Here is a 55,226-nt window from a genome sequence, read left to right on the forward strand (position 1 = left end):
GGCGGATGGCCAGTTCGTCAAGGTCCAGACCCGAGCTGAGCAGGTCATTTGCCCCCATATCCAGCGCGCTGGCGGCCTCACGTTGCTGGTGCGGTTGCGCGATGTAGATCAGCGCGGAATGGCGGGTGTCGCGGCTGGCGCGCAGTTGCGGCAGCAGGCTCAGCGCCTCGCCGGTGCTGCCCGGCGGTTCGACCACGATGACCACATCGGGCGCACGCGCAAGCTCACGCAGGGCATCCTCGGGGTCGATGACCTCGACCCGATCGGAAATCCGCGCCTCAAGCCCGTCTTTCAGAGCGCGGGTTTCGGGCAGGCGGGGGGGCGAGACCAGTCGGACCAGCCCCGGCGCGATGAAATCGGCCCCCTGTTCGGCAAGACCAAGCGCGCGGCGGGTGTCGTCGCGCAGTTGAAGTTCGGCCTCGGCGTCGCGGGCGCGCAGCAGCGACCGCAGTCGCGCCAGCATCACAAGATCGTTAACGGGCCGGGTCAGCACATCATCCGCGCCAGCCGCCAGAGACGCGAGCCGTTCGCCCGGATCGTCCTCACGATGCAGGATGACAACGGGGATTCGCAGCCCGCCTTTCTGGTCCTGGATCGTGGCACACAGCTCTCTGCCCGTCATGTCGGGCAGGTCTGTCGCGGTGATGACAAGATCGGGCGCCGTCCGGCGCAGCAATGACAGGGCCGCTTGGCCGCTATCTGCCTGAACAACCTCATAATATGCAGCGGAAAGTTTGACACGCAGGATGATCCGGTTGGTGGGAACCGAGTCGACGATCAGTATTCTTCCGGTCATATCGCACCCCCCACATAGGTGGCCTGACGGCTGCCCGCCGTACTTGCACTTTCCTGTTTGCTCAGCTTTGATGAATATTGGTTAAGAAACCCTTTCGGAAAGATTTCAAAATGCAGCTGTCGCGGGAAGCCGCCGAAACCGTGGGCCTGCAGGCCGTTGCCTGGGTGGCGGGCAATGACGAATTGCTGCCGGTCTTCCTTGGCGCGACAGGCGCGTCAGAGGCCGATTTCCGCGACGGGCTGCAAGACCCCAGCTTTCAGGGGTCGGTGCTGGACTTCCTGCTTATGGACGATGTCTGGGTAATGGCTTTCTGTACGGATCTGGGGCTGAAGCCCGAAGAGCCGATGGCCGCACGCATGGTGTTGCCCGGCGGAGAAATGGTGCACTGGACATGAGTGCAGCACAGATCGAGGCCGTCCTGTTCGATAAGGACGGCACCTTGTTCGACTTTGCCGCCACATGGAACACCTTTGCCGCCCGACTGATCGAGCGGCTGGCCGAAGGCGAAGAGCTGCGCCGGCACGGATTGGCGCGGGCGCTGAAGTTCGACCTTGGCGCTGGCGGTTTCCTGCCTGACAGCCCGGTGATCGCCGGGACCAACCGCGAAGTGGCGGCCCTGATCGCGCCCGTCCTCCCGGGGCGGAGCATCGATGACCTCGAAGCGCTGATTGTGGCCGAGGCAGAGAGCGCCCCGCTGAGCGAGGCCGTGGCACTGGTGCCGTACCTTGCGGGTTTGGCCGCGCGCGGGCTGACCCTTGGCGTGATGACCAACGACAGCGAGTCCGTAGCGCGGGCGCATCTGCGCGCGGCGGGTATCGAAGGGATGTTCGATTTTGTCGCCGGGGCGGACAGCGGGCACGGCGCGAAACCTTCGCCGCAGCCGTTGCTGGCCTTTGCCGCCGCCACGGGGCACGCACCGGACCGGGTGATCATGGTGGGTGACAGCCTACACGATCTGGTGGCCGGGCGCGCGGCGGGCATGTGGACGGCGGGCGTGTTGACCGGACTGGCCGGGGCCGACGCATTGGCCCCGATGGCGGACGTGGTTTTGCCTGATATCGGGCATCTGCCGGGATGGCTTGCGCGGGCCGGTATCTGAAAGCGACAAAAACGGTCGGTAACGCGAAGGCGTATTCGCCTGCGGCGCGGTGAGATAGGTCTGACCTGCCACGGAGAGTCGTTATGCCGGACGCCGCTGATCCCATCGTAGAACCCCACAAACGTCGCCGCGCCGGAGGCCGCTCTGGCAACAAGCGCCGGGGCGGTCCGGTCATCGATCAGATGCCGTGGCGTCTGCCGGTCAATATCGACCGCCCGACAGAGCCGCTGACCGAAGAGGGCGTTGTGCGGCTGGACAACGCCTGCATGCGCATCCTCGAAGAGATCGGGATCGAGTTCCTGCACCCCGAGGCGGTCGAGATCCTGCGCCAAGCGGGCTGTACCGTGAACGGCGAAAACGTCCGCATGGGGCGCGATTTTGTCCGCGAGATGGTGGCCAAGGCTCCGTCGACCTTTACTCTGACGCCGCGCAACCCGGACCGGACGCTGAAAATCGGCGGCAACACCATCCTGTTCGGCAACGTGTCGTCACCGCCGAACTACTATGACCTTGAGATTGGCAAGAAGGTGTCGGGCACGCGCGAACAATGCGCCAACCTGCTGAAGCTGACGCAGTATTTCAACTGTATCCACTTCGCGGGCGGTTACCCGGTAGAGCCCTGCGATGTGCATGCCAGCGTGCGGCATCTGGATGTGCTGTTCGACAAGCTGACGCTGAGCGACAAGGTCATGCACGCCTATAGCCTTGGCAAAGAGCGGGTCGAGGACGTGATGGAGATGGTGCGCATCGCGGGCGGCCTCACCCACGAGGAATTCGACGCCACGCCGCGGATGTACACCAACATCAACTCGACCTCGCCTCTGAAGCACGACTATCCGATGATGGACGGCTGGATGCGGATGGCGCGGCGGGGTCAGGGGCTGGTGGTGACGCCCTTTACGCTTGCGGGGGCGATGGCCCCGGTGACGATGGCCGGTGCGGTGGCGCAGTCGCTGGCCGAGGGGCTGGCGGCGGTGGTGCTGGCGCAGGTGATCAATCCGGGTGTGCCCTGCGTGATCGGCACGTTCACCTCAAACGTCGACATGAAGACCGGCGCGCCTGCCTTTGGCACGCCCGAGTATATGCGCGCGACCCAGATGACCGGCCAGATGGCGCGGTTCTACGATCTGCCCATGCGGTCCTCCGGTGTGTGTGCCGCCAACGTGCCGGATGGGCAGGCGATGTGGGAAACCGAACATTCGCTTTGGGCGGCGATCCAGTCGGGCACGAACATGGTCTATCACGCGGCGGGCTGGCTGGAGGGCGGGCTGATTGCGTCTCCTGAAAAGTTCATCATGGACTGCGAGGTGTTGCAGCAATTGCAGCGCTACATGGAGCCGGAAATCTGTGATGTCTCGGACGATGCGCTGGCGGTCGATACCATCCGCGAAGTCGGCCCCAATGGGCATTTCTTCGGGGTCCAGCACACGCAGGACCGTTATGAGACGGCGTTTTACCAGCCCTTCCTGTCGGACTGGAAGAACTTTGAGGGCTGGGAAGCGGCGGGTGGCGTGTGGACGCCGGAACGCGCGCATCTGGTGTTCAAGCGGATCATCGAAGAATTCGAGGCGCCCCCGATGGATGCGGGCATCCGCGAAGAGCTGGAGTCATTTGTGGCCAGACGAAAGTCCGAAGGCGGCGCGCCGACGGATTTCTAAGAGACCAGCGCCCCTGAGGGTTATGAAACCGTCGGGGCGCGCGGATCAAAACACGCTCAATTGTTCCTGTTTGCCGATTCTTAATCGCTCCTCTCCATGCTCTCGGCAAGGTGTTGAGGTGTGGAATGATGCACGGGTTGATCCTGCGAACCTTTCAGGTTTTCATTGAGGATACGTATGGCCCAATGACTTGGGCCGAAATCGCAGCCGGTGCTGGCCTCGACCTGCCTGGCTTTGAGGCGATGCTGAACTATCCCCCGGAAACCTATAGCGCGCTTATTGAGGCGGCTGAACGGATTCTGGACAAACCGGCAGAGGCGATATGGGAAGATGTCGGCACCTATCTGGTGTCGCATCCCAACAGTGAGGGACTGCGCCGTTTGCTGCGGTTCGGCGGGGTCGATTTCATCGAGTTCCTGCATTCGCTGGATGACCTGCCAGATCGCACACGGCTTGCAGTTGCGGATCTGACCCTGCCGGAACTGGAACTGACCGACAGCGGCAACAACCAGTTTACCCTGCGGGTTGGCGACGGGCTGCCGGGGTTTGGCTATGTCATGATCGGGGTGCTGCGCGCCATGGCCGACGACTATGGCGCGCTTGCGCTGCTGGACACCGAAGGCGGCCACCGGGCTGAGCAATACCTGATGATCACGGTGATCGAAACCGCCTATGCCGAGGGCCGGGAGTTCGAACTGGCCATCAGCACCGGGGGAGGCAGCGAAGGATGAGCAGGCTACCCGAGGAAATCCTGCATCTGATCTGCCCGATGCACCTTGTTCTTGAACCGACGGGGCATATCCGGCAGGCAGGACCGACCCTGCACAAGATCAGCCCCGAGCGTATCGAAGGGGCGCGTTTCCTTGAGATTTTCGAGGTGTTCCGTCCGCGCGCCGTGGCAAGCATGGAGCAACTCCTGCAAACCGAAGGCCGCAAGATCCGTTTGCGTTTGCGCGGTGGCGTGCGCACCCCGCTTTATGGTGTGCTGGTGTCGGACGGGCAGGGCGGGGCAATTATCAACCTGTCCTTTGGCATCCATGTGTTGAGCGCGGTGCGCGACTATGCGCTGACCAGTTCGGATTTCGCACCGACCGATCTGGCGATAGAGATGTTGTATCTGGTCGAGGCAAAATCGGCTGCGATGGATGCCTCGCGCAGTCTCAACACCCGGCTGCAGGGGGCGATGGTCGCCGCCGAACAGCGCGCTTTCACCGATACACTGACCGGTCTGGGCAATCGCCGCGCGCTGGACGCGGTGCTGGAACGGCTCAAGCGGGGAGGCAGCCCGTTCTCCCTCATGCACATCGATCTTGATCATTTCAAACAGGTCAACGACACGCTGGGCCATGCCGCCGGCGATCAGGTTCTGCGCCATGTGGCGCGCGTCATGACAGATGTGGTCCGGCAGGATGACATCGCGGTGCGCGTTGGCGGAGACGAATTCATGATCATTTTCGGAAGGCTTGACGTGCCCGACAGGCTGTCGGAAATCGCCGGTCGCCTGATCCGTCGCATTGAGGAACCGGTGACATATGACGGCCAGACCTGTCAGGTTTCGGCCAGCATCGGAATCGCCGTGGCGGAGGGGGCCATCGACGACCCGGCAGAACTGGTGGAGCAGGCAGACATGGCGCTCTACGCCTCAAAACGCGCTGGTCGTGCGCAATATCGCTTCTTTGCCGGAACACCGGAGGAAGACAATCCGGCAAAGGTGGCGAGCAAGTGAAATTCCTGCAAAAATGGTCTTGATCCCAGTGATCGCGCATCGTATGTGACGCGCCACGGTTGGGGTGTAGCCAAGTGGTAAGGCAACTGTTTTTGGTACAGTGTACCGTAGGTTCGAATCCTACCACCCCAGCCAGTTTTTCCTGACATACCGTGGTGATGCGCTTTCTGGCCCTCTGGTCGGAGGAATGCCCCCGGAAATGCCCCACCTTTTGCCCCTCCCTTCTTCGCTGCCGACAAGGCACCTCTGCTGGTCAGTCGTGCCGTTGTGGGGGGCTTGTGAGTGGGGAAGCTAAGGAGGGGGCCAGACAAGAGGTATTAGTAATGGATAAAGAAAGTAACACCTGAAGACAGCCTGATGGCAGTGCTATTAAGATTATGAAATTAAAATAGATACTTAAATGATTTCTGCTGCTTCTCATGAAGTGCTTAGTTGGAGTTCACCTGACACAGCACAAGAGATACTATGCCCCTGATAATGAACCAACAGCACTCCCGCCCGATCGACGTTCATCGCTGGTCTGACCACCCTGAAGTAAAGCAACTTGTGGAGGAGGTGTGGGAGGACTGGTTGTCAGAAGCGTTTACGGCCCTGGTGGTCTTGCTGCGGTTTGGTGATCTGAAGCTGACGGGGGGCTTACCGATGGTCTCCGACAGACCCGGGGCGATTCAGAGCTGCCGGGCCGCGCGCGGAGCTGCGCGGCCCGGCTGGGGTCACCGTAGACCGGTCAGAGATCGCCGACCGGGGTCGCCATGATGCCCGGCCACTTGGCGAACGCACCGTCAATGATCGTGGTGCGGTCTTCGAGATACTTCTCAAAGATCGACTGGTTCACGAAGAGGTAGAGCTTGCCGTCGACGATGTCCGCATAGCGCACGTCGCCGTCCAGCTTCTTGCCCGCGTAGACGCCGAAGGCGCAAAAGCCGCCGAACTGGGGCAACATGGCTGCCGGGTCCGCGTCGAAGGCGGCCTTGGTCTCGGCGGTGGCGAAGTAGTAGTCCACCCCGTCGTGTTCCGAGGTGAATGTCGCATCACCAATCCGGGGCGCATCAGCCTCGAACATCGAAACAGGGTCGAAACCATGCATACCCAAAGGGTGGCCGGTGAGCGTCAGCCCGTTGTTTACGTTGTATTCGTCAGCGGCAAAGGCAGCCGGGGCGAGCGAGATCAGGGCTGCGGACAGCGCGGCGGTGAGAGTCAGTTTTGTCATGTGTCTGGTCCTTCGTTTTCGAGTTGGTTTCAGGGAGTGGGTGTGCTGCGCCGCTTACGCGCCGCGAGCGATGCGGGTCACAGCGTCGTCTGTCCACCAGACGCCGTTGGCAACCATTCGGAAATTGATGATGGCGGCGAGATATCCATCGCCCTCGGGCACCTTGGCCCCCGCGGTGGCGTCCCGCACCACGGCAACCTCAAAGCCCAGTTCCAGCAGTTCGTAGAGATGGGCTTGGGTGCAGAGATTTGCCGACATGCCGGCCAAGATCACCTTGTCGATGCCGCGCTTGCGCAGTTGCAGGTTCAGGTCGTTCTGTGCCGGGCTGTAGACCTTGTGCGGCGAGCAAATGACGGTCTCGCCGTCCTCAATGTACTTTTTGTACTGCGGCATCCAGTCTGCGCCTGAGCCTTTGAAATCGGTCAGGTCGAGCGGTCCGGGCCGGTCGAACATGCCGATCGCGTGCATGGTCTTTTCCAGCGTGCCCTCGAATTTCCATTCGTGGTCGTGCGGATAGTAGTAATGCGGCGAGATGAAGACCGGCATCCCCGCGGATTTGGCGGCGGCGAAGAGGCGCTCGATATTGTCGACTGTGCCCTGTTCGGTCACGCTTTCGCCGACGACGCCCCAGGTGACGCCATCCTTGGACAGAAAGTCGATCTGCGGATCGGTCACGACCAAAGCGGTGCGGCCGGGAGCAATTTCCATGTCGATCTGTGGCAGGCCTGGGTTTGCGGGGTCCGCATACAGCGCGCGGGCCTCTGGCGTGGCGGCGCTGGCCGAAGTGCCGGCAACCGCTGCGACGCCGCTGGCGGCGGCACCCGCCAGCAAGCGGCGGCGGGCCATGTCGACGTGCTGCGGCGTGACGTTGCAACCGCAATTTTCGTGGTCGTCGTGTTTCATCATGTCTCTCCTTGATGAAGGTTGGATTGGGGGGGACAGCGCCGAGGCGCTGACAGGTCGGCGTGAAATCTCCGTGTCGCATGGCTTCGCCAGTCGCGGACGCTGGAGCGCCGCGGGAACGGGGGCTTCGCTTGCCTGGGTTTGCCCGTGCCGCCGTTGGGGCCGCGCGGGAATGGGGTCAGTCCGGGATGGGCTGCGGCAGGACACAGGTGCAGACGGGCGGCAGCTTCAGGCCGCGCGCACCGCTGAAGGGGACAGGGTCAAGGTCATCGCCGTGCACGGCGCGCACCGGATAAATCCGGTCTGTAGCGTCGCCGTTTTGTGCCGCGATCCCGGTGCCATCGGTGTCTGCTGTCCCGGCGTAGGCGGGGGGCGACATGATGATCAGCGTCGCAAGTGCGCCGGCGGTCAGCGCACCGGCGACAGCCGAGACTACCAGTGACGCCATATCCTGCGCGCCACGGCTGCTGAGCGCAGGTCTGCGTGAAAAAAGGCGATGGCGGCGGGGGGCAGGATTGTCGTGACGCGGGCGGCGGGGCGATAGGGAGCGTTCCATGATAAGGGCCTTTCGGTTTCGGAGTGCGGCGGGCATGCACTGGGGAGACGATCTGAGGACGTGCCTCGTTCTGATGTCTCCAGATTAGACGCCTACCGTACGGACCGTATCGGCCCCGCCTGCCAGCCTTTGGGCCGCACCCGCCATGACCACCGAGCGGGAGGTAATCTGGCGATCAGAAACGCTGTTGCGATACTGCGCCGGGGCCTGACCGACCCAGCGCTTGAAGGCGCGACCAAAGTTGCTCTGCTCGGCAAAGCCGGTCAGGAAGGCGATTTCGGCGATGCTACAATCGCCGCGTTCCAGCAGATCGCGCGCAAGGCGGATCTGCACGTCGCGCACCACGTCGCGGTAGGTCGTGCCTTCCTCGGCAAGGCGGCGAAAGAAGGTCCGCTCGCTCATGCCCATTTCGCGCGAAAGGGTCGCGGCCTGCGGCACGCCGGTGCTGAGTGCGCTGGACAGGCGGCGGAACAGGTCGGCCCTCAACGGTGGTTCTCCTGAGGCAACGTCCAGTTCTCGATCCAGATGACAGGTCAGAAAGTCAGAGATTGCCGCGTCGCCGATGCGGTTGGGCAGGTCGAGTGCCCGGGCGGGTATCGCGATGGCATCGCGAGCGGCGTTAAAGATCACCGGGCACCCGAAATGTTCCGCATAGCGCGCGGGATCGTCCGGACAGGTGTGGCGGAAGGTTACGTATTCCAGCGCCAGATCACCGCGCACGAAGGCCCGCATGTTGCGGACGATGGCGGCCAGAGCGCATTCATTGCGCAGAGTAAGGGCGGCGTGATCGGGGGTGCAACTCTCGATGACCAGCGACGCCAGGCCGCCATCTTTGTCCAGCCAATAGGCTGCCGTATCGGTCAGAAGGCGAAAATACAGCTCCAGCCGCGCCAATGAGGCACCCAGAGTCGGGGCGCTTTTCAAGGCAAGCCCCAGCACCCCAAGGTCATCGGTGTCGATCACGTCGGCGTATGCAGCGATCAGCGCCATTCGGTCGGGATGGCGCGACTCGATCAAGTCGATAAAGCCGAAATGGCTCTGGTCGTCGATATGGTCCCCGGTGAGCGGTGGCAGTTGGTGGATGACTTTGGAGCCCGAGAGGACTTGCCCCTCTGGCGTCAGAGTCAAATCGGCGGCGGTAGCAATGGCGTGGACAAAGGCAACGGTGACGGTGGGCATGGCAGGCTCCCTATCGATGCGGCGGAATTAGAAACGCTGCCCTCAAATACTCGGGGCGGCGCGAGAGAGTTTCAGGTGCAGGCAAAACGCATTTGTTCGAGCTCTGCGATGCGTGTGCGCAAGCGGTCGATTTCTCCGCCGTGTTCGGCATCCGTGCGGCGCACCGGAATGTGCTGCGGGCAATTCCAGTCGAAGGCGGCGACTCGGATGACGATCGCGCGCTCGGCTATTGGGCCATCGGTTGTGTTCAGATAGGCGATGACCTTTGGATCCTCGGTGATCCGCGCATGACCCAGCAGTTTGAGCCGCCGACGCTGCGCGAAGTCGATGGCAAGGATCGAAACCCGGTCGTTGTCCTGCAGGTTGCCGGCGCTAATGTACTGCCTGTTGCCGCGATAGTCGGCATAGGCGACGGTCTGCGGGTCGATCACCTTTAGAAACCCCGGCGTCCCGCCGCGAAACTGGACATAGGGCCAGCCGCTTTCGCTGACTGTTGCCTGAAAGATGCCATCGCGGGCCCGGAGAATGTCGGCCTCACGCTCTGTCAGGTGGGCACCGTCCTGCCGCTCGTCCGACAGGACGCGCGCGTAGATGTCTGCCGACCCATGGCGGGCCTGCTCGGCGCGCACGGCGGGGGTGAAGGCGATATTTGCATAGGCATTGGACATCATCTTGCCTCCCTACAGGCCCAGTTCGGTCAGGCCGGGATGGTTGTCAGGCCGACGTCCTTGCGGCCAGCGCATCAGCCGTTCGCTCTCGCTGATCGGCAGGTCGTTAATCGAGGCAATGCGCCGCTGCATCCGCCCGTCCGGCGCGAATTCCCAGTTCTCGTTGCCATAAGCGCGAAACCACGAACCGCTGTCGTCGCGGTATTCGTAGGCAAAGCGCACGGCGATGCGATTGCCGTCATGCGACCAGAGTTCCTTGATCAGCCGGTAATCGTGTTCGCGGGCCCATTTGCGGGTGAGGAAATCGACGATGCGGTCGCGCCCGGAAAAGCGCTCTGCCCGGTTGCGCCATTGGCTGTCAGGCGTATAGGCCAGCGCGACCTTTTCTGGCTGGCGGCTGTTCCATGCATCTTCGGCCATGCGGACCTTTTGCGCTGCGGTGTCGGCGGTAAAGGGGGGGATTGGCGGGCGGCTCATCTGCGGCTCCTTGGGAAAGGTGGGCGCCCCGGCGGGCAGAGATTGACAGGGAGGAAGCCGGGACGCCCTGGGGGGACCTGGGGATCAGGCGGCGTCCGTGGTCACGACCGGGAAGTCGATCGGGGTGCCAAGCGCCTCGTTGAGGTAGTTGGTCAAAGTGTTGAGCGCGACATGGGCCACGATCTCGACAATTTGGGCATCGCTGTAACCGGCCAATTTCACGGCGGCGACTTCGGTTTCGGTGACGTTGCCACGCGCCTTGACCAGAGCCACGGCGAAACGCACGGCGGCCTCGGCCTTGGGATCGGTAGAGCCGCCGCGCCGGTTGGCCGCGATCTCTGCATCGTCAAGTTTGGCGATGTTCTTACCGATGTAGCTGTGCGCTGACAGGCAGTAGTCGCAGCCGTTTACCTGCGCGACGGCCAGCGCGATGCGCTCACGCGTGGCGGCGGGCAGTTCACCTTTCGACAGGGCGCCGCTCAGTTCCAGATATCCACCCAATGCGGCGGGGCTGTTTGCGGTGATGCGGAACAGGTTCGGGACCGAACCGAGCTGCGTCTTGACCGCCTCAAGCAGCGGGCGGGCCGCTGCGGGGGAGTCTTCGATGGAAGCGGGAAGGGGGATGCGTGTCATGGTCTCTCTCGTGTCTGTTTGGTTAGCGACGCAGTCTTGCGCCTCCCTATAGAACAGACAGGTCTGTCTATTTGTCAAACCCCTTCACTCGAGTGTGATGTTCGTTTGATGTCCGGTTTCCATTGAATTCTGCACGCAATAGGAAGACAAGTATACAGAACTGTCTGATAACTGGAGAAAACCCTTTGAAGTCGCGCCGAGATGATCTTGTCGAAACCGCCTTGAAGCTATTTTACCTGCACGGCTTCAACGCCACCGGGATCGACCGGATTCTGGCCGAATCGGGGGTGGCGAAGATGACGCTCTACAAGCATTTTCGCTCTAAGGACGAGTTGATCCTCGCTGCGCTGCAGCTGCGTGACGAACGCTTTCGCAACTGGCTGATGACCGAGATGGAAAAGGCTTCGGCCGATCCAAAAGAACGCCTGCTAGCGATGTTTGACGCGCTGGAGACATGGTTTCAGGGAAAGGCGTTCAAGGATCTGCGTTTCTCGGGCTGCGCCTTCATCAATGCCGCGAGCGAGTTCGGGGATCACGACCACCCGGCGCATCGCATTGCGTCTGAGCACAAGCGGCGGATCGTGGATTACCTTGAAAAAACTTGCCGCGAAGCGGGGCTGTCGCAGCCAGAGCGGGTCGCAGAACATCTGGCCCTGCTCAAGGAGGGTGCGATCGCCACCGCGCATGTCAGAAACATGCCCGAGGCCGCGCTATTGGCACAGGACATGGCCCGCGCCGTGGTCGACGCCGCGCGTCAGGGGGCGAGCGAAGCCACCTAGCCCGCACGCTCCATCCTGCGCATTTTGCGCATGGCCCGACTTAGGGGCGATGCAGGAACATCCAGCAATCGAGGGGCTGGTCCGCTGGATCGTCAGATGACCCGGGTCGATCCTGAAACACGGATGCCTTCGCCGGGGGTAGTGCCGATCTCGGCACGCAGGAGTGACATTGCGCCCATGTCCTGACCTTGTACGATATCGATCGCGCCGTCATGGGGCCAGTCGATGTCGCGCAAATATCCTGCTAGCGCAGCCGCGGCGGCTCCGGTAGCGGGGTCTTCGAGAACTCCGCCCACGGCAAAGGCGTTCCGGCTGTGGAACTTTTGCGGCGTTTCGGCCCAGACCAGATTGATCGTGGTCAGTCCGTGGTCCCGCATCAACCGTGCGCCCTCCTCAAGGTCATAGTCCATCCGTGCAAGTGTGGACCGTTTCTCAAGAGCGAGGATCAAGTGATCGTTCCCCGCATGCGCAAGAGATGGCGGCAAGGCGGGGTTCAGGTCGGTCAGCGCAAAACCGAAAAGATCCAGCGCACTCTGAACGAGTGTTGGATCCGCAATGGCACTACGCGTCGGAGGCGAGACCAGGGTTGCACGGGTCCCTCCGCCGTTACGGGTGGCTTCGACGGTGATGCGCCCCGCATTGATGTCGAGGGGGTAGGCGCCCTCGCCGTTGCGGTCTGCCAATACGCTGCCCAGCGCGACGGTGGCGTGACCGCAAAAGGCGACCTCTGCCACTGGCGAGAAATAGCGCACGCGCCAGCCATCGCCTTGGGGCGCTGCAAACACGGTTTCAGAATAGCCGACATCGGCGGCGATGCGTTGCATTTCGGGATCGGAAGGCAGCGTATCGCTGACAACGACGCCAGCCGGATTGCCGCCGATAGAGCCATTTGAAAAGGCCGCAAGCCGCAGGATTTCGGTTTCGTTTCGGTTTTCCATTTCGATGGTCCTAAAAAATGTCGGTTGTGGCTCGAGTTTGGGCGACTTTGGGCTGGTCTTATCTCCGTGCTCTTCCAGAAATGGTTACTGAAAGATTGAATGCTGCCTGAAACAAAGAAAGAGATGTCAACCAGGGCGGCCAGACTCGCTTTGAGGGTGGGTGATGCGGTTAATGCCATGAGAACGCTGCGCAGGTATCGGCCACGCCTGCCAAATCATTGGCTGAAGCTGCCACGTGGACTTTGCGCAGTGATCCAAGGACCGGCAGGGGGGGGCTGCCTCCGCGCCGTGGCGACTGCGGAATGGGCTTGCGCGTCAGAGCAATTTGATCGCGCGCTCTGACGTGTCGCGGATGTGTTGCTCGATCAAATCTGCGGCGAGGTCCGCGTCGCGGGCAAGTGCCGCCGCCATGATTTCACGGTGTTCCTCAAATTTGCGACCGCCCAGACCCTTTGGGGCCCGTTTGGTGACAAAGCGATACCGGTCCAGTTGATCGAACATGATAGAGCGGAGCCGGAACAGCCAGCGTCCGGGGCAGGCGGCGACGATGGCTTCGTGGAAATCGCGGTGGCGTTCGACCCATTCGGAATGACGCTCCATCCGCCGCTCCCAGGGGAGCGCCTCTATCAGGCTCAGGCGGTGGTGCACGGCGACGATGTTGGCTTCCCAGTCCTCATCCCCGTGGGTGATGGCCTCGCGCACAGCGCGCTTTTCGAAGGTGATGAAGTGGTCCGTGATCTCAAGGAGCTCTTCGGCTGACACCGGCGACACCTTGAAGCCCTTCCCGGCCTCGACCGTCACAAAGCCTTCTGACGACAACTGCGACAGTGCTTCCCGAAGGGTGCCGATGCCGACATCGTAGCGCTTTGTCATATCCGCGAATTTCAGGCGGGTTTCCGGCTCGAAAATGCTGCTGATGATATCTGTCCGCAGGCGCGTGAGCACATCGCGTGATCCCGACGTTTCGGACCTGGGGGTCGGGGTGCTTGCCGGCTTCACAATGCCTGAGGTCACAGGTCACTCCATCATAGGTCATCCGTTGCGCTGGTGCCGCGCGCTGGCGTTCCAGAATGTCTCATAGCGGATCCCGGCACCAAGGGACACAGGAACGAAGTTTAAGGGTTCACGTGTCGAATTTTCAAGAGTAGAAAGATTTTCGAAAAAGAAAATAGTTGCGAATGAAGCTGTTGTCCTTTGTGCGAAACGGGAGGGCCTCGTGGGGGGCGGTTGCAGGGCAGGGGGTCGTGGATCTCGGTGTCCGGACAGATGGCCGGTTTCCTGATCTGAGGTCTTTCATCGCGGCTGGACTGCCGCAAGGCATTCTGGACGACGTGGATGAGGCGGAGTTCGGCTTTGACGATCTCCAACTGGCCCCGGTGATTCCGAACCCGGACAAGATCATCATGGCCGCGATCAATTACCGCGAGGACTCGACTGATCCCGACAAATTGCCCGCTTATCCGGTGCTGTTCCTGCGCCTTGCTTCGTCGCAGATTGCGCATGGAGACCAGTTGGTTCAGCCGCGGTCGTCGGAAAAGCTGGATTTCGAAGGTGAATTGGCGGTCATCATCGGCGAAGGGGGGCGGCATATCTCTGCGGAACGGGCGATGGACCACGTCGCTGGGTATTCGATCTACAACGACGGCAGTGTGCGTGACTGGCAGAAGCACAGCCACCAGTTCACGCCCGGAAAGAACTTTGTCGGCACCGGCGCTTTCGGGCCGTGGATGGTGCAGGCAGGCGACTTGCCCGACCCGCAGGAGGGTCTGTCGTTGGCGACCCGTGTCAATGGCATTGAAAAGCAGCGCACCGACACATCGCGGATGATCTTCGATATTCCCTACCTGATTTCCTACATCTCGACCTTTGCGCCGTTGGTCCCGGGCGACGTGATTGTCACCGGCACCTGCACCGGATTCGGCGCGACGCGGAGGCCGCCAGAATTCCTGACGCCCGGCGACACGGTGGAGGTGGAGATCGAGGGCATCGGCGTGCTGGCGAATACCGTGGCAGCGGAAGAATGAGGCTCGATTGGCACGAGAAGGCAAGGAAACGGAAATTCTTTTTCCATCAAAGCAAAATTTTCGAAAATATTTGTGATTGCTGAAAATGCGTGTTAGCAAATATCGAACGGCACAAAAGGGGGAGGGGCACATGGGCTATCTTGTGAACGCGATGGGGCACGTTCAGTTGAACGTGGTGGACGTTGACGCCCTGGTTCGCGAATCCTGCGATATCCTCGGCCTTCACGTGACGCGAGAGGAGACCGGCTGCGTCTGGCTGTCCTCAAATGGGCGCATGGCTGAACTGGTGCTGCACGAGGCGGGGGAGAACGCGATCCGGTCGTTGGGCTTTGAGGCGGTCTCCGAAGCGGCGGTGGCAGTGGCCGCGGGCAGGGTGGCCGATGCGGGCTGCACCTTGGTGTCGGAAGACCCCAGCCTTGATTGCTGCGTGGCGGGAATGCAATTCGTCACCCCACAGGGCCACACCTTCGAGCTGCACAGCCCGACCCGGACCGAGATCTACGGCAGTCGCCACCCGACGCACGGGATGGCACCGTTGCGGATCGACCATGTGAATATCACTTCGCCTGAACCAGCCGAAACACGCACCCAGATGGAGGCGATCATGGGAATGCGGCTGTCGGAACGGATGGTCGACGACGGGCTGAGCTGGATGCGGGGAGCGAACCGGCTGCACCACATTCTTGGCATCGTGCGCGGCGACACCGGCCTGCATCACTACTCTTGGGAGGTGGCGGAATTCTCGGACTACTGCCATCTGGGGGACAGGCTGGACACCATCGAAAAGAATTTCATCTGGGGACCGGGTCGCCACCGGCCCGGCGATAACACCTTTGCCTATTACATCGACGCCTGCGGCGCGATGGTCGAATGCGCGGGCAACATGGCGCTGATCAACGATGACGATCGCTATGAGCCCAACGTGATCACTGCGCTCAAGCGTCCTGACAACGTGCGCGTCATGAACGTCTGGGGAGAGCCCGCACCACTGCCGTGGCGCGAACATCGCTTTCCCTGGGCCGCGCCCGCAACCTGAAAACCGAAACGGAACCTGCCTGTGACAAAGCTAGGAATACTTGAGGGATCATTGCGGCGCGCGTCACTGTCGCGGGCTGCTGGCCGGGCTGCCTTGGGCCTTTTGCCTGATGGCATGGAGGCCGTCGCGCTGCCCAATCCCGGCACATTGCCGCTGTTCAATCAGGACGTGCTGGACGAGGGCATGCCGGACAGCGTCAGCGCCATGATCGACGCGGTCGAGTCCGTGGACGCAATCTTGATCGTGACGCCGGAATACAACTGGTCGATTCCGGGCGGATTGAAGAATGCCATCGACTGGCTGTCGCGCAAGACCCCGATGCCGTTGGCGGACAAGCCTGTAGCGATCTGGAGCGTTTCGCCCGGCCTGTTGGGTGGGGCCCGTGTCCACGAAGGGCTGCGTCATACGCTGCTGTCGCAAGGCATGATCATCATGGCCAAGCCCGAGGTCCAGATCGCGGGCGCCAAGGGCAAGCTGGATGTAGAGGCGGGGCATATCACCAATGCCGATTCCGAGACCTTTCTGCGCAACCACCTGACCAGCTTTGCCGAATTTTGCAACACATGGCGCCGCGCCTAGGCGCGGCCCCGATCAGTCCCGAAGACGAGGCGCACCCAAATGGAACACCCGCTTGCCTTCATGTCCGATGGCCTGAAGCTGTCCGGCGTCCTGCATGTGCCCGAGGGGCGCAAGCCCGGCCAGCGGCTGCCGACCTTCATCGTTCTTCATGGCTTTGTCGGGACCAAAGACAAATCCCATGTCGAACTGGTCGCGCGGATGATCGAGGAGATGGGCTATTGCGTCTTTCGCATCGACTTTCGCGGTTGCGGGCAGAGCGAAGGCGCGCGCGGCGAGGTGCGCTGTTTCGATCAGGTGGCCGATACCCGTAACGCGCTGACCTTTATTGCAGAGCGCGAAGAGGTCGACCCGGACCGCATTGGCGTGACCGGGCACAGCTTTGGCGCGGCGGTGGCGATCTTTACCGGCGGTGTCGATCTGCGGGTGGCCTGTGTCCTGTCGCTGTGCGGCTGGGGCGATGGAGAGCGCAAGTTCCGCGGCCAGCATCCGACACCCGAGGCCTGGGCCAAGTTCACCGGCATTCTGGAAGAGGGCCGCCGCCACCGCGCCGAAACCGGCGAAAGCATGTGGGTTTCACGCTTTGACGTTGTTCCGATCCCCGAAGAATTGCGCAAGAACCTGTCGCCTCATGCGCAGTTCGAGGTGCCTGTCGAAACAGCGATCAGCATGTATCACTTCAGGGCTGAGGATGTGGTGGCCGACATCGCCCCGCGCCCGTTGCTGCTGTTCCACACGGCAGGGGACGTGATCACGCCCATGGAGCAGTCGATCAGCCTGTTCGAAAAGGCAGGGGCGAATGCCGAGTTGATGATCCCCACTGGCATGTCGCATTTCCCGCTGTCCGACGAAGATGCGCCGCATACGCGCACGCTGATTGACGCGTGGCTGAAGAAGTTCTTTCCCACACCGCTCAGCGAGGACGCATGACGCGGTTTCGCCCTCAGGATCTGAAGGATTACGCCGCATCGCTTTTGCAGGCGGCAGGCTATGCGCCTGACCATGCAGAGCGCACGGCGGACATTCTGGTCTGGGCGAATGCGCGTGGCGCTGATTCCCATGGTGTCCTGCGCATCCCACGCTATGGCGAGATGGTGGAAAAGGGCATGATCGACCCGGTTGCCGTTCCGTCTGTCCTGTCCCAAGAGGGCGCTGTTGCCGTGGTCGAGGCCGCGCGCGCGCCGGGGCCGTCCGCGATGGTGGTGGCGATGGACACGGCGGTCGAGATCGCTGGACGGCAGGGCATTGGCTGGTGTTCGGCCCGCAACATCACGCATGCCGGGGCGGTCGGGTATTTCGCGCTGCGCGCAGCGCAGAAGGGCTATCTGGGGATTGTCATGACGGCCTCTGGCCCCCTGATGGCCTATCACGGGGCGCGGGTGGCGGGGTTGTCCACCAATCCGATCTCGATTGCTGTTCCCGGTGGGGCATGGCCGCTGCTGCTTGATATGTCCACGTCGACGGTGGCCTTGGGCAAGATCATGCATGCCAAGGACGCGGGCACCGCGATCCCCGCAGGTTGGGCCATCGACGCGGCGGGTGCGCCTGCGACCGATCCGGCGCAGGTCTCGACGTTGACACCGCTGGGCGGGCCAAAAGGGTCGGGGTTGTCGCTGATGATTGAGGTTCTGGCCAGCGTTCTGGTGTCGAATCCGGTGATCTCGAAGGTGCTGACAGGTGGCAAAGGCGCGATGAACGGGGCCGCTTTGGCCATCCGGATTGAGGCCTTCGCCGACCCGGTTGTTTTTGGCAAGCAGATTGCGGAACTGGCCAGCAACCTCAAGGCGTTGCCAAAAGCTCCCGGTACTGACGAGATACTGATGCCGGGCGAGCGGGGTTTCCGCCTTGCCGAAGAACGGCAAACGGCGGGCATCCCGATTGCGGCGGGTACGCTTACTCGGCTGGCCGCGATGGCCGACAGGTTCGGGATCGCGGTGCCGACTGCCATCGCGCCGCCCTGACGGCGCGCGTTCGGCAAGACCACGACAGGCCTGATACATCGACGCTTGGGAGGAGGGGTGAGAATGCAGGGCACAGAGCAAGACCGGCAATCCGTCGCTCAGCGCGCCTTGAGTGGTGGCGTGCTTCTGGTGATCGGGCTGCTCATGCTGGCGGTGGCGTGGGATTATCCTGTAGGTCGCCTGACGCAGATGGGACCTGGATTTATCCCGCGGGCCATCGCCTTGGTGATTTGTGCACTGTCCATTGCGATCATCGTGACGGACCTGAAAACGACGCGGGTGGCGCAAGACGGCAAAATGCATTGGCGTGGTTTGGCGTTTGTCTCTGCGGCCATCCTTGCCTTCGCCGGCCTCATTGATATCGCGGGCCTGATCCCGTCCATGTTCCTGGCCGTCGGAATTTCCATGTTTGCCGACGACGCGGCGCGCCCTCTGAATGTGCTGATCTATGCGTGTCTGGCTACGTTTGGCGGCTGGCTCTTGTTTCTTGTGGCGCTTGAATTGCCGATCCCGGCATTCTGGAGGTAGCGATGATCGATCAGTTCCTCCTTGGCCTGAGTGTCGTGATGCAACCGCACATCCTGATGTATGCCTTCATCGGGGTCTTCATCGGGCAATTGATCGGAGTGCTGCCGGGCATCGGGGCGATCACCGCAATCTCGCTGCTGTTGCCGGTGACATTCTATTTGGACGCGACCACGTCGATGATCATGCTGGCGGGCATCTATTACGGCTCGCAATATGGCGGTTCGATCGCGTCGATCCTGCTGAACCTGCCGGGCACCCCATCCTCTGTCGTGACCTGTCTTGAGGGGTATCCCCTCAGCCAAGACAACCGGGCGGGATTGGCGCTGTTTGTGGCGGCGTTCTCCTCCTTCATCGGGGGCATGGTCGGCGTCGCTGTCTTGGTCCTCGCGGCCATTCCGATGACACTGATTGCCTTGCGCTTTGGCGCGCCGGAATACGCGATGCTGGTTATCCTCGGATTGCTCGCCGCGTCCTTGATCGGGACCGGGTCGCAAATCCGATCCTTCGCCATGGTCGTTCTGGGGATCGCGCTGGGCCTTGTTGGCGCGGATCAGACGACCGGCTATTACCGCTTTGTCGCGATGCCGGAACTGGCCGACGGGATCAGCCTTGTGTCGTTGGCGATGGGACTGTTCGGGGTCAGCGAGATCATCCGCAACGCAGCCGTGCGCAGCCCGTCCGGCCCGCCGCTGTCCATACAGATGCGCGACATCATCCCGACAAAGGCCGAGGCGCGGTCCCTTGGGTTGCCAATTCTGCGCGGGTCCACAATCGGCAGTTTTTTTGGCGCCCTTCCGGGCACGGGGGCCGCCATCGCGTCCTTCATGGCCTATGCGATGGAAAGACGGTTTTCCCGCACGCCCAAGAAGTTTGGCACCGGGCATCTGCCGGGTCTGGCCGCGCCTGAATCCGCCAACAATGCCGCAGCCCAGACCGGGTTCATCCCCACGCTGACGCTGGGCATTCCCGGCGACGCTGTCATGGCGCTGATCATCGGCGCGCTGATCCTGAACGGCATCATCCCCGGCCCGCGCCTGATGGTCGATCAGCCGGAACTGTTCTGGGGTGTGATCGCAAGCTTCTTTGTCGGCAATATCATCCTGTTGCTGATCAATATTCCGCTGATCCGGCTGTGGGTTCTGCTGCTGCGCATTCCGTACCAGAAGCTGTATCCGGTGATCATCGTGATGATCTGCGTTGGCGTCTATTCGCACCGCACCAGCGTGACCGACGTTGTCCTGACGCTGGCCTTTGGCGTCCTGGGCTACCTGATGAAAAATTACCGGTTCGAGCCTGCTCCGGTGCTGCTCGGCTTCGTGCTCGGGCCGCTGCTCGAAGACAACTTTCGCCGCGCGATGCTGCTTTATGGTGGTGACTTCACCATCTTTGTGACCCGCCCGATCAGCGCGGTACTGGTAGGCTGTTCGGTCCTCCTCATCGCCTTTGCGATCTGGTCGAGTTTCGTGGCCCGCAGATTCTCCGTCCGGTCGACACCTTGATGGACGGCAAGCCTTACCAAGCCCGAGGCAAACTTCACGAACAAGGGCTTGAACAACTGGGAGGAAAACAATGATCAAGAAATTGCTTACAGCCCTGCCGCTGGCGGTGGCACTGGCATTTCCGGCTGTGGCGCAGGAGTTTCCTGACCGCGCCCTGCGCATCGTCCACGGATTTGGCGCAGGCGGCAATGCCGACGCCGTATCGCGGATCATCGCCGAGGAGATGTCCAAGGGGCTTGGCCAACCGGTGGTCGTGGAATCCCGCCCCGGCGCGGGCGGCACCGTCGCCTCTGGCTATGTGTCCAAGGAAGACCCCGACGGCTACACGATGCAGTTGATGGTCGGTGGTCATGCGGTCGCGGCGGCGCTTTACAACAGCCTGCCCTACGAGTCTGTCGATGGCTTTACCTTCATCTCGACCCTGGGTCAGTTCCCCTTCATGGTGGCCGCCCGGTCGGGCGAGTACGAGTCGATTGAAGCGCTGATCGCCGCCGCCAAGGCCGCGCCGGGCAGCATCAAGATCGGGCATTCGGGCGTCGGATCGACCCAGCACCTGACCGGTGAATTGCTGGCTCTGCGCACAGGTGCCGAGTTCCTGCACATTCCCTACAAGGGGGGCGCCGCGGCCTCGACGGCCCTGATGGGCGGTGAGGTGGATGTTGTAATCGATACCGGCACCGTTATCCGGCCACAGGCCGAGGCGGGCGTCTATGACATCCTTGCGATCACTTCGGGCCAGCGCTGGCCTGACGCGCCGGATGTGCCGACCGTTGCCGAAACCGTGGCGCCCGATTTCGACGTGGTGTCGTGGACCGGCATCGGCATGCCCGCAGGCGTCCCGGACGACATCGCTGAGCGCATCCGCGCCGAGGTGCACGCAGCCCTTGCCGCCCCGACCGTGAGCGAAAAGATCGTCTCGCTTGGCGCAAAGGTCTCACCCTCGACCGGCGAAGAGATGACCGATCTGATCAAGCGCCAGATCGCCGTATGGACGGACGTGATCGAAACGGCAGGTATCGACAAGCGCTGAGCACTTCGGCCCGCCGATAGGACATTGGCGGGCCAACCCCGATTGGACCAACGGAGAGGCATCATGAGTGGACCAAAGCCCGAAGACCTCTATGCCACGATGCTGCGCCGAAACCTGTATGTGATCACCACGACACCGGCGCGCGGTCCCGGCATGAAAGAGGTTTTGCCTGCGCATCTGGACTATCAGATCAAGATGGAACGCGATGGTATCCTGTTTGGTGCCGGCCCACTGTTCCACGAGGGCGAGACCGTCCCCTACGGCGGGATGATCATCGTCCGCGCCAAGAATGAGGCCGAGGCCCGCGCTTTTGCCGACGCCGATCCGTTTCATGCTGCTGGATTGCGGCAGTACACATTGACCCGCTGGATGCTGAACGAGGGCGCAATGACCGTCACCGTTCGCTACTCTGACCAGACCGCCGTCATCGGCTGACCGCCATTCCTTGGCAGAACCCCCAAAGGATACACCATGATTTATGAGATGCGCGTCTATTCCTGTGTTCCCGGCGGTATGCCGGCACTGTTGCAGCGGTTCGAGAATACGACCCTGCGGATATGGGAACGGATCAGCCTGCGCCCCGCAGGTTTTTTCACCACGCTGGTCGGGCCGTCGAACCATGACCTGACCTATTTCCTGGCATGGGAATCCCTTGAGGAACGTGAACGCCTCTGGAACACCTTTGCCAACGATCCCGAATGGGTCGCGGCGCGCGCGGCGCACCAAGAGGCGCACGGAGAGGTCGTCGCAAATATCGCCTCCAGCTTTCTGACGCCTACGGCCTTCTCAACTGTCCGTTGACGGCAAGATGATCGACACGCCGTCTCCGGTTGCCGTCTTGCCGGAAAGCTGGATCAGGTGTTGAACGACGACTAGGGGCGGTTGCAATGCGGACTGTTCTGTCTGGACGAACGCGAATTTCCGGGCGGAGCGTATTCTAACGTTCAGGTTCTTGGCAGGCGGCACACCGCTTCGATTTTGTGGCTGTCGGGATCAAGGACAAAGGCAGCGCAGTAATCCGGATGATAGTAAGGGCAAAGCGCTGGTGCTCCACTGTCCGTCGCACCTGCATGGGTCGCCACGGTGTGGAATGCATTGACATGCCCGCGACTTGATGCCTGCAAGGCAACATGCATCGGGCCTGTTGTGGGCGTTTGTCAGCCAGCCAAAATCAGGGTTTATCGACACCATTCCGGTGATCTGAAAACCGTCTGAATGCTCTTTAGGCCAATCAATGGCTGTCGTCGCAATCTATGTCGTTTCTCAAACCTGACAATGATGCGGCATCTCAGATGATTTGGGCGTTTTCCGGTCATATTGCGGATTTCACCGGATGACCGGAATGATAATGCCAGTGGCGCGGGTGAGCGTCGCGACCCTATCGGTTACTGACTTGTAGGGGCCGGGAGATCCCCATCCCGGGGTGCCTTTTTCTTGCGCGGACCAAGGTAGATGATCGAGCCGACGGACATGGCGATCAGGACCAGCGCGATGGGGTGGCTAAACAGTTCCGCAGGATTGTCATTGGTGATCAGCCGCGCCCGGACCACCGCGCTTTCCAGTTGTGGGGTCAGCAGGAAGGCCACGATGAAGGCGACGATGGAATAGCCGAAGGACCGCATCAGGTAGCCGAACACCGCTGCCGTGATCATGACGTATACGCCAAAGGTCGCGCCGGTGATCACGAAGGACCCCGCAAAGCAGAGCAGCATGGCCGCCGGATAGATGACGGTGCCCGGAGCCGACACCACCATCGCCCAGAACCGCATCCCGAACTGGCCGACGCCGAGGTTGCAGAAGTTTGCCACCAACATCGCGCCGAACATGCCATAGACCAGTTGGGCCTGCTGCTCGAACAGAAGGGGGCCGGGCTGGATGCCGTGGATGATAAAGGCAGACACCAGCAGTGCCGCCGCGATATTTCCGGGGATGCCAAGGGTCAGCAGCGGGATCAGGTTTGCCCCCACCACGGCGCTGTTGGCGGTTTCAGAGGCTGCGATGCCACGTGCGTCGCCTTTGCCAAACGCCTCGGGGTCCTTGGCGGCTTGTTTGTTCACGGAATAGCTGAGGAAACCGGCAGTGGTTGACCCAAGGCCCGGAATGGCCCCGATGATCGTGCCGATGAAAAAGGCGCGCATCGCGACAAAGCGGTTGGCCCAGAACTCGGCGAAGGTGACGACGCTTTCTTCGCGTGTGCGACCTTTGATCGAGATGGCGGAGTTCTGGGTCTCATCCGTCGCGCGCATGCCCAACAGGCCGACCAGCACGCCGCTCATGGCCAGCGCGCCGATGCTGACGGCGGTCAGCGGTACGCCGTCGTAAAACTCCAGAATGTCGAAGGTAAAGCGCGGCGTCGCCATGCCCGGATCAAGGCCCACGGTCGCGACCAGAATGCCGAAGGCAGCCGAAATCAGCCCCTTGATCATGGAATCCCCGACCAGACCGCTGATGACTGTAAAGGCAAGGATCATCAGCGCGGTGATCTCAACTGGTCCCATATTGAGCGCCACAATGGCCAAGGGGGCCGCCAACAGGATCAGCACGATGTCGCTGGCCAGATCGCCAGAAACCGAGTGATAGAGCGCGTATTTCATCGCCTTCATCGGTTTGCCGTTCTTGGCCATCGGGTGGCCGTCCATCGTGGTCGCCGCCGATTCCGCCGACCCCGGCACATTAAGCAGGATCGCAGGCACCGCGCCGCCAATCGTGCCGCCCTTGTTGACCGAAATCAGGAAGGAAATCGCCGCCAGTGTGTCCAGCCCGTAGGTCAGCGGCACGGCAATCGCCAAGGCCATGATGATGCTGAGCCCCGGTATGGCGCCGACGATCTGGCCCAAGGCCACTCCGCCGAGGATGAACAGCATGTTCGTTAGGGTGAATACATCCGCGAACCCTGCGAGCAGGAGGGAAAAATCGACCATGATGAGGATTCCTCAAGGCGTTAGGATAGGGACCGTGACAGCAGGACGGTGAACAGGAACCAGACAAAGGCCGGTACACCGATCAACGTCATGGCGGCCCAAAGGGGTCTGCGTTCGCGCAACAGGACGAGGCTTGCCAGCATCAAGCCGCAGGCCACTGGCAGAAAGCCGACCATTGGCAAAAGCAGCGCCGCGATCACAAGCGCGAGTATGAAGCAGACAAAGCCAAAGACTTCACGGCCGGCGGGCACCGACCCGCCGGGGCGGGCCAGCACGATTTGTGCCAAGCCCAACCCGGACAGGATCCAGGCGGCTGCCCGAGGGAAGATGGATGGATCCAGCGGGTCGCCGGGCATCGAGGTCACATAGGTCGGCACCAGCCACACAAGCAGTGCAATTCCGAATCCAAGGACGACGATGCCCTGTATGCGTTCAACGTTGATCACTGGGCCAGCCGGGATTTGTAGAACTCCGAAGCCTCGGCGACCCATGCCGCAGTGCCCTCGGGCCCCATGTTGCCGGGAACCGCAGAGCGACCTGCAAGGAACTCGACGTAGGCGTCGGAAGAGGTGACGGCGGCCAGCGCGTCTGCGAGGCAGGATTGCACTTCGGCGGGGGTGTCATTGTTCATGATGAAGATGATGTGACCCTCGATCGACAGGTCCACGCCGCTTTCCTCGGCGGTTTTGGCGTCGGGGGCATAGCTGGCGCGGTTCGAGGTCAGTGTGGCAAGCTGCACCATTTTCCCGGCTTCGATCTGCGGCACATGTGCCGCGCCCTGAATGGTGGCGTCCACATGCCCGCCAAGCGCCTCTTGCAGTGCGGCGGCAGAACCTTTGCCCGGTACGGCGATGAGCTTGATGTCAAAGTGTTCGGCCAATGTGTCGACGGCGATGGTATGGCTCGACGCGCCGACAGAAATCGTCGCGCGGCCCTTGTCACGGGCGTAGTCCACGAACTCTTCGAGCGTGTCGTAAGGCGCGTCCGCGAGCGTGACCAAGCCGTAGTTCAGCACCATGCCGGTCCCGAGATAGGCAAAGTCATCATGGGAATAGCCCATGGCCGCGTTGACATGCGGGTTGATGGCGACGGTGGTGTTGCTGACCACGCCGACCGTCAGGCCATTTGCCTCTGCGTCCAGCAGACCGCGCGCCATGACGCCGCCACTGGCCCCGGGGCGGTTGTCAACCACGATGGTCCATCCGGTCGCGGTTTCGATATCGCTGGCGATTCTCCGGGCGACCGTGTCCGTGCCGCCGCCGGCACCGTAGCCGACAAGGAAATTGATGTTGCCACCCGGATAGTCGGCGGGGCAGGTGTCCGCAAATGCTGATGTTGCCGACAAACCGGCGGCCGTCAGACCGACGACAAGTGTTTTTCCGATACGCATGTTAAGCCTCCCTTAGCTACAAAAGCTATAAACATGGTTTTTTATATTTTTCAAGAATTTTTTGGGAGGCCGCACTGGGATGCGTCATGGTAGGGCGGGTCGGATGGTTCGGTATTCGAAAAAGCTATATTATTAGATGTAGTGCTTGTGTCGATAAGGCGGCTGTGTAAAAAAGGGGCAATCCAACAAACATCTGCTGCTCGGGGAACAACGACGATGAATCTGGAAACGCTGTCGGTTTCGGTTGCCGACTATGTTGCGACGGTGACGATCAACCGCCCGCCTGTGAACGCCCAGAACAACAAGCTGCGCGAAGAGATGCAGTTGGTCATGGACAGCCTGGGCGACCGGACGGATGTGCGGGCCATCGTGCTGACAGGCGAGGGCAAAGCGTTCTCGGCCGGGGCCGACTTGTCCGAGCGGCCGACGCAAGAGCCGGGCAATTACACCGCGCACAACCGCCGTGTCCGGGCCAGCTTCGACTGTATCATGGAATGCCCCAGGCCGGTGATCGCGGCGGTCAACGGCCCGGCTATCGGCGCGGGCTGCGTGACGGCGCTGTGCTGTGATATTCTGGTGTTCTCCGAAAAGGGCTATCTGCAAATGACCGAGGTCAACGTGGGCCTTGCCGGGGGCGTCGCCCATGTGCGCCGTCATCTGGGAGAGTCCGACGCGCGGTTGATGCTGCTGTCGGCGCGGCGGATGTACGGGCCGGACTTGTTCCGCATGGGCGTCGCCTCGGCTTGCACCGCGCCAGAGGATCTGATGGACACCGCCATGGGCATCGCCCGCGATATCGCCAAGGCGAGCCCGTCGGCGGTGCGCGCGGCCAAGGCCTCGTTCCAGGTGACCGAAGGATTGTCGATCTACGAAGGCTACCGGTTCGAACAGGACCAGACCAAGGCGCTGTCAACCTCGGAAGACAGTGCCGAGGCGATGGCCGCCTTCCGCGAAAAGCGCGCCCCGGTGTTCAAACCCTGATGGTTCCGGTCTGCAAGGTGCTGACATGACACAGGCAAAGCAGGTCGCGTTGCTGGGGCGCATCCCGCCCGATGTGAAGGCCGCGCTCGACGGCGATGTGACGCTGCTTGGAGCCGAGGTGCTTGCGAAGATGGGGCCGCAGGCGCGCGCGGCTATCTCGCACGGCCTGACCTCTGCCATCGGCGGGGCGGGGGCCGAGGTTCTGGCGCTTTTGCCGGGCTTGCGGACAATTGCCAGCGTGGGTGCGGGCACCGACGTCTTTGATCTGGCCGACCTAGAGGCGCGTGGGATCACTTTGCATCCCACACCTGACGTGATGACCGAAGACACCGCCGAATGCGCGGTTGGGCTTGTCTTTGCCGTCCTGCGCAATGTGGCGGCCAATGACCGCTTTGTGCGCCGGGGCGATTGGGCCAAGGGCCGCGCTCCGCTGGGGCGGCGCGTTTCGGGGCGGCGTGTGGGCGTGGTCGGGCTGGGTCGTATCGGCAGCCGCGTTGCGGAAAAGCTGTCCGCGCTTGGCTGCGCAGTTTCTTATACCGGGCGCGCCCCGAAAGACGTGCCGTGGACTTTTGCCGCGGATATCGGGGCCTTGGCGGGATCGGTCGACGTGCTGGTCCTGACCTGCGCGGGCGGCGAAGCCACGCGGGGCCTTGTCAACGCGGATGTGCTGGAACGGCTGGGGCCGGAGGGGTTTCTTGTGAACGTCTCGCGCGGGTCGGTGGTCGATGAGCCTGCCCTGATCGCGGCGCTGGAACAGGGGCGGATCGCGGGGGCGGCGCTGGATGTCTTCGAGAATGAGCCAACGCCGGACGCCCGGTTTCTGGATCTGCCGACCTGCGTGTTTTCCCCCCATGCGGCTGTGTTCACACGGGAAAATCGCCACGACTTGATCGCCGAAATCCGGCGTTTGCTGGGGCTTGGTCACTAGCGGGTCACTTTGGAAAGGCAAGGAGCCGGACATGGCTATCACGGATGAGATGATCCACAGCGCGACGAAAGAGCTGTTCTCGCGGGCGCTGCGCAAGGTGCCTGAGGACGCGAAGTCCGCGCTTGCCAAGGCGATGACGACGGAAACCAACGAGACCGCGCGCCATACGCTGGAGCTTCAGTTGCGCAGCGCCGAACTGGCGGAAAAGAAGGACCGTTTCGTGTGCTCCGACAGCGGCGTGCCGGTCTATTTCGTCAAGGTCGGCGCCAAGGCGGAACTGGCTTGCGATTTCAAGGCGTCGATCCGCGCGGGCTATGAGGATCTGGTCGAGACCATCGAACCGCCAATGCTCAAACATGTGACCAACCCCCTTACGCTGGAACGGGGTTATCACGGCAAGGACATGCCCATCGTCAGCTATGATTTCGAGAGTGGCCTCGACTATGTCGAGATGATTTGCTCGCCCAAGGCGCTGGGGTCGGGCCGATGGGCGGCGTTGGAATTATTCACCTTTCCCTCTATCGAGGAAATCGAGACCTACATCCTTGACGTCGCGATCAAGGCCGGCGCGCAGCATTGCCCGCCGGTTGTGATGGGCGTGGGGATTGGCGGCACCTTTGATCATTGCGCGGGCCTTGCCAAGAAACAGACCCTGCGGCCGATCGGGCAGACCAACCCCGACCCCACGGTCGCGGCGATGGAAGAGCGGCTGTACAAGGCGGTGAACTCCCTCGGCTTTGGGCCAATGGGAACGGGCGGGGACACAACCGTTCTGGGCGTGCATGTCGATTATTCCAGCGGGCACGGGTTCACCCCGGTGGCTGTGGCCTTCAACTGCTGGATCAACCGCCGCACCAGCGTAAAGATCTGGGGTGACGGACGGATGGAGTGGGGCGAATGACGATTAAAGCACACGAATTGACCCTGCCGCTGTCTGAGGAGGCCGTGCGCGGCCTGAAGGTCGGCGATCTCGTATATCTGACGGGCGAAATATTCACCACGGCGGGCATGCCGACCCATGACCGGCTCTTGGGCTGCCTCGACGGGGTTGAGCCACTGCCCTTTGACCTGAAGGGGGCGGCACTGTTCCACCTCGGCAGCCTGAATGAAGAGGCTGAGGACGGCTCGCTTCGCATCGTTTATATGAACCCCACCACCAGCACGCGCTTCAACCCGCACATGCCACGCCTGATCCCCGGTCTTGGCCTGCGTGCCACGGGCGGCAAGGGGGGCCTGAGTGCCGAGAGCGCAAAGGCGATGGCCGAGGCAGGCTGCGTCTACCTTGCCTTTCTTGGCGGTGGGGCCGAGATCATCACCGCAGGCATCAAACAGGTCACTGGTATCGGCTGGCCCGAGATGATCTCACACTACCGGATTGCCCGGATTGAGGTCGACCGGCTGGGGCCGCTGACTGTCGGGATCGATGCGCATGGCAACAGCATTTACGATCAAACGACCAATGCGGCGCTCGACAAACGCGCGGCCATCTTGGAAGAGATGCGCGCCGCGCGAGAGGCCTGAGCCAAACGCCCAAACACCGTTGGCACCCGGCGGTATTTGGGCGTCATGCCTGCGGCATCAGACGACAACGTCGACCGTTGTCTCTTCACCAGTGCCGCCGACGGTAAAGACCATCGACACCGCCGTGGCCTCGGCCTTGGACATGCGGTTGAAGATGCGATCCCGGCCATTGGCTGCATGACCGTCGATGTAGAACTGCGTCGTCAACAGCTCGGTGTCGCCATTGAAGACCTTGACGTGGATATGCGGCGTGCGCCCGGGATAGGTCACAGGTTTGATGGTCCGAAAGGAATAGGTGCCGTCAGGACCGGTGATGTCATGGCCAAAGCCCTGAAACGCCGCGTCAAAGTCGATATTCTGCCGGTCGCCGCTGTGCAGGTATTTGCCGTTCATGTCACATTGCCAGATCTCGATGCGATGCCCGGCACGGGGCTGGCCTTCCCTGTCCAAGACGCGGCCTTTGAGAGTAATGACCTCGCCGCCCGCCTCGCGGATGGTGCCGATGATCTTGACCAGGTCATTGTCCACATCAGCATGGCGCATAGGCGGTGTCGGGTAGAACGGGCCTTCGGTGGCGCCGGGTGTCAGCGTTGCCGCCAAGAGCGGGTGCGCAGTTGCCGCGCCAAGCGCGCCAAGTGTGGCGGTCAGGACCGTGCGGCGCGTCTTCCTAGGGGATGTCATGGGTTGGGGCCTCCGATTGCGGATGGTTGCTGACCTAAACGAACCTATCGCCGGTTTCCGTCGGTTCCATACAAAATTCTTCGGGACGGGGTGGGTGAATTTCTCCTTGCGTCACCGGAGGATTTCTGAAAAGCTATAAAAGTAGCTTTTTAGACGCTGGATCAATAGTGTTCTGAAAAGCGGCCAAAAGTGGGGAGGAAGAAGCAATGAAACGATCAATAACACGGTTCACACGTCGGAGCCTGACGGCGTTTGCATTGGGTGGACTTGCGCTGTTCGGGGCGACGGCGGTGTCTGCGCAGGACTATCCGAGTCAACCTGTCACGCTGGTTGTCGGCTTCCCGCCGGGCGGGTCGACCGATGTGGTTGCGCGAATTCTGGCAGAGCAAATGAGCGGAACACTGGGACAGCCGGTGCTGGTGGAAAACCGTCCGGGCGCGGGCGGCACCGTCGGCATCGGTCACGTGGCGAAATCAGATCCCGATGGCTATACCCTTGGCGTCAGCGGGGTCGGTGCGTCAATCCTGATCGCCGCGATGGGCCGGGACGCAGGCTATGATATCGACAGCGAACTGGACGTGATCGGCGTCATGGGCACGCTGGGCCTTGTCATCGCTGGCCGCAACGGGTTGGAGGCCACCACGCTGAAGGATCTCCTGCAAATCGCTGCGGACGATCCCGAGGCTTTGACCTATGGCACCTCCGGGGTGGGGACGCCGGGTCATCTGGCGATGGAATACCTGCTGAGCCTTGCCGATGTCGAAATCCTGCACATTCCCTATCAGGGCAACACGCCGCTGATGAACGACGTACTTGGCGGGCATGTGGATATCGCTTTGCTGACCACGCCTGGAGCGGCGGAGCAGGTGCGCGCGGGTGGCATCGTGCCTTACGCGGTTTCGTCGCCGGACCGCTCTCCGCTGATGCCGGATGTGCCGACCGTGATCGAAAGTGGCTTTGAAGGGTTCACTGCGACGCTTTGGAACCTTCTGGTCGCGCCCAAGGGTACACCCGCCGACGTGCAGGCCAAACTATCCGATGCGCTGAACGCCGCGATGCAGGATGAAGACGTTCTGAAATCCTATGCCGAGCAGGGCCTTGCACCTACGCTGACAGCCCCGGCTGAAGCAGCCCAGTTCCTGAATGATGAACGTGCGAAATGGGTCGGTGTGATCAAGGACGCTGGCATCGAAACCAAATGATTTCTTCTAGGGGCAGCAAACGCTGCCCCTTAATTCTGCTATGAGGGGGCTCGTCGGATGCACATGGTCACGGTGCGACTAGCGGTTGCGGCAATTTTGGCGGTGATCGGCGTCAGCGCCTTCATCATCGCGCTTGGCTATGACTTTGGATCGGCACGGCGCATGGGGCCGGGATATTTCCCCGTTGTCCTCTCCGCGATCCTGACGTTGCTCGCCCTGTGCGAGATTGTGTCCGCCTTGATGAAGCCAGAGGCGCAAGATCTCGACTGGCGGCCGATGATGGCCATTCTGGCCGGGGTCGCCGGGTTTGCCGTGACAATGTACCTGTTCGGGTTGATCCCGGCGTTCTTTGTCGTGATCGGATTTTCGGTGCTGTCGGAACCCGGTTACGGCTGGCGTCCGGCCTTTATCCTCGCCTCTGTGACCTCGCTCTGTGCCTGGCTGCTGTTCTCGCGCCTGCTTGGCATGACAATGCCCCTCTTTCAGTTCGGACTCTGACGCCATGTGGGAAAATATCCTTCTCGGTTTCGCGACGGCGATGACCCTTGAAAACCTGCTGTATTGCTTCATCGGCGTGTTTCTGGGCACCTTTATCGGCGTGCTGCCCGGTCTTGGGTCGCTGGCGGCCATCTCGATGTTGCTGCCGCTGTCTTTCTACCTTGAGCCTACGACCGCGCTGATCATGTTGGCGGGCATCTACTATGGCGGTGAATACGGCGGATCCATCGCGTCGATCCTGCTGAACCTTCCCGGGACGCCATCGGCGGCGGTGACGTGCCTTGACGGCAACCCGATGGCCAAGCAGGGACGGGCCGGTCATGCGCTGTTCATCACGGCCATTGCCTCTTTCACCGGGGGCAGCGTTGGCGTTGTGGCGCTCATGGGGTTTGGCCCTGCCATCGCCCGGGTCGGGCTGAGCTTTGGGCCGGGTGACTATTTCGCACTGATGCTTTTGGGATTGGTCGCAGCAGTGACAGTCGGCGGCGGGTCAAAGATCAAAGGCTTGATCATGGTGGTTCTGGGCCTGCTGCTTGGCACGGTTGGCACCGACGTCACGTCTGGAGAGTTTCGCTATACCTTCGGCTTTCTGGAACTGCGTGATGGCGTCAGCCTTGTGGCCATCGCCATGGGTTTGTTCGGAATTGCCGAAGTTGTCAGTTCCGTCCGCGGCGCCGGAACGCGCAAGATTACCGAGAAGGTGACGATACGCAGCATGTTGCCATCCCGGGCCGATATGCGCAAAACCCTTGGCCCGATGGCACGTGGCAGCACGATCGGTGGCTTTCTTGGCGCACTGCCGGGGGCAGGAACCGTCATCGCGGCTTTTCTGGCCTATGCGACCGAAATTCGTGTCGCCAAGGACAAGACCATCTTTGGCAGGGGCGCAATTCAGGGCGTGGCTGCGCCGGAGTCGGCCAACAACGCTGCTGCACAAACCGCCTTTATCCCGACCCTGACCATCGGCATTCCGGGCAGTGCAACCATGTCGATCATGCTGGGCGCGCTAATGATTCACGGCATCACGCCCGGTCCGTTGCTGGTGTCGGACCATCCAACGATTTTCTGGGGCCTCATTGCCAGTTTCTGGATCGGCAACCTGTTCCTCTTGGTGCTGAACATTCCGCTGATCGGGCTGTGGGTGAAGGTGCTGCAGTTTCCGTACAAATACATCTACCCTGTGGTCATTGCGCTGATCTGTATCGGTGTATTTTCCATGCGCACCAGCGTGTTCGACGTTGGTCTGGTCGTTATCTTTGGTGGTTTGGGTTACCTCTTGCAGTGTACGGGATACTCGGCGGCACCGCTGATCCTTGGCTTTGTCCTTGGGCCGATGCTGGAGGAAAACCTCCGGCGCGCCATGCTGATGGCGCGGGGCGACGCGATGCGTGTGGTGTCCGATCCGCTGACCGGATTCATACTAGCACTCTCGGCGCTGATGCTGCTTTGGGCCGCCCTTGGCGGGGTGCGAAGCATGATCAGGTCGCGCCGGATGAGGGATATTCCACCGGGCGAGGCCTGATGCCCGGCGTGGGTCCGTCAGGTCAGTTTGATCTCGACCCGGACCATGTCCCCACGATAGATGCCGTTTGCAATCAGGGCCATCGTTCCGTCCTCTGCCACCGCGATACGTTGGACGTAAGCGACCGGATCCCCAAGCGAAACCCCTAGTAATTCACTGATCTCGGGGTCCGCCGAGCCGATGGTCAGGATCTGTCGGGCGTCTACAATCTTGAGGCCGGGAATATCCGCGATCAGACGCATCGAGGTTTTGGAGGTGAAATGGGCCTTGTCGATCTTTGAACTCAGGCGTTCGTCGATAAAGACATCCGCCAGCAGGAAGGCCTCTCCTTCCCGGCGGTGGCGCCGTTTCAGATGCAGGTAAGACTCGGCAAGGTCGCTGATCCCGGCGGGGTAATCCGTCGGTTTTGTCCCGGTCTCGGAACTCAAAAGTTCAATCTCGGCGTTGTCGCGCGCCATCAGCAAACCGTTCCAGTCGGTCTGGACCTCGCACCACAGGTCTCGCGAATTTCTTTTGCGCACAAAGGTTCCCTTGGCGCGGAATCTCTCGATCAGCCCTTCCTGTTCCAGCAGGCTCAGGGCCTGCCGGATCGTCATGTTGGCGACGCCGCATTCCTTGGCCAGTTCCTCTACCGTAGGAATGCGGGAATCGACCGGCCATTCGTTTGTTTCGATGCGACGGCGAAACAGCGCGGCAAGCTGAAGATACCGCGCCACGGCGCTTTTGCGGATTGCTGTTGCGGCCTGCGATGGCTTACCTGTCTCAGGCATCTGATTTCTCCGAAGTTTCTTTGACCGGCTCTGACCGGAAGTATGCGAAAACGTTTAGTTGTGCTAGCTTATTATGTTTTGATTTGATCCGGCAAGACGGATCGTCTAAAAAGCATTCAGCTAGTTTATGGACTGTATTGTCAGCCTTGCCCAACAGGAGGTCGCCATGGCCGGTGCGATGTCTCACCTTAAAGTTCTCGACCTCAGCCGCGTTTTCGCAGGCCCCTGGGCCGCGCAGATGCTGGCGGATTTTGGTGCCGAGGTCATCAAGGTCGAACATGTCCGGGGCGGGGACGATGTCCGCCGGATGGGGGTGCCGCACCTCGATGCTGAAGGCAAAGAGACCGGGCTGACCTCATCCTTTCTGGCAATGAACCGGGGCAAGAAATCCCTCGCGGTCGATCTGTCCAAACCGGAAGGGCAGGAGATCGTGACAAAGCTTGCCGCCGAGGCGGATGTGCTGATCGAGAACTTCAAGGTGGGGAACATGGCCCGCTTCAACCTCGATTACGTGACCCTGTCCAAGATCAATCCAAAGTTGATCTATTGTTCTGTCACCGGTTTCGGACAGACCGGACCGCGCAGCCATCTGCCCGGCTACGACCCGATCTTTCAGGCGATGAGCGGTGTGATGAGCATCACCGGCGTGCCCGATGGCGCGCCCGGTGCGGGACCCAACCTTGTTGGTTATTCGATCTCGGACATCAACGCCGGTTACTATGCCGTTATCGGCATCCTTGCGGCGCTGAACCATCGCGATGTGGCGGGCGGCGGCGGTCAGCATCTGGATATCGCGCTTTTTGATGCGCAGGTCCACGCCGCCTCACACGTTGCAATGAATTACATCTCCAGCGGGGAAGTCCCCTTTCGCAATGGCACCGCGTCACAGATTACCTGCCCGTGGCAGGTGTTCGATGCGGCAGATAAGCCAATCATGATCGCCGTTGGGAATGACCCCCAGTTTCAGCGGTTGTGTGATCTGCTCGGGTGTTCGGACCTGCCCGAGGACATCCGCTATGCCACCAACCTCGAACGCGTGCGCCATAAGGAAGCGTTGGTGCCACTGTTGCAAAGCCAGATCGCGGCATGGAATGCGGCTGACTTGCAGGCAGAGCTTGAGGCCGTCGGCATTGCTGCCGGGCCGATCAACGGGTTTGATGACGTACTGGAGGATGTGCAGTTCAAGACCCGCAACCTGCGCCGCAGCGTGACTCATGCGACCGCAGGAAAGATGGACGTCATTGCAAACCCGATTGTCTTTTCCGACACGCCAAACGTCTATGACCGCGCCGCGCCCGAGCTTGGGGCGGATACCGACGATGTTCTGAAAGACGAACTCGGCATGACCCAAGAGCAGTTGAACGCGTTGCGCGAACAGGGGGTCATTGGCTGACACCCATGACCGGCCCCCCATTGCGACCTCAGCAGCTGGGTCGTGAAGCCACTGCTTTATCAGGGGCCAGATGTCCAGTTGAACGGGACAAACGGGGTTCACATGGGACGCCAAAGGTCGGCTGTGCGGACAATGCCGCCGTCATGACTTTGGCGACCCGCGTCCGTTTTGTGCGCGTGCCGATAGTCGCGGCACGCGTAATGCCGCAAACTTGGCACGACCACGGCTGCCCTGTTCATTGAATACCGGGAAGCTGGTCACTACCTCCACTCTGCTGCACGGCGACGTTTCATTGAGTTGGAGCAGGATAGTGAAAAAGTGGATTTTGACGGCCACGACCCTCCTTGTTCTTGGGGTCGCTGGTGCTGTTGGCTACGCCGTCTACAAGATCTACTATAGCCACCCAGGGCGGTTCTCGTCAGAGGTGAGCACGGAGGGTTTAAAGCGCACCGTCGAAGGTAACACGCTGACGTCTCATGCACATCCATCGGCGCGCATCACTTTTCCACCAGAGTATGAATATCTGGGTGCCCATAGATTTATTCTCTATGGCACGGTTGAAGCGGAACAGTACATGTTTGCGTCATCGCACCCGGATGGTTCAACGCGATCTCTGATCAACGTTCAATTTGAGGAGATACTACCCGAAATTGAGGGTGCATACGACTATTCCGCAGCGCCGCGAGCGATACGTATCGGGCCATTGGAATTCCATGTGGATGCCGATCCGGTACGCCGTCATTGGTTGGTTCCCAACGGTTTGCCGGGGACGGATGGAGAGCGCTATAGAACCTTTATGGATAACCAAGGTTTTCCCTTGCCCAAGGATTACATTTGGACGCGATTTGCCTATGTGCCAGGGGACGCCCCCCGCCATGAGATGTTGATCCTGCAAGTAGAGGATTTGACATCAACGGGATTGACCGCTCCAGCGTTGCGCCAAGGCGGCGCGAATGCCGGGGACTGGGAGGATCTTCTGGACGCCCATCTGGGGAAGATCGAACAGGGCATCACGATTGAGGCGCTGGAGTAAACCAGGTGGTTCAGGGCGCAGGCTCGGTCGCAAACTGCAACAGCGGCTTCCAACAAGGGTGCAAGGGGCGTTTTTCTCGGCTCGACGACTGACATTCGGACAAGTCGCAGCAATCCGTAGTTCGGGCTCAAACTGGACGTTTTCCCCGGTGCGGAAATCGACGCTTCGACATATTGTGATTTTGCTTGTTTCCAAAGCGTGCCACTAAAACCAGACCGCTCTGCGGTTCACCGAGACTGGCCGCCGCTCCGCACCGTGTTTTCTCAGTGCATTGCGAAGCCGGACTTCATTCCTCCAGAACCGGGCGTGCCATCGAAAAGACGTCATCTGTGATCGCGTAGTCCATGTATCCCAGCCGTGAGAGGGGGCGAATGCGGGTGATGTCCAGCATCCCGTCGACGATCACCTCGTCCGCGATGTGGATGCCGACGACCTCGCCAAAGATCACTTCTGACCGGACTTTTGTGCCATCCCGCGCAGTCAGCGGCACGACGCGGTTCAGAACGCATTCCAACGCCACCGGAGACGCTGCGACCCGCGGCACGCGGACATTGCGGCACGCCGCTTTTTCAAGGCCCGCGCGTTCAAACTCATCAATGCCCGGCGCAAAGGGGGCCGAGGATATGTTGAGCGCGTCCTTTAGATCCGCGACCGCCATGTTCACCACGAACTCGCCGGTTTCCTCGATGTTGGACTGGCTGTCCTTGCGACCGGCGGATGAGAACATCACAAACGGCGGGACGCCCGACACGGCGTTGAAGAAACTGTAGGGGGCAAGGTTCGCGGTGCCGTCCGCCGACAGGCTGGAAATCCACCCGATGGGGCGCGGCACCACAAGGGCGGTCCATGGTGAATGGGCCAGACCGTGCTCTTCGCTTCTGGGATCGTAGAACATGGCTGTCTCTATTCTGCAGCGTCGCGGAGGGGGCTTTCCGGCAAGGCGGTCCGGGATGGGGGCGCACTGTTCAATTCGGCGGGAATGTGATCAGGCAATGGGATGCCGTGGGCGTTCAGCGTCATAGCGACCATCGAGTAGTAGCCCACAAGAGCCGTCAACTCGACCACGCCCAGAGAGCCCCATCGGTTCAGCATCGCGCCATAGGTTGCGTCGCTGACCTGTCCGTGTTCCAGCAACTCGCGGCTGAAGTCGTAGACTTCTCGCTCTTCTTCGCGGGTGAAGTCCGGCAATTCGCACAGCCGAACCGCTTCGATAACCTGTTCGTCCAAACCGGCCTCGCGGGCCGCGCCAGCATGGATCGTCCACTCCAGCTCGCTGTTCCAGTGGCGGCCGACGACAAGGATGGCCAGTTCGTTCAGATCGCGCGGCAGCGAAGTCTCGTACCGTAGCACCTGACCCATGGCCTGCCACCGGTCTGCGAGCGACGGGTTGTGTAGGGCCGCGCGGAGCGGCCCAACCAGAGTGCCGCGCGGGCCGCTGATGATCTTGTCGTAGACCGCCTTTTGGGCGGTGTTCATCTCATCCGGGCCGGGCAGTGGGATACGGGGTGTCATCAGTCGTTTGCCTCCGTCGTCAGGCCCAGTTTTGCCAGAACTTCATCGGTGTGTTCGCCCAGCAGCGGCGGGGGCGTCTCAAAGCTGAGCGCCGACCGGTCGAACCGCATCGGGCTGACCACCGAAGGCACGGTCCCTGAAAGCGGATGCGGCAGGTCGCGCAGCATCTGACGGTGCTTCACCTGTTCCTCGGCAAAGACCATCGGCACCGTGTTGATCGGCCCGCAGGGCACCTTTTGCGCGCCAAATATCTCGATCCAGTCGGCAAGGTCCCTTTCACCGAGCTGCGTGCAGATCAGCGGATGCAGGGTGTCGAGGTTCTTTACCCGCTCGCGGTTGGTGGCATAGCGGTCGTCCTCGGCCAGATCGGGTCGTCTTATGGCCGCGGCAAAGCGTTGGAACTGTTCGTCGTTACCGACGGCCAGCACGATGTGACCGTCCCGCACCGGGAACACGTCCTGCGGCTGGATGTTGGGGTGCTTGTTACCTCGCCGAACCGGGGTGTCGCCGGACACGAGGTGGTTCATGGCCTGATTGGCCAGCATCGCCGTGGCCACGTCCAGCATGGCGATGTCGATGGTCTCGCCCTTGCCGCTCTGGGTGCGCTCCGCGAGGGCCGCCAACACCGAAATGGCGGCATACATGCCCGTCATGATGTCGACGATGGGTATGCCAACCTTTTGCGGCCCGCCGCCGGGGGTGTTATCGGGCGCGCCGGTCACGCTCATCAATCCGCCCATGGCCTGAATCATGAAGTCATAGGCCACGTCCTTGGCGCGCGGACCGTCCTGTCCGAAGCCAGTGATCGAGCAAAAGATCAGATCGGGGTTTATGGCGTGCAGGTCATCCGGGCCGAGCCCGTACCGCTCCAGTGTGCCGACCTTGAAGTTTTCCAGCACGATGTCGGATTTCGCCGCCAGTGCCTTGACCGTCGCCTGCCCCTCGGCAGAGGCGATGTCGATCTCGACCGATTTCTTGCCCCGGTTGACCGACAGGTAATAGCCGGACTCGGCGGTCTGGTTGCCGTCCTTGTCCTTCATATAGGGAGGCCCCCATTTGCGGGTATCGTCGCCGACACCGGCCCGTTCGACCTTGATCACCTCGGCCCCGAGGTCGGCCAGAATTTGACCGGCCCACGGCCCCGCCATGATCCGGGAGAGGTCCAGCACGCGAATATGTTTCAGAGGTCCAGTCATGAGGTCGTCCCATAGGTAAAAGAAGGCGTGGCATCTGCGGCACCGGCGGGCCCGTCGCCATCGTCGACAATGGCGGTTGCGGCCACTGAGGGGCGCTGTGAGACCTCGGCGTACCAAACGGCAAGGCCGGGTAGCGCGGGTTTCCAGCCGCAATCGGCATAGCGGAAGTCAAGTTGCCCAAGCGCGCAGACCACCGAGATATGGCCCAGCCCGAAACCGGTCTGCGCCAGTTCGGCGCTTTCCTTTTCAAGCATCGCGAGGGCGGCGCGGGTCTTGGTCTCGAATGCCGCTAGAATGACCGGGTCGGCATGGTCGCCGCGCCCACGTTCTGTGCGCCACAGCAGCAGGATATCGGTCAGCCCGTCGCCGAGAGCCTGCCAGCGCAAGTGCTTGATCCGGGCGTCCGGGTTGTCGGGCAGCAGATCGTCGCGATCGGCGCGCGTGATCAGGTATTCGCAGATCACCCGGGAATCGAACAGCTTGCGGCCGTCTTCGGTGATCAGGGCGGGGATCTTGCCCAGCGGGTTGTCCTTCAGGATCTCCGGGTTTGGTGGCGCGGCAAAAACGGCGACCGAGCGGACGCGTTCGACCGCATCGGTCAGGCCGCATTCTTCAAGCACGATGTTGACCTTGCGGACAAAGGGTGAGCGAGGGGACCAGTGCAGTTTCATTGGGACGTTCCCCCCGGGAGGTTATTTAGAAAGGCTTGTAGGATCGCGGTAAAGGCCTCGGGCTGTTCAAAGCAGGGCACATGGCCAGCACCGTCGATGACGTGCATTTCAGAACCTGCGATGGCAGGCTTCAGTTTGGTCGCCATTCCCTCGGGCATCGCGCCGTCCTGCGCCCCTGCGATCAGCAGGGTCGGGCAGGTGACCCGTGCAAGCTCTGCCGCAAAGTCGTAGTCTTTCAGGGCTGTCGCGCAAAGCTCGAAACCCTCGAACGGCGTGGACGCGATCATTCGGGTGAGCCGCGCTCGTAGGTCAGGGCCGGTCCCATCGGTCAACCATCGGCCCACCGTGGCGGCGGCAAAGGCGTCCATGCCAGAGGCGCGGGCGCCCTCGATCCGTTCGGCCCATCCCGCAGCCCCACCCGGCGCCGTCTTGGCCTGCCCGTCGGAAAAAACCAGCGCGTTGAACCGATCCGCCGCCACGCTGTGCGCGGCAAGCCCAGTTGGCACGCCCATCGACAGGCCGACATAAATCCCGCGCTCCACGCCCGCCGCATCCATGACTGCCAGCAGGTCGCCGCCCAGAGTGTCAAAGTCCACCGGGCCGGCGTGCACGCCTGACCGACCGTGCCCGGCCTGATCATAGCGCAGAATGCCATATCGTCCGGCCATCGCTGCAACCTGCGCGTCCCAGATCGACAGGTCTGTCACAAGGGAATTGCCAAAGATGACCCAGGGCGCGTCGTCCGACGCGGGCGGGATCGCCTCTGCGTGCAGGTCATAGCCGCTGCGTGCGACCGTTATGTTCCGGAAAGGGGAGTCCTGCATTGTCATCGCTCTTGTTTGTCTCCGGTGTCGTTGACCTCATTAAAAGCTAGTTATATAGTTTTTTGTAGAAGGTGCAATTGTGATTTCTACAAAAGGGGGCATTGGATGCTCAGTTTGCAAACGCCTGAAGGGTTTAAGGATCATGTCGGCGCAACTTTGGGACCCACCAACTGGCGGCGTATTTCCCAGTCTGAAATCAATACCTTCGCCAAGGTGACGGGCGACGATCACTGGGTTCATGTCGATGTCGAAAGGGCTGCCCGCGAAGGTCCGGGCGGGCGCACGATTGCCCATGGCCTTTATGTCTTGTCGCTGATCCCGGAATGGCAGCGGTCGCTGTTCCGGATCGAGCGGCGCGGCGCCGGGCTGAGTTATGGCTATGACCGGGTGCGTTTTGTTGCGCCGATCCCCGTGGATACCCCAATCCGTCTGATCCAGACCGTGACGGCGGCGACCCCTCACAGACTAGGCACGCGCGTGTCGTTGACCTCGACCATCGAGCGGGAGACCCCCGGCAGTACCGCCATTGTGGCCGAGGCAATCCTTTTGATCGCATCCGGGTGATCCTTTGGGACGTGGTGACATCGCGGTTGACATTTATAATAATCTAGTTTTATAGCTCAATTGAAATATTGGGAGACTGCCCGCATGTTGCAAGAGCCAGACGATCCGGCCGAAAGCATCCGGATGCTGACCGAAAGCGCGAGCGCCATGGTGCCGCCCGACGGGTCGCTGGACCACATTCGCGCAGCCCGGTTCACAAATCCCGGTTTCCCCCGTGAGAGGTGGGCAACGCTGGTCGAGATGGGCTGGCTTCACTTGCGTCTCAGCGAAGATGCGGGCGGTCTTGGCCTTGGGCGACGCGAGGCGGTGGCGCTGTCGCGTGTGCTGGGCGGAGGGCTGGTACCCGAACCTTATCTTGCCGGGCTCTTCGCGCTTGACCTGATGGCGGCGGCGGGATGCCTTGAGGATATCGAGCCTGTCCTTGAGGGCGCGTCAATCGTCTTTCCCGCTTGTCAATCGGCCTGCGACTCGATGGATCCTTTGGCCGGTGTGAGGGTATCGGGTGGCCGTCTGACGGGCGAAAAAATAGCCGTCAGCGCAGGGGCCGACGCCTTTGCCGTCACCACGGCGCAGGGCCTTGCCCTGCTGCCCCGAAACGCCCCCGGTCTGTCCATCGAACACATGACAATGCATGATGGAACGTTCCGCGAAAGACTGACCTTCGTGGATACGCCTTGCGACCTCCACGCCTGCGACGCGATAGAGGACAGCCTGCACGACGCGATGCTTTTGCACGCGGGCTATCTGCAAGGTGCTGCCGAGCGCGCCTTTGACATCACGCTCGATTATCTGCGGACGCGTCGACAGTTCGATGTGGCCATCGGCAGTTTTCAGGCGCTTCAACACCGCGCGACAGAGGTCAAGGTGCAGTTGGAACTGGCGCGGGCGTCGATTGACGCGGCGGCCACCGCGCTGGATCTGGGCAAAAGCCCGACCCGGATGGCCGTCTACCGGGCACGTGCCCGGGCGGGCGGGTTGGCGCGGTTGGTTGCGCGGGAAGCCGTCCAGATGCACGGGGCCATCGGCTATACCGACGAGGCAGACATTGGTCTTTATGTGCGCAAGTTGATGGTCGAAGCCGGTCAATTTGCCCCCGAATACCGCCTGCGCGCGGCATTCATGGACCAGAGGGAGGCCGCTGAATGACCGCCACTATGGATGATACCCCGCCCTTTATTGCCGACCATCCGCCGCACCCCGACTTCAACGCCATGACCGACGCGGCGTTTCGTTTGGTCGTCCGCGAATTTGTGGAAAGCCACTATCCGGATATTCCGCGCTTTGCACAGCGGCGGCTCCGCTGGCCCGAGGTGCGGCCTTGGTACGCCACGCTGGCGCGCGCCGGATGGATCGCGCCCACCTGGCCGCAAGAGTTGGGAGGCATGGGGCTTGGCGCGGGCAAGCACCTGATCCTGATCGAGGAGTATGAGCGGTTCGGCTGCGCCCGGGTGCACGACATCGGCACCGTCATGCTGGCCCCTCTGCTGATGCAATACGGCACGCAGGCGCAACAGGATTACTACCTGCCGCGCATCCTGCGGGGAGAGGATGTCTGGGCGCAGGGCTACAGCGAACCCGGCGCAGGATCGGACCTTGCCGCGCTGCGGACATCAGCGGTGCGTGATGGTGACGAATGGGTGATCGACGGGCAAAAGACTTGGGTTACGCTGGGGGCCGATGCCAACATGGCCTTTGTCCTCGCCCGCACCGACAAGTCGGTGAAAAAACAGGCCGGGATCAGCTTTCTGTTGGTGCCGATGGACGCACCGGGTGTCACCGTCCGGCCCATCGAAAACCTCGAGGGCCATGCCGAGTTCTGTGAGATCTTCTTTGACGCGGTGCGCATCCCGGCGGGCAACATCGTGGGTGAGGTCAATCAGGGCTGGACGATGGCCAAGGCGTTGCTGGGGCATGAGCGTGTCTTTATCGGCGCGCCGCGCCTGTCGGCCAATGCGCTTGGGCGGCTCGAGGCATTGGCGCGGGCCAACGGCACATGGGACGACCCGGGTTTTCGTGATCGCTTTGCCGCGCTTGCGATGGACCTTGGCGACTTGAACGACCTGTTCGAGACTTATGTCCAGCGGCTGCGCACCGGCGCGCCAATCGGGGCCGACGTGGGCGTTCTCAAGATCTTTCAGAGCGAACTCTACCAACGCATCTCCGAAGAGTTGATGCAGGTCGCTGGCAGTCTTGCCGGGGGGCGGCTGGACGAAACCGGAGACAGCCGTCTCGACGCGGCGGGGACGTATTTGGCCGCGCGGCCGACCACGATCTTTGGTGGCTCGACCGAAATCATGCGCAACGTGCTGGCGCGGGCCAGCCTGAACTTGCCAAAACATTGAGGGTTGAAATGACTGAGGTCAAAAGCGTCGTCCGACTCGCGGTCCGGGACGGCATCGGGATCATTACAATCGACAATCCGCCCGTAAACGCAGGGTCCACCGCCGTTCGGGCGGGGGTGCTGGACTGTTTGGCAGAGGCCGCGCAGCAGGACCTTGGCGGGATCGTGATTATCGGGGCAGGACGCAGCTTTGTTGCCGGGTCCGACATCCGCGAATTTGGCGCGCCACTGGCCGCCCCCGAACTGCCGCAGGTCATCGCCGCGATAGAGGACAGCCCGCACCCCGTCTGCGCCGCAATCCACGGCGCGTCCCTTGGCGGTGGGTTCGAGCTGGCACTGGGGTGCGACCTGCGCGTCGCGGCCCCCGGTGCCGTGCTGGGCCTGCCGGAAGTCACCCTTGGCATGGTCCCCGGTGCAGGCGGCACCCAGCGTTTGCCCCGTCTTACCGGGCTGGCCGAAGCGATTGCGTTGGTCTGTTCGGGGCGCCGAGTGAAAGCGCCCGAAGCGTTGAAGCTGGGTATGATCGACGTTTTGGCCGACAGCAGTGAGGCAGAGGACCTGATCGCCGCCGCCACCGCAGCGATCCGGGCCGCGCCCATCAAGCGCCGTCTGCGTGATCTCGCCGTACCCGCCGCCGACCCCGAGGCCGTAAAAGCGGCCGAAGCCAACGCTCTCCAGCGCGGGAAGGGACGGCCCAACGTGGCCGAAGCGATCCGGCTGGTCAGGCTGTCCGCCGACCTGCCCGCCGAAGAGGCGCTGATCACTGAACGAGAGTCTTTTCAGCAGTTCCGGTTGCAGGAAGAGGCCTTTGCCCTCCGCCATCTGTTCTTTGCCGAACGCGCCGCAACCCGGATCGACGGGTTGGACGCGACGCCGACGCAGGTTATGCGCGTCGGGCTTGTCGGTGGTGGCACGATGGGGCAGGGCATTTGCCGCGCAGTTCTGGCCGCGAACCTTCCTGTCACGTTGGTCGAACGGGACGCAGAGGCGCGCGACAAGGCCGCAGCGGCCATCACAGAGGCGCTGGATGCCAGCGTTGCAAAGGGCCGTCTGAGCGCCGAGGCTGCGGAGCAGCGCAAAGCGCTGTTGTCGGCAAGTGACAGCATGGCCGACCTTGCGGAATGCGATCTGGTGATCGAGGCCGTGTTCGAGGATATGGCGGTGAAGAAGGAACTCCTGACCACCCTTGATGGTATCCTGAAACCCGGCGCGATTTTGGCGACCAACACGTCCTATCTCGACATCGACGAGATGGCCTCTGTGACCTCCCGCGCGGGCGATATCGTCGGTCTGCACTTTTTCAGCCCCGCTGACATCATGAAGTTGCTTGAGATCGTCCGCACCGGCGACAGTTCCGACCGCACGATGGCCACAGCTCTGGCCTTTGGTAAGAAACTGGGAAAACAGCCGGTGGTTGCAAGGGTGGCCGAAGGGTTCATCGGCAACCGGATCTACGCCGCCTACCGCCGCCATGCCGAAAATTTGATCGAGGACGGCGCAACCCCGGAAGAAGTCGACAAGGCCGCGACCGAGTATGGCTTTGCGATGGGGCCGTTTGCGGTAGGCGACATGTCTGGCCTCGATATCGCGTGGAACATGCGCAAGCGGCAGGCCGCGACCCGCGATCCGGCGGCGCGCTATGTCGATATCCCCGACCGGCTGTGTGAGGCCGGGCGCTTTGGACGCAAGACGGGGGGCGGTTATTACGACTACGACAGTGGCAAGGCACAGCCTTCGCCCGCCGCCTCTGCAATTATCGACGCGGCCCGCGCCGACAAGGGCATCACGCCCCGGACGTTCACCGCGCAGGAGATTCAGGACAGGCTGCTGGGCGCGATCCTGAACGAAGCGGCGCTGGTCCTGAAAGAAGGCGTTGCGCAACGTCCCGGCGATATCGACGTGACGCTGGTGCATGGCTACGGCTTTCCGCGCTGGCGGGGTGGTCCGCTCTGGTGGGCCTCGGGTGAGACGCCCCAGCGCGTTGTTGCGATGATGGAGGCTGTCGCACAGGCCGCCGGTCCGGCATCCGCGACCGGCGATGTGGACGCCATGCTCGCCCCTCTAAGGGCCGAGCGCGAAGAGATTGAACAAAGGAAATCCGGCCATGCGTGACGTTTTCATCTGCGACTACATCCGAACCCCCATCGGGCGTTATGGCGGTGCCTTGTCCACGGTCCGGGCTGACGATCTGGGGGCGGTGCCGCTCCGCGCCCTGATGGCGCGCAACGGCGGGGTCGATTGGGCCGCGGTGGACGAGGTGATCTTTGGCTGCGCCAATCAGGCGGGTGAAGACAACCGCAACGTCGCGCGCATGTCTGCGCTGTTGGCAGGCCTGCCCGAAACGGTGCCCGGCACGACGATGAACCGGCTTTGCGGGTCCGGCATGGACGCGGTGATGACCGCCGCTCGGGCGATCCGGGCCGGCGAGACCGAGTTGATGATCGCGGGCGGCGTCGAAAGCATGAGCCGCGCGCCCTTTGTCATGCCCAAGGCGGACTCCGCCTTTTCGCGGCAGGCGGCGATCGAGGACACCACCATCGGTTGGCGTTTTGTCAATCCGTTGATGAAGGCGCAATATGGCGTGGATTCGATGCCCGAGACTGCGGAGAACGTAGCCGAAGATTTCGGCATCAACCGCGAGGATCAGGACGCATTTGCGGTTCGGTCGCAGCAAAAGGCAGGGGCGGCTATGGCCAACGGTCGGCTGGCGACCGAGATCACCCCGGTCAGCATCCCGCAGCGCAAAGGCGATCCGCGCATCGTTGACAGTGATGAACACCCGCGCCCCGACACCACGCTTGAGACGCTGGCCAACCTGCGCGCACCCTTTCGTGCGGGCGGGTCGGTCACGGCCGGCAATGCCTCGGGTGTGAACGATGGCGCGGCGGCGCTGATCCTCGCCTCCGAGGCGGCGGCAAAGGCGCATGGGCTGACCCCCATCGCCCGCGTGTTGGGCGGGGCGACTGCCGGTGTTCCACCACGCATCATGGGCTTTGGTCCGGCCCCGGCCTCGAAAAAGCTAATGGCACGGCTGGGCTTGTCCCAGTCCGATTTCGACGTGATCGAGCTGAACGAAGCCTTCGCCAGCCAGGGCCTCGCCACGCTGCGCGATCTCGGCATCGCCGACGACGACAGCCGCGTGAACCCGAATGGCGGCGCCATCGCCCTTGGCCACCCTCTGGGCATGTCCGGCGCGCGGATCGTCGGCACCGCAGCGCTGGAGTTGCAGGCGACGGGAGGCAAGCGCGCGCTGTCGACCATGTGTATCGGCGTAGGGCAGGGGATCGCATTGGCAATAGAGGCGGTGTGACCGTATCGGTATAAGCCTGTGAGCTAGAGGACGGCGGTATCTTGGACGTTTCTGCCGTCCACCGAACTTGAACTTTTTGTCAATGATTGTTCGGTCATGGCAGGGTTTCAAATCATAACCGAATGTCCATGCACATCACGCGATTTTGGCCGCGATCCTTAAGGATAGCGGCCAAGTGGTCAAACTGACCCCAGTTCAGTCCCTTTTTGCGACAGGCGTTTAACCCAGACCGCCAGTGCCTTCGCCACGGGTTCTGGTTGCTCTGGCAACAGGGCGTGGCCTGCATCGGTGATGACTTCACACTCAGCTTTCGGCCCGATTGTGTCGCGCAGCGCGCCCAGTTCCGGAGGCGGCGAGATCACGTCTTGTGCCGCGCCCAAATAGAGCGTCGGGTGATGGTCGGCCACCCGTATCCAGCCCTTGTCAGGGGTTTGCTGCGCCGCGCGCCGCTGCGCTGCCGAAACCTCTGGCCACCAACCGTCCAGCCAGACCGAGGCATCCGCCCCCGGCGCGAAATAGACGTTTTGCAGGTGTTTCAGACGCTCTTGGTCCTGCAACGTCATGTCGAAACTGGCAGAGATCGACGCCTTGACATGGTCGGGTACGGTGTTGGTCACAATCGCGGCGACAAGCGCCACGGCGCGGGTCAAATCGGGCCGGTCATGGGCCAGCACGCGGGCGACCCAGTTGCCTGCCGCATGGCCCACCAGAACAGCGGGGGCGGCGCTTTCGGCCTCGATGATGGCGGCGACATCTGCCGCCATCTCGTGCAGCGTGTCCGTCTCTTGCAGGGGCGCAGAGCCTTCGATTCCACGCGGTTCCGGCAGGATCAGACGCAGGCCCGCCCCCATCAGATGGGGCAGGAGAGCATCGAAATCCTCGGTCCCGCGCCCGAGCGAGGGGATCAGGACCACCGCTGGTCCGTCGCCGCAGACCCTGTAGACGGTGTCGACGCCATACCGTGTCAGGCGTTTTGTGGTGATGCTATGGTCAGGCTTTGGATCTGAGGTGTTGGATTTCATGATCTTTTTCTGAAGATTTAACAGGAAGAAGGACAGCCCCGGTCAGGGCGGGTCGATGCGGAAAATAGCACCGAAACCGACAATGGCACGACGGGTGATATCGCTCGGCAGCGTGTGTCATTCCAATGGCCGCCTACCTGTTACTTTGATCGGTGACATTTCCGACGAGGACTGGATCAAGATTTGAGGCTTTTCCAGCGTGAAGCAATTGCCGTTGCTGGGCGTGCGGTTCAGACTGACGGGCTTCGACGAAGTCGAGGCGCGGGTCGATCCGGCATCGGCTGGACGTGTCGAGGTCGGTCATGGACGGCGGTTTCGGCCTGACCCGGTTGCAGGACCAATGCCCTCAGAGCAACGCCGCCCGATGACCGAGTGACACACCTCACGTCTCGAAAAAGGGTGTTTCCTGCCCCCTTGGTCCCCGCAGAAGAATGTCGAACCCATAGGATTGCACGCCATCGACGATGCCATCATCGCGCATGACTAGCATGGGGCGCAGGTCTTCGGGCAGCACGCACAGCACGGGGTCCGTGGCATTCTCTGCCGCATGGTCAGGGAAGAAAAGTGTGGTTTCCGCTGTCCGCATCAGTCCGATTCCCATCACGATGATATTCAGGTGCGGCGCACGTTTGAGGCCGTTCTCGATGTAGCCAGCCGGTCGGATGGAGTGAAACGAATAGGCCCCTTCGCCAGTAGACCATGCCCGTCCCCAACCAAGGAAATCCGGATCGGCTTTGTCCGCCTCTGGATCATCGGGATGACGGAAATGACCAGTGGAATCGGCTTGCCAAAGTTCGAGAATGGCATTGGCCACTGGCTCACCGCCCTCACGTCGAACCGTGCCGGTCAGGGTGAAGGGCGTGCCTTTTGTTGTGGGGGTGGCATCAGCAGCGACACGCGTCAGATCGTTGTCGCCGGGCTGGAAGTAGTCCGCCGGAAAGAACGGGCCGATGGTGTGCTGCGACAAGGGAAACCGACGTGTTTGATTTGGCTGGCTCATCATGCCTCCGGGGTTGCGGCGCGTCCGCGCAGAACGATGTCGTGGTGAAAGCCGAGATGGTCGACGCCAACCTCTGCGGGATGCAATTGCTTGGCGATCAGGCGATCACGTGCTGCCGGGTCTCCGACCGAGTGCAGAATGCGGTCCCAGTCGTTCAGGGGATCGCCGGGAAAGTACATCTGCGTCACAAGTCGAGACATTGAGCTGGGGCCAAGCACCGAGAAATGGATGTGCGGCGGACGCCACCAAGTGTCCTTGACCGGAACCGGGTAGGCACCGGGCTTGATCGTCAGGAACGCATAGCCGCCGTTCTCGTCCGAGCGCACACGGCCATGACCAAGGAAATTGGGATCAAGCGGCGCTTCGCGATTGTCGAGAGAATGGGCGTACCGCCCGGCGGCATTCGCCTGCCACAGTTCGACGATGGCGTTCGGGATGGGGCGACCATCCTCATCCAGAATGCGTCCGGACACCAGCATGAGCGCGCCTTGCGCCAGCTTGCCTGTCGCACTCGAGGCCAGATTGCTGTCGCCACAATGCATTTTGCGCCAAAGATCGGCAGGGCCGGTGGCCTCGGTGCGTGTGACCGGTCGACGATACAACGTCTGCGACGGCGTGTGCGTCCAGGTGTTCGTATAGCCCTCGATTGGGACACTGGGCTGCACGCCCTCCGGCCATGGATCATACATCCGCGTGCCTGCATCGTTTCTCATGCCTTGGGTCTCCTCCCGAAAATCAATGGCAAGCCTGCTTTGCCGGGGTGTCTGGCCCACGGCGGAGCCAGACAGTGAATACGAAATGCAATAAGCTATGTTTATAGCTTTAAGTCAAGGTGACTCTCTGTGGCATTGTGACCAAGGCGCGATGGTCGGCGCGTCCCGCAGCAGACCTGTTCGGGCGTTGGGTTGAAGATTCCAGTTGTGTAATTTTAAAACACTAGCTATATGACTTTTACAGATGATTGGCGACCGACGTCCATTCGAGTGCGGCATGAACGTACCGGATTGCGGCCGCATAGCGAGCGGGGGGTGGTCGAATGATTTCAGTCACAGCGAATCGTATGCGTACTTTGATGGTGGGCCTTGCGCTCTCTGCTGGCATTGCTGGTGGGGCATCGGCGCAGTCGCTCTTCGACGGCTGTCCATCAGGACCGGTCATGGAGCGGTTCGCGGAATTCGGACGGACAGGGCAGATGCCACGGGATCTGGGCCGCTGGCTCAACACGCCTGATGCACAATATGTCGCGCCTTGGTCGCCGTTTGACAACGTCGACTACGTCGGAATCTGCTGGGTCTCCGCATGGCTGATCCATACGGATGAGGGCACAGTCCTCATTGACACGCTTTATGGCCCGTTCCAGCAGACGCTCCTCGAAAATATCGAGAAGACCGGCACCGACCTTGCCGACATCAAGTATGTGCTGATGACCCACGGGCATTTCGATCACGTCGGCGGGGCGGCGGGGCTGAAGCCGCTATTGCCAAACGCCAGGTTCGTGATGACCCAAGGCGGCTGGGACGAAGCCCTCGGATCTTCGGCGGCGTCCAAGGGCGGCTCGCGCGCGTGGGACATGATCGAGGCCGATATGGTCGTGTCTGATGGCGACGAAATCACGCTTGGCGGCAATACGTTTGCAGTGATCGAGACCCCCGGCCACACTTGGGGCACAGCCTCATATCTCTATGACGTCAAGGATGGCGACCAGACCTATCGCGCGATCACGATTGGTGGTCTCGGGCTGAACGCTATTGAGGGACCAACCCAGGTCGAGGCCTTTATCGAAAGCGTCGACCGCGTGCGCGCCTTGGTCGCGGCGCGGGACATGGGCGTCGACGTCCACCTGACGACCCACGGGTTTTCGAACAATCTGGACGAGGACCGCCAGAAACTCGCAACCCGTACACCGGGCGAGCCAAACATCTTTGTAAACCCGGACGGTCTTATTCAGCAGATCGAAGCTCTGCGTGCCGGTGCCGTCGAACGACTGGCAATCGAACAGAACAAGTGAGCGTGTCGCAAAGCACCGGGTCTGGACCGTCGGTGCCATCATGAATTGTCTTTCTGAGGAGGAAACCCAAGTGACAAAATTCAACCCGTCGCGCCGTCAGGTTCTTGCCGGTCTCGGCGCTGTCGTCGCAACGCCCGCTCTGGTGGGGCGTGCTTCGGCTGCCGAAGTGACCCTGCGCCTGCACCACTTCCTGCCGCCGGTCGCGCCGATGCACTCGAAGTTCTTTGAGCCTTGGGCCGCAGAACTAACCGAGGCGTCGAACGGCGCCATCGAAGTGCAGATTTTCCCGTCGATGCAGATGGGTGGCAAGCCCCCGCAACTGGCCGATCAGGTCAAAAAGGGCATTGTAGACATCGCTTGGGCACTGCCGACCTACACGCCCGGCCGTTATCCGGTGGCTGAAACCATGGGCCTGCCGTTCATGGCCAAACACGCCGAGGAAACATCGGTCGCGTTGCACACGCTTATGGACGAATTCGGCGGCGACGAATTTGCCGGCATGAAGCCGCTGGCATTCTGGAGCCACGACGGCGGCAAACTGCACATGCGCGACAGCGCCGTGCGGACTGCCGACGATCTGGTCGGCAAGAAGATCCGCAGCCCCAATGCGGGCATGGGTGAGCTTCTTGCGTCGCTTGGAGCCGAGCCGGTGTTCTTTCCTGTGACCGAGATGGTCGTCGGCCTCAGCAACGGTGTCATCGACGGCTGCTGCCTTCCGTATGAGGTGGTCCCGCCCTTCAAGCTTCAGGAACTGACCAAGTTCTCCTGCGAGGCAGCCCCCGGTGCGCGCGGCCTTTACGCGAACACTAACGTGTTGCTGATGAACCAAGCCAGCTACGAGGGCCTGTCGGACGACCTGCGCGGCGTGATCGACGCAAATTCCGGCATCGACCTGTCGCGCCGTATCGGCAAGACCTTCGACGCGTTCGAAGCAGTCGGTCGTGGCATGGTCGAGAAGGAAGGCAACGAGATTGTCGAAATCTCGACCGAGGAAGTCGCGAAGTGGGCGGACGCGGCGCAGCCGGTCTACGCCAACTGGGAAGTCATGCTGAACGACAAGGGGCATGACGGCGCGGCCATTCTGGCACGGGCAAACGAATTGCTCGATCAGGCTGCCTGAGATGTCCCGCTGGTCGTCGATTTGGCCGCAGCAAGGGGGGAGCAATCCCCCTTTGCATGTCTGGATGGAGCGGCTGGCCCGTCTCCTTGCCGCGCTTGGCGGGTGCGTCATGTTCGGCGTAGCGCTGACCGTGGCGGTGTCGGTCGTGATGCGGAACCTTGGACTACAGGGCGTTCGCGGCGACTTTGAGCTGGTCGAATTGTCCTGTGCCTATGCTGCGGGCCTGTTCCTGCCGCTCTGCCAATTGCACCGGGGGCATGTCGTGGTCGACCTGTTTACCAACTGGCTCCCGACGCACGTGATCGCAGGGATAGACTGGGTCTGGCTGCTGCTGTCGGCTTTGGCTTGGGCGGCGCTCTGTTTCTTCACCGTGCACGGCCTCACCGAAATTCGCGACTATGGCGACCGTACGATGCTGCTGTCCATCCCGGTCTGGTGGGCCTTTGTGCCGGCGGTTCTGGGGCTTGGCGCGTCCAGCGTCATTGCATTGGCTCAGGCATTCTTGTTGCCGCGGGCAACGACACTTCATTCAGGACACTGAGTACCGTGGACCCAACAATCATTTCCATCATCCTGGTCATCGTCCTTCTGGGAGCGATCCTCTTGCGTGCGCCTATCGGTCTTGCCATGGGGGTCGTCGGAGCGGCTGGCTATATGGTCTTGTCCAGCCCCGCAGGTCTACAGGCCTACCTGTCGACGGCATGGCCCGACAAGTTTCTGTCCTATGACCTTGCCATTGTGCCGCTCTTCATCCTGATGGGGCATCTTGCGACACGCACCGGCATTTCTGCGTCTCTGTTCTCGGCCTCAAACGCCTGGATCGGCCATTGGCGTGGCGGTCTGGCCATGGCCGCCGTGGCGGGCTGCGCTATGTTCGGCTCGATCTCGGGGTCTTCCATCGCGACGGCCTCGACCATGGCCAAGGTCGCGTTGCCCGAGATGAAAAAGCACAACTACAGCGGTGCGTTGTCGTCTGGCGCTCTGGCCGCTGGCGGCACGCTGGGCATTCTGATCCCGCCCTCTATCGTTCTGATCATCTATGCCCTTCTGACCGAACAGAACATCGTCAAACTGTTTCTTGCCGCGACCATCCCCGGTCTTCTTGCGGTGCTGGGGTTCATCATCGCCATCGGCATCTACGTTCGGATCAATGCGGATGCAGCGCCTCTGCAAGAACGCGCCAGCCTCAGCGTCCGACTGCGCAGCCTTGGCAGCATCTGGCACATCGTGGGCGTTTTCATAATCGTTCTTGGTGGGATCTACGGCGGCTTTTTCACCCCGGCAGAGGGGGCGTCGATCGGTGTTGTGCTGACCGCCGCCGTTGGTGTGTTCAACCGCACCTTGACCGTCGGCGCGATGGTCGAAAGTCTGGTCGAGACTGCGGCGACCAGCGCCATGATCTTCGTGATCATCTTCGGTGCCGATATCTTCAACGTCGCCATGGCCCTGTCGCGTATGCCGACGGAACTTGCGGACTGGTTCATTGCCGCCGAGATCGCGCCAATGACTGTTCTTCTCATGATCGTGGGATTTTACCTTGTCATGGGATGTGTGATGGACAGCCTGTCGATGATCGTTCTTACAGTTCCAGTGTTCTTTCCCACGATGATGAGCCTTGATTTCGGCCTTTTGCCGGAACAGCAGGCGCTCTGGTTCGGCATTCTGACGCTGGTCGTGGTAGAGTTGGGCATGATTACGCCGCCCGTCGGTATGAACCTGTTCATCATCTCTGCCATGGCAAAGGACATCCCGACTGCGCAGATCTTCCGCGGAACAGTGCCGTTCATCGCGTCGGAATTTGTTCGCATCGCTTTGCTGATCGGCTTTCCCGCGCTCAGCTTTTGGCTGGTGGATATCTGGTCTGGCTAAGGCGGTACGACAAGTCGATCGGGACTGATCGAAACCTGGGGGCCGAACAAGGGCTACTGCGTCGGTCCATCTTTGCAGACCTTTCTGGAAGCTGCTTTATGCCAGATGGACAACGGCTTTGATCAGCCCCCTTCCCACACGCCGATGCTGGCGGTTTCCCTGATTGGGGGCGCCGCCAATTTGAAGGCCTGTCGGTCCCATTCGGCCCGGATGTGATCCAAGGCGGCCATTGCGTTGACCTTGGTCTCCCAGACGGCAACAACCGTCCAGCTTCCGTCCTCGTTGGGGACATGGGCCGTACTGACGAGCCCTTCGATCTGATGCGGGCGGATATTGGCCCTCATCTCGGCCTCGAAACCTGCTTGACCGGCCTCTGTGTTGAATTCGGGCGCCAGCCGGTAGGTGGTTCTGCGGATGAACATGTTTCGCATCTTTCACATTCAGGAAAGTTCGGGGGCCAACCAGTGGCCCCCGATAGAACGGCTTACTCCAGTGCGCCGACTTCGCGGTAGTAACGCTCTGCGCCCGGATGCAGCGGCATCCCGGCCAGCGATTGAACCGCAAATTCAATCGACAGGGCCTTGGCCCAGGGCGCATCGGACGAGATGCTATCGACATTGTCCCAGAAGGCCTTGGTCACCTGATAGACCGTCTCGTCGTCCAGATCGGCACGCACACCAATGCCGACAGCGGTGTCATTGGACATCACGGGGCCGTCATTCACCTGATTTTTGTAAAGACCCGCGGGGATTTCGGCACGGTAGCGGAAGTTGCCAAGGAACTTGTCCACGGCTTCGCCGGTGTGATCCTCTGGCCCGATAAAGCGGATGGACTCGGTTTCAGTGAACTGGATGAACTGCTGACAAGGGTCGATGCAGCCGTTTACATACATTTCGACCTTGCCGTCCTGAAACGCCTGATAGCCGGTGGCCCAGTTGGCCGTGATCGCCTCGTAGTCTTCGCCAGCCACAAGACCCGTGGTCGCCTCGATCCAGCCCTTGGCCGCATTGAACGCGCCGCCACCTGCGGGTCCAAGGAAGACGGTCGAACCTTCGATGTCATCCAGCAGCCGGATGTCGCTGTCGCCGCGCACGGCATAGTGATACTGGCCGTAAGGGAACCACATCAGCAGGGCGAGGTTCTTGGAGACGTCAGCAGCGTCGGCCTCTTTCGCGTACATGGCCTTTCCGGTGGAGATGAAGTTGTAGATGGTGGGAGACACCATGTACATGTCGAGGTTGCCGCGCGCGGCTTCGATCTGGTGCAGCGTGGCAGCACCGCCGCCAGCGACCTCGATCTGCACATCGTCCAGATTGCCATTCACCACGTTGGCAAAGGTGGCCATGGTGATGGCCTGGCCAAGGCTGGGCTCAATGGTCGCCATTTTCAGCGTTGTGTCGGCGGTGGCAAGGCCGGGGATAGCCAGCGCAGCGACGGCTGCAATCGTAAAGGTCTTCATGTTGGTCTCCTCCTGGGTCGTCGTTGTGTTTTTGGTGGATGGTCAGCGGGGCGCGGCTTGTGCGCCGCGCGCGGCAAATCTGGGACTGGCAAAGATCAGCGCCAGCCCTGCCAGCAACGCGGGGGCGGCGAAGATCATCTGCGGCAGCAGGGCCGCAAAGCCGACCAGCAGGCGCAGCACGCGCTCTGCGACGCCTAACCGGGTGCGGTCAAAT

General features: G+C 61.7%; 60 protein-coding genes and 1 tRNA gene (2 of these 61 running past the window's edge). 35 read left to right on the top strand and 26 right to left on the bottom strand.

Translation table 11 applies throughout. The features are described from left to right. A protein-coding gene (locus VOI21_RS19115; RefSeq protein WP_323771557.1) for a diguanylate cyclase crosses the window boundary here: on the bottom strand, positions 1–796 show its 5' portion. Its footprint begins 638 nt before the window's first position; 796 of the gene's 1,434 nt are visible here — the first part of the coding sequence; its start codon is at positions 794–796; the stop codon falls past the left edge of the window. A gap of 110 nt (positions 797–906) precedes the next feature. Here VOI21_RS19115 and VOI21_RS19120 point away from each other — a divergent pair, with 110 nt between their 5' ends. From VOI21_RS19120 to VOI21_RS19145, 6 genes are all read left to right on the top strand, one after another. Next, positions 907–1,191: a DUF3572 domain-containing protein gene (locus VOI21_RS19120; RefSeq protein WP_323771558.1), complete on the top strand. Its 285-nt coding sequence runs from the start codon at positions 907–909 to the stop codon at positions 1,189–1,191. Next, the gene (locus VOI21_RS19125; protein ID WP_323771559.1) at positions 1,188–1,895 is read left to right on the top strand and encodes an HAD family hydrolase; all 708 of its coding nucleotides are present in this window, start codon (positions 1,188–1,190) and stop codon (positions 1,893–1,895) included. Before VOI21_RS19120 ends, VOI21_RS19125 begins: the two co-directional genes overlap by 4 nt. Before the next feature lie 83 nt (positions 1,896–1,978). Continuing rightward, positions 1,979–3,553: a trimethylamine methyltransferase family protein gene (locus VOI21_RS19130; RefSeq protein WP_323771560.1), complete on the top strand. Its 1,575-nt coding sequence runs from the start codon at positions 1,979–1,981 to the stop codon at positions 3,551–3,553. Between the two features lie 128 nt (positions 3,554–3,681). Beyond that, positions 3,682–4,284 (top strand): heme NO-binding domain-containing protein, encoded by a 603-nt coding sequence (locus tag VOI21_RS19135; RefSeq protein ID WP_323771717.1) that lies wholly within the window; start codon positions 3,682–3,684, stop codon positions 4,282–4,284. After that, positions 4,281–5,279 (top strand): GGDEF domain-containing protein, encoded by a 999-nt coding sequence (locus tag VOI21_RS19140; RefSeq protein WP_323771561.1) that lies wholly within the window; start codon positions 4,281–4,283, stop codon positions 5,277–5,279. Before VOI21_RS19135 ends, VOI21_RS19140 begins: the two co-directional genes overlap by 4 nt. Before the next feature lie 60 nt (positions 5,280–5,339). Beyond that, positions 5,340–5,414, top strand: a tRNA-Gln gene (locus VOI21_RS19145). A gap of 592 nt (positions 5,415–6,006) precedes the next feature. Here the strand turns inward: VOI21_RS19145 and VOI21_RS19150 are convergent. The 7 genes from VOI21_RS19150 to VOI21_RS19180 all read right to left on the bottom strand — a co-directional run bounded on the left by VOI21_RS19150 (position 6,007) and on the right by VOI21_RS19180 (position 10,905). Then, positions 6,007–6,489, bottom strand: a complete 483-nt coding sequence (locus VOI21_RS19150) for a YHS domain-containing (seleno)protein (RefSeq protein ID WP_323771562.1) — start codon at positions 6,487–6,489, stop codon at positions 6,007–6,009. Positions 6,490–6,543: 54 nt separating this feature from the next. Then, positions 6,544–7,392 (bottom strand): cysteine hydrolase, encoded by an 849-nt coding sequence (locus tag VOI21_RS19155; protein WP_323771563.1) that lies wholly within the window; start codon positions 7,390–7,392, stop codon positions 6,544–6,546. Between the two features lie 178 nt (positions 7,393–7,570). Further along, positions 7,571–7,840, bottom strand: a complete 270-nt coding sequence (locus VOI21_RS19160) for a hypothetical protein (RefSeq protein WP_323771564.1) — start codon at positions 7,838–7,840, stop codon at positions 7,571–7,573. 192 nt (positions 7,841–8,032) lie between these two features. Next, on the bottom strand, positions 8,033–9,127 hold the full coding sequence (locus VOI21_RS19165) for an AraC family transcriptional regulator (protein WP_323771565.1): 1,095 nt from the start codon (positions 9,125–9,127) through the stop codon (positions 8,033–8,035). Positions 9,128–9,198: 71 nt separating this feature from the next. Further along, the gene (locus tag VOI21_RS19170) at positions 9,199–9,795 is read right to left on the bottom strand and encodes a pyridoxamine 5'-phosphate oxidase family protein (protein WP_323771566.1); all 597 of its coding nucleotides are present in this window, start codon (positions 9,793–9,795) and stop codon (positions 9,199–9,201) included. A 12-nt stretch (positions 9,796–9,807) separates the two neighbouring features. Beyond that, the gene (locus tag VOI21_RS19175) at positions 9,808–10,272 is read right to left on the bottom strand and encodes a nuclear transport factor 2 family protein (protein WP_323771567.1); all 465 of its coding nucleotides are present in this window, start codon (positions 10,270–10,272) and stop codon (positions 9,808–9,810) included. A gap of 84 nt (positions 10,273–10,356) precedes the next feature. After that, the gene (locus VOI21_RS19180; RefSeq protein WP_323771568.1) at positions 10,357–10,905 is read right to left on the bottom strand and encodes a peroxidase-related enzyme; all 549 of its coding nucleotides are present in this window, start codon (positions 10,903–10,905) and stop codon (positions 10,357–10,359) included. A 185-nt stretch (positions 10,906–11,090) separates the two neighbouring features. On the opposite strand from VOI21_RS19180, the gene VOI21_RS19185 reads away from it, so the two are divergent. After that, positions 11,091–11,684 carry a TetR/AcrR family transcriptional regulator gene (locus VOI21_RS19185; RefSeq protein ID WP_323771569.1) on the top strand — a complete coding sequence of 198 codons (594 nt, stop codon included), beginning with the start codon at positions 11,091–11,093 and terminating at the stop codon, positions 11,682–11,684. 92 nt (positions 11,685–11,776) lie between these two features. Here VOI21_RS19185 and VOI21_RS19190 read toward each other — a convergent pair whose 3' ends face one another. Together VOI21_RS19190 and VOI21_RS19195 are read right to left on the bottom strand one after the other, a co-directional pair. Beyond that, entirely contained in the window at positions 11,777–12,622 is an 846-nt protein-coding gene (locus VOI21_RS19190) for a PhzF family phenazine biosynthesis protein (protein ID WP_323771570.1), read from the bottom strand. A gap of 315 nt (positions 12,623–12,937) precedes the next feature. Then, positions 12,938–13,567: an FCD domain-containing protein gene (locus VOI21_RS19195; protein WP_323771571.1), complete on the bottom strand. Its 630-nt coding sequence runs from the start codon at positions 13,565–13,567 to the stop codon at positions 12,938–12,940. Between the two features lie 299 nt (positions 13,568–13,866). Between VOI21_RS19195 and VOI21_RS19200 the strand changes: the two genes are divergently transcribed. The 10 genes from VOI21_RS19200 (at position 13,867) to VOI21_RS19245 (ending at position 22,077) form a co-directional block, all read left to right on the top strand. Then, positions 13,867–14,646, top strand: coding sequence for a fumarylacetoacetate hydrolase family protein (locus VOI21_RS19200; protein WP_323771572.1), 780 nt, complete (start codon positions 13,867–13,869; stop codon positions 14,644–14,646). A gap of 130 nt (positions 14,647–14,776) precedes the next feature. After that, positions 14,777–15,682 (top strand): VOC family protein, encoded by a 906-nt coding sequence (locus VOI21_RS19205; protein WP_323771573.1) that lies wholly within the window; start codon positions 14,777–14,779, stop codon positions 15,680–15,682. Positions 15,683–15,703: 21 nt separating this feature from the next. Continuing rightward, positions 15,704–16,261 (top strand): NADPH-dependent FMN reductase, encoded by a 558-nt coding sequence (locus VOI21_RS19210; protein WP_323771574.1) that lies wholly within the window; start codon positions 15,704–15,706, stop codon positions 16,259–16,261. 39 nt (positions 16,262–16,300) lie between these two features. Beyond that, on the top strand, positions 16,301–17,188 hold the full coding sequence (locus VOI21_RS19215; protein WP_323771575.1) for an alpha/beta hydrolase: 888 nt from the start codon (positions 16,301–16,303) through the stop codon (positions 17,186–17,188). Next, a complete protein-coding gene (locus VOI21_RS19220; protein WP_323771576.1) occupies positions 17,185–18,219 on the top strand; it encodes an Ldh family oxidoreductase in 1,035 nt (344 codons plus the stop codon). The genes VOI21_RS19215 and VOI21_RS19220 overlap by 4 nt, the downstream gene beginning before the upstream one ends. Positions 18,220–18,282: 63 nt before the next feature. Continuing rightward, complete coding sequence (locus tag VOI21_RS19225) at positions 18,283–18,747, top strand: tripartite tricarboxylate transporter TctB family protein (RefSeq protein ID WP_323771577.1); 465 nt, start codon at positions 18,283–18,285, stop codon at positions 18,745–18,747. 2 nt (positions 18,748–18,749) lie between these two features. Continuing rightward, on the top strand, positions 18,750–20,246 hold the full coding sequence (locus VOI21_RS19230) for a tripartite tricarboxylate transporter permease (protein ID WP_323771578.1): 1,497 nt from the start codon (positions 18,750–18,752) through the stop codon (positions 20,244–20,246). A 70-nt stretch (positions 20,247–20,316) separates the two neighbouring features. Next, positions 20,317–21,276, top strand: a complete 960-nt coding sequence (locus VOI21_RS19235) for a Bug family tripartite tricarboxylate transporter substrate binding protein (RefSeq protein ID WP_323771579.1) — start codon at positions 20,317–20,319, stop codon at positions 21,274–21,276. A gap of 63 nt (positions 21,277–21,339) precedes the next feature. Continuing rightward, the gene (locus VOI21_RS19240) at positions 21,340–21,711 is read left to right on the top strand and encodes a YciI family protein (protein ID WP_323771580.1); all 372 of its coding nucleotides are present in this window, start codon (positions 21,340–21,342) and stop codon (positions 21,709–21,711) included. A gap of 36 nt (positions 21,712–21,747) precedes the next feature. Then, positions 21,748–22,077 carry an NIPSNAP family protein gene (locus VOI21_RS19245; RefSeq protein WP_323771581.1) on the top strand — a complete coding sequence of 110 codons (330 nt, stop codon included), beginning with the start codon at positions 21,748–21,750 and terminating at the stop codon, positions 22,075–22,077. Between the two features lie 584 nt (positions 22,078–22,661). Here the strand turns inward: VOI21_RS19245 and VOI21_RS19250 are convergent. From VOI21_RS19250 to VOI21_RS19260, 3 genes are read right to left on the bottom strand one after another with little or no spacing between them, the layout of a single operon-like run. Beyond that, positions 22,662–24,197 (bottom strand): tripartite tricarboxylate transporter permease, encoded by a 1,536-nt coding sequence (locus VOI21_RS19250; protein WP_323771582.1) that lies wholly within the window; start codon positions 24,195–24,197, stop codon positions 22,662–22,664. Between the two features lie 20 nt (positions 24,198–24,217). After that, positions 24,218–24,643 (bottom strand): tripartite tricarboxylate transporter TctB family protein, encoded by a 426-nt coding sequence (locus tag VOI21_RS19255; RefSeq protein ID WP_323771583.1) that lies wholly within the window; start codon positions 24,641–24,643, stop codon positions 24,218–24,220. Further along, a complete protein-coding gene (locus VOI21_RS19260) occupies positions 24,640–25,587 on the bottom strand; it encodes a tripartite tricarboxylate transporter substrate binding protein (RefSeq protein ID WP_323771584.1) in 948 nt (315 codons plus the stop codon). Before VOI21_RS19260 ends, VOI21_RS19255 begins: the two co-directional genes overlap by 4 nt. Positions 25,588–25,803: 216 nt before the next feature. Here VOI21_RS19260 and VOI21_RS19265 point away from each other — a divergent pair, with 216 nt between their 5' ends. Genes VOI21_RS19265 through VOI21_RS19280 form a run of 4 tightly spaced genes read left to right on the top strand, consistent with a single transcriptional unit; the run spans position 25,804 to position 29,017 of the window. Next, positions 25,804–26,568, top strand: coding sequence for an enoyl-CoA hydratase/isomerase family protein (locus tag VOI21_RS19265; RefSeq protein WP_323771585.1), 765 nt, complete (start codon positions 25,804–25,806; stop codon positions 26,566–26,568). Positions 26,569–26,593: 25 nt separating this feature from the next. Further along, positions 26,594–27,496, top strand: coding sequence for an NAD(P)-dependent oxidoreductase (locus tag VOI21_RS19270; protein WP_323771586.1), 903 nt, complete (start codon positions 26,594–26,596; stop codon positions 27,494–27,496). Between the two features lie 31 nt (positions 27,497–27,527). Beyond that, positions 27,528–28,397 (top strand): fumarate hydratase, encoded by an 870-nt coding sequence (locus VOI21_RS19275; RefSeq protein ID WP_323771587.1) that lies wholly within the window; start codon positions 27,528–27,530, stop codon positions 28,395–28,397. Further along, positions 28,394–29,017 carry a fumarate hydratase C-terminal domain-containing protein gene (locus VOI21_RS19280; RefSeq protein ID WP_323771588.1) on the top strand — a complete coding sequence of 208 codons (624 nt, stop codon included), beginning with the start codon at positions 28,394–28,396 and terminating at the stop codon, positions 29,015–29,017. The genes VOI21_RS19275 and VOI21_RS19280 overlap by 4 nt, the downstream gene beginning before the upstream one ends. A 57-nt stretch (positions 29,018–29,074) precedes the next feature. Here VOI21_RS19280 and VOI21_RS19285 read toward each other — a convergent pair whose 3' ends face one another. Beyond that, positions 29,075–29,698, bottom strand: coding sequence for a protocatechuate 3,4-dioxygenase (locus tag VOI21_RS19285; RefSeq protein WP_323771589.1), 624 nt, complete (start codon positions 29,696–29,698; stop codon positions 29,075–29,077). Positions 29,699–29,904: 206 nt separating this feature from the next. Here VOI21_RS19285 and VOI21_RS19290 point away from each other — a divergent pair, with 206 nt between their 5' ends. The 3 genes from VOI21_RS19290 to VOI21_RS19300 are packed head-to-tail and all read left to right on the top strand — an operon-like array spanning position 29,905 to position 32,920. After that, positions 29,905–30,900, top strand: coding sequence for a tripartite tricarboxylate transporter substrate binding protein (locus VOI21_RS19290; protein ID WP_323771590.1), 996 nt, complete (start codon positions 29,905–29,907; stop codon positions 30,898–30,900). A gap of 57 nt (positions 30,901–30,957) precedes the next feature. Then, positions 30,958–31,398: a tripartite tricarboxylate transporter TctB family protein gene (locus VOI21_RS19295; RefSeq protein WP_323771591.1), complete on the top strand. Its 441-nt coding sequence runs from the start codon at positions 30,958–30,960 to the stop codon at positions 31,396–31,398. 4 nt (positions 31,399–31,402) lie between these two features. Beyond that, positions 31,403–32,920 (top strand): tripartite tricarboxylate transporter permease, encoded by a 1,518-nt coding sequence (locus VOI21_RS19300; protein WP_323771592.1) that lies wholly within the window; start codon positions 31,403–31,405, stop codon positions 32,918–32,920. A 17-nt stretch (positions 32,921–32,937) separates the two neighbouring features. Here VOI21_RS19300 and VOI21_RS19305 read toward each other — a convergent pair whose 3' ends face one another. Continuing rightward, positions 32,938–33,690 carry a GntR family transcriptional regulator gene (locus tag VOI21_RS19305; protein WP_323771593.1) on the bottom strand — a complete coding sequence of 251 codons (753 nt, stop codon included), beginning with the start codon at positions 33,688–33,690 and terminating at the stop codon, positions 32,938–32,940. A 166-nt stretch (positions 33,691–33,856) separates the two neighbouring features. Here VOI21_RS19305 and VOI21_RS19310 point away from each other — a divergent pair, with 166 nt between their 5' ends. Together VOI21_RS19310 and VOI21_RS19315 are read left to right on the top strand one after the other, a co-directional pair. Next, the gene (locus VOI21_RS19310; RefSeq protein WP_323771594.1) at positions 33,857–35,083 is read left to right on the top strand and encodes a CaiB/BaiF CoA-transferase family protein; all 1,227 of its coding nucleotides are present in this window, start codon (positions 33,857–33,859) and stop codon (positions 35,081–35,083) included. Positions 35,084–35,393: 310 nt separating this feature from the next. Further along, positions 35,394–36,116, top strand: a complete 723-nt coding sequence (locus VOI21_RS19315) for a hypothetical protein (protein ID WP_323771595.1) — start codon at positions 35,394–35,396, stop codon at positions 36,114–36,116. Between the two features lie 286 nt (positions 36,117–36,402). Here VOI21_RS19315 and VOI21_RS19320 read toward each other — a convergent pair whose 3' ends face one another. Genes VOI21_RS19320 through VOI21_RS19340 form a run of 5 tightly spaced genes read right to left on the bottom strand, consistent with a single transcriptional unit; the run spans position 36,403 to position 40,319 of the window. After that, positions 36,403–37,011, bottom strand: a complete 609-nt coding sequence (locus tag VOI21_RS19320; RefSeq protein WP_323771596.1) for a flavin reductase family protein — start codon at positions 37,009–37,011, stop codon at positions 36,403–36,405. 8 nt (positions 37,012–37,019) lie between these two features. Next, positions 37,020–37,628 (bottom strand): carboxymuconolactone decarboxylase family protein, encoded by a 609-nt coding sequence (locus VOI21_RS19325; RefSeq protein WP_323771597.1) that lies wholly within the window; start codon positions 37,626–37,628, stop codon positions 37,020–37,022. Further along, a complete protein-coding gene (locus VOI21_RS19330) occupies positions 37,628–38,824 on the bottom strand; it encodes a CaiB/BaiF CoA-transferase family protein (RefSeq protein ID WP_323771598.1) in 1,197 nt (398 codons plus the stop codon). Before VOI21_RS19330 ends, VOI21_RS19325 begins: the two co-directional genes overlap by 1 nt. After that, entirely contained in the window at positions 38,821–39,495 is a 675-nt protein-coding gene (locus VOI21_RS19335) for a glutathione S-transferase (protein WP_323771599.1), read from the bottom strand. Before VOI21_RS19335 ends, VOI21_RS19330 begins: the two co-directional genes overlap by 4 nt. Beyond that, a complete protein-coding gene (locus VOI21_RS19340) occupies positions 39,492–40,319 on the bottom strand; it encodes an alpha/beta fold hydrolase (protein ID WP_323771600.1) in 828 nt (275 codons plus the stop codon). Before VOI21_RS19340 ends, VOI21_RS19335 begins: the two co-directional genes overlap by 4 nt. Positions 40,320–40,424: 105 nt before the next feature. Between VOI21_RS19340 and VOI21_RS19345 the strand changes: the two genes are divergently transcribed. The 5 genes from VOI21_RS19345 (at position 40,425) to pcaF (ending at position 46,534) form a co-directional block, all read left to right on the top strand. Then, entirely contained in the window at positions 40,425–40,883 is a 459-nt protein-coding gene (locus tag VOI21_RS19345; protein WP_323771601.1) for a MaoC family dehydratase, read from the top strand. An 84-nt stretch (positions 40,884–40,967) separates the two neighbouring features. Continuing rightward, the gene (locus VOI21_RS19350; protein ID WP_323771602.1) at positions 40,968–42,029 is read left to right on the top strand and encodes an acyl-CoA dehydrogenase family protein; all 1,062 of its coding nucleotides are present in this window, start codon (positions 40,968–40,970) and stop codon (positions 42,027–42,029) included. Further along, positions 42,026–43,225, top strand: coding sequence for an acyl-CoA dehydrogenase family protein (locus tag VOI21_RS19355; protein WP_323771603.1), 1,200 nt, complete (start codon positions 42,026–42,028; stop codon positions 43,223–43,225). Before VOI21_RS19350 ends, VOI21_RS19355 begins: the two co-directional genes overlap by 4 nt. A gap of 8 nt (positions 43,226–43,233) precedes the next feature. Next, positions 43,234–45,336, top strand: a complete 2,103-nt coding sequence (locus tag VOI21_RS19360; protein WP_323771604.1) for a 3-hydroxyacyl-CoA dehydrogenase NAD-binding domain-containing protein — start codon at positions 43,234–43,236, stop codon at positions 45,334–45,336. Then, the gene (pcaF, locus tag VOI21_RS19365) at positions 45,329–46,534 is read left to right on the top strand and encodes a 3-oxoadipyl-CoA thiolase (RefSeq protein WP_323771605.1); all 1,206 of its coding nucleotides are present in this window, start codon (positions 45,329–45,331) and stop codon (positions 46,532–46,534) included. Before VOI21_RS19360 ends, pcaF begins: the two co-directional genes overlap by 8 nt. Positions 46,535–46,713: 179 nt before the next feature. Here pcaF and VOI21_RS19370 read toward each other — a convergent pair whose 3' ends face one another. The 3 genes from VOI21_RS19370 to VOI21_RS19380 form a co-directional block, all read right to left on the bottom strand. Further along, positions 46,714–47,556: an alpha/beta hydrolase gene (locus tag VOI21_RS19370; RefSeq protein ID WP_323771606.1), complete on the bottom strand. Its 843-nt coding sequence runs from the start codon at positions 47,554–47,556 to the stop codon at positions 46,714–46,716. A gap of 382 nt (positions 47,557–47,938) precedes the next feature. After that, positions 47,939–48,556, bottom strand: coding sequence for a protocatechuate 3,4-dioxygenase subunit alpha (gene pcaG / locus VOI21_RS19375; RefSeq protein WP_323771607.1), 618 nt, complete (start codon positions 48,554–48,556; stop codon positions 47,939–47,941). Then, a complete protein-coding gene (locus VOI21_RS19380; protein WP_323771608.1) occupies positions 48,556–49,269 on the bottom strand; it encodes a protocatechuate 3,4-dioxygenase subunit beta in 714 nt (237 codons plus the stop codon). The genes pcaG and VOI21_RS19380 overlap by 1 nt, the downstream gene beginning before the upstream one ends. A 323-nt stretch (positions 49,270–49,592) precedes the next feature. Here VOI21_RS19380 and VOI21_RS19385 point away from each other — a divergent pair, with 323 nt between their 5' ends. The 4 genes from VOI21_RS19385 (at position 49,593) to VOI21_RS19400 (ending at position 53,553) form a co-directional block, all read left to right on the top strand. Further along, a complete protein-coding gene (locus VOI21_RS19385; RefSeq protein WP_416358991.1) occupies positions 49,593–50,564 on the top strand; it encodes an MBL fold metallo-hydrolase in 972 nt (323 codons plus the stop codon). Positions 50,565–50,634: 70 nt separating this feature from the next. Next, positions 50,635–51,684, top strand: coding sequence for a TRAP transporter substrate-binding protein (locus VOI21_RS19390; RefSeq protein ID WP_323771610.1), 1,050 nt, complete (start codon positions 50,635–50,637; stop codon positions 51,682–51,684). A 52-nt stretch (positions 51,685–51,736) separates the two neighbouring features. Then, entirely contained in the window at positions 51,737–52,225 is a 489-nt protein-coding gene (locus VOI21_RS19395) for a TRAP transporter small permease (protein ID WP_323771611.1), read from the top strand. A gap of 5 nt (positions 52,226–52,230) precedes the next feature. Continuing rightward, positions 52,231–53,553 carry a TRAP transporter large permease gene (locus VOI21_RS19400; protein WP_323771612.1) on the top strand — a complete coding sequence of 441 codons (1,323 nt, stop codon included), beginning with the start codon at positions 52,231–52,233 and terminating at the stop codon, positions 53,551–53,553. 122 nt (positions 53,554–53,675) lie between these two features. Here the strand turns inward: VOI21_RS19400 and VOI21_RS19405 are convergent, their stop codons facing one another. From VOI21_RS19405 to VOI21_RS19415, 3 genes are all read right to left on the bottom strand, one after another. Next, a complete protein-coding gene (locus tag VOI21_RS19405; RefSeq protein ID WP_323771613.1) occupies positions 53,676–53,975 on the bottom strand; it encodes a hypothetical protein in 300 nt (99 codons plus the stop codon). A 62-nt stretch (positions 53,976–54,037) separates the two neighbouring features. After that, positions 54,038–55,012: a TAXI family TRAP transporter solute-binding subunit gene (locus VOI21_RS19410; RefSeq protein WP_323771614.1), complete on the bottom strand. Its 975-nt coding sequence runs from the start codon at positions 55,010–55,012 to the stop codon at positions 54,038–54,040. A 42-nt stretch (positions 55,013–55,054) separates the two neighbouring features. Then, positions 55,055–55,226 carry the end of a TRAP transporter fused permease subunit gene (locus tag VOI21_RS19415; protein ID WP_323771615.1) on the bottom strand. The gene runs 1,928 nt beyond the window's last position, so only the last 172 of its 2,100 coding nucleotides appear in the window; the start codon falls outside the window, past its right edge; it ends in the stop codon at positions 55,055–55,057.

Origin of the sequence: Antarctobacter sp. (genome assembly GCF_034670325.1) — a bacterium.
In the GTDB taxonomy this organism is placed as follows: Bacteria; Pseudomonadota; Alphaproteobacteria; order Rhodobacterales; family Rhodobacteraceae; genus Antarctobacter.

Excerpts from the sequence above, each read along its gene's own strand:
- VOI21_RS19120 (WP_323771558.1), top strand. The coding sequence starts at position 907 with ATGCAGCTGTCGCGGGAAGCCGCCGAAACCGTGGGCCTGCAGGCCGTT.
- VOI21_RS19125 (WP_323771559.1), top strand. The coding sequence starts at position 1,188 with ATGAGTGCAGCACAGATCGAGGCCGTCCTGTTCGATAAGGACGGCACC.
- VOI21_RS19130 (WP_323771560.1), top strand. The coding sequence starts at position 1,979 with ATGCCGGACGCCGCTGATCCCATCGTAGAACCCCACAAACGTCGCCGC.
- VOI21_RS19135 (WP_323771717.1), top strand. The coding sequence starts at position 3,682 with ATGCACGGGTTGATCCTGCGAACCTTTCAGGTTTTCATTGAGGATACG.
- VOI21_RS19140 (WP_323771561.1), top strand. The coding sequence starts at position 4,281 with ATGAGCAGGCTACCCGAGGAAATCCTGCATCTGATCTGCCCGATGCAC.
- VOI21_RS19150 (WP_323771562.1), bottom strand. The coding sequence starts at position 6,489 with ATGACAAAACTGACTCTCACCGCCGCGCTGTCCGCAGCCCTGATCTCG.
- VOI21_RS19155 (WP_323771563.1), bottom strand. The coding sequence starts at position 7,392 with ATGAAACACGACGACCACGAAAATTGCGGTTGCAACGTCACGCCGCAG.
- VOI21_RS19160 (WP_323771564.1), bottom strand. The coding sequence starts at position 7,840 with ATGGCGTCACTGGTAGTCTCGGCTGTCGCCGGTGCGCTGACCGCCGGC.
- VOI21_RS19165 (WP_323771565.1), bottom strand. The coding sequence starts at position 9,127 with ATGCCCACCGTCACCGTTGCCTTTGTCCACGCCATTGCTACCGCCGCC.
- VOI21_RS19170 (WP_323771566.1), bottom strand. The coding sequence starts at position 9,795 with ATGTCCAATGCCTATGCAAATATCGCCTTCACCCCCGCCGTGCGCGCC.
- VOI21_RS19175 (WP_323771567.1), bottom strand. The coding sequence starts at position 10,272 with ATGAGCCGCCCGCCAATCCCCCCCTTTACCGCCGACACCGCAGCGCAA.
- VOI21_RS19180 (WP_323771568.1), bottom strand. The coding sequence starts at position 10,905 with ATGACACGCATCCCCCTTCCCGCTTCCATCGAAGACTCCCCCGCAGCG.
- VOI21_RS19190 (WP_323771570.1), bottom strand. The coding sequence starts at position 12,622 with ATGGAAAACCGAAACGAAACCGAAATCCTGCGGCTTGCGGCCTTTTCA.
- VOI21_RS19205 (WP_323771573.1), top strand. The coding sequence starts at position 14,777 with ATGGGCTATCTTGTGAACGCGATGGGGCACGTTCAGTTGAACGTGGTG.
- VOI21_RS19215 (WP_323771575.1), top strand. The coding sequence starts at position 16,301 with ATGGAACACCCGCTTGCCTTCATGTCCGATGGCCTGAAGCTGTCCGGC.
- VOI21_RS19220 (WP_323771576.1), top strand. The coding sequence starts at position 17,185 with ATGACGCGGTTTCGCCCTCAGGATCTGAAGGATTACGCCGCATCGCTT.
- VOI21_RS19225 (WP_323771577.1), top strand. The coding sequence starts at position 18,283 with ATGCAGGGCACAGAGCAAGACCGGCAATCCGTCGCTCAGCGCGCCTTG.
- VOI21_RS19230 (WP_323771578.1), top strand. The coding sequence starts at position 18,750 with ATGATCGATCAGTTCCTCCTTGGCCTGAGTGTCGTGATGCAACCGCAC.
- VOI21_RS19235 (WP_323771579.1), top strand. The coding sequence starts at position 20,317 with ATGATCAAGAAATTGCTTACAGCCCTGCCGCTGGCGGTGGCACTGGCA.
- VOI21_RS19240 (WP_323771580.1), top strand. The coding sequence starts at position 21,340 with ATGAGTGGACCAAAGCCCGAAGACCTCTATGCCACGATGCTGCGCCGA.
- VOI21_RS19245 (WP_323771581.1), top strand. The coding sequence starts at position 21,748 with ATGATTTATGAGATGCGCGTCTATTCCTGTGTTCCCGGCGGTATGCCG.
- VOI21_RS19250 (WP_323771582.1), bottom strand. The coding sequence starts at position 24,197 with ATGGTCGATTTTTCCCTCCTGCTCGCAGGGTTCGCGGATGTATTCACC.
- VOI21_RS19260 (WP_323771584.1), bottom strand. The coding sequence starts at position 25,587 with ATGCGTATCGGAAAAACACTTGTCGTCGGTCTGACGGCCGCCGGTTTG.
- VOI21_RS19265 (WP_323771585.1), top strand. The coding sequence starts at position 25,804 with ATGAATCTGGAAACGCTGTCGGTTTCGGTTGCCGACTATGTTGCGACG.
- VOI21_RS19270 (WP_323771586.1), top strand. The coding sequence starts at position 26,594 with ATGACACAGGCAAAGCAGGTCGCGTTGCTGGGGCGCATCCCGCCCGAT.
- VOI21_RS19275 (WP_323771587.1), top strand. The coding sequence starts at position 27,528 with ATGGCTATCACGGATGAGATGATCCACAGCGCGACGAAAGAGCTGTTC.
- VOI21_RS19280 (WP_323771588.1), top strand. The coding sequence starts at position 28,394 with ATGACGATTAAAGCACACGAATTGACCCTGCCGCTGTCTGAGGAGGCC.
- VOI21_RS19285 (WP_323771589.1), bottom strand. The coding sequence starts at position 29,698 with ATGACATCCCCTAGGAAGACGCGCCGCACGGTCCTGACCGCCACACTT.
- VOI21_RS19290 (WP_323771590.1), top strand. The coding sequence starts at position 29,905 with ATGAAACGATCAATAACACGGTTCACACGTCGGAGCCTGACGGCGTTT.
- VOI21_RS19295 (WP_323771591.1), top strand. The coding sequence starts at position 30,958 with ATGCACATGGTCACGGTGCGACTAGCGGTTGCGGCAATTTTGGCGGTG.
- VOI21_RS19300 (WP_323771592.1), top strand. The coding sequence starts at position 31,403 with ATGTGGGAAAATATCCTTCTCGGTTTCGCGACGGCGATGACCCTTGAA.
- VOI21_RS19305 (WP_323771593.1), bottom strand. The coding sequence starts at position 33,690 with ATGCCTGAGACAGGTAAGCCATCGCAGGCCGCAACAGCAATCCGCAAA.
- VOI21_RS19310 (WP_323771594.1), top strand. The coding sequence starts at position 33,857 with ATGGCCGGTGCGATGTCTCACCTTAAAGTTCTCGACCTCAGCCGCGTT.
- VOI21_RS19320 (WP_323771596.1), bottom strand. The coding sequence starts at position 37,011 with ATGTTCTACGATCCCAGAAGCGAAGAGCACGGTCTGGCCCATTCACCA.
- VOI21_RS19325 (WP_323771597.1), bottom strand. The coding sequence starts at position 37,628 with ATGACACCCCGTATCCCACTGCCCGGCCCGGATGAGATGAACACCGCC.
- VOI21_RS19330 (WP_323771598.1), bottom strand. The coding sequence starts at position 38,824 with ATGACTGGACCTCTGAAACATATTCGCGTGCTGGACCTCTCCCGGATC.
- VOI21_RS19335 (WP_323771599.1), bottom strand. The coding sequence starts at position 39,495 with ATGAAACTGCACTGGTCCCCTCGCTCACCCTTTGTCCGCAAGGTCAAC.
- VOI21_RS19340 (WP_323771600.1), bottom strand. The coding sequence starts at position 40,319 with ATGCAGGACTCCCCTTTCCGGAACATAACGGTCGCACGCAGCGGCTAT.
- VOI21_RS19345 (WP_323771601.1), top strand. The coding sequence starts at position 40,425 with ATGCTCAGTTTGCAAACGCCTGAAGGGTTTAAGGATCATGTCGGCGCA.
- VOI21_RS19350 (WP_323771602.1), top strand. The coding sequence starts at position 40,968 with ATGTTGCAAGAGCCAGACGATCCGGCCGAAAGCATCCGGATGCTGACC.
- VOI21_RS19355 (WP_323771603.1), top strand. The coding sequence starts at position 42,026 with ATGACCGCCACTATGGATGATACCCCGCCCTTTATTGCCGACCATCCG.
- VOI21_RS19360 (WP_323771604.1), top strand. The coding sequence starts at position 43,234 with ATGACTGAGGTCAAAAGCGTCGTCCGACTCGCGGTCCGGGACGGCATC.
- pcaF (WP_323771605.1), top strand. The coding sequence starts at position 45,329 with ATGCGTGACGTTTTCATCTGCGACTACATCCGAACCCCCATCGGGCGT.
- VOI21_RS19370 (WP_323771606.1), bottom strand. The coding sequence starts at position 47,556 with ATGAAATCCAACACCTCAGATCCAAAGCCTGACCATAGCATCACCACA.
- pcaG (WP_323771607.1), bottom strand. The coding sequence starts at position 48,556 with ATGAGCCAGCCAAATCAAACACGTCGGTTTCCCTTGTCGCAGCACACC.
- VOI21_RS19380 (WP_323771608.1), bottom strand. The coding sequence starts at position 49,269 with ATGAGAAACGATGCAGGCACGCGGATGTATGATCCATGGCCGGAGGGC.
- VOI21_RS19385 (WP_416358991.1), top strand. The coding sequence starts at position 49,593 with ATGATTTCAGTCACAGCGAATCGTATGCGTACTTTGATGGTGGGCCTT.
- VOI21_RS19405 (WP_323771613.1), bottom strand. The coding sequence starts at position 53,975 with ATGTTCATCCGCAGAACCACCTACCGGCTGGCGCCCGAATTCAACACA.
- VOI21_RS19410 (WP_323771614.1), bottom strand. The coding sequence starts at position 55,012 with ATGAAGACCTTTACGATTGCAGCCGTCGCTGCGCTGGCTATCCCCGGC.